Genomic DNA, 57,671 nt, shown 5'->3' on the forward strand with positions numbered 1-57,671 from the left:
CGCGCGAATGGATTGCTCCAGGCTCAGAATGCGCGGGAGCAGGCGCTCGATATAGAAGTCAGCGGTGGCCACCTTCGCCCCATAAAAGACCGGATCTTCGCTGCTTTTTTCTTTGCGACTTGCGCCATGCGCGCCCAAAGCCAGGCGTAGGCGACGTAGCCGAACAGGTGCAGGTATTCCACTGACGCGGCGCCGATTTCATTGCGATTGGTCGCGGCCTGGTCTTGCAGCCAGTCGCTGAGGTTTTCCAGACGCTGCACGGCATCGAACAGTTGAGCGCAGTAGGGCGCGTCGGGCTGATGGGCGAAGTGGCGGATCTCGCCGGTGAACTGGCGCAGCGCTACGCCGCTGTCGGCCAGCACTTTGCGCCCGAGCAGATCCAGTGCCTGAATGCCGTTGGTGCCTTCGTAGATTTGTGCGATGCGCACGTCACGGACCAATTGTTCCTGGCCCCATTCGCGGATGTAGCCATGGCCACCGAACACTTGCTGGCCGTGTATGCAGCTTTCAAGGCCGGTGTCGGTGAAAAACGCCTTGGCCACCGGTGTCAGCAGCGCGACCAGGCTTTGCGCGTTGTCTCGCTCCCGGAAGTTATCGGAAAACTTTGCCAAATCCAGTTGCTGCGCGACATAACTGGCGAACGCGCGGCCACCTTCGGTCAGGGCTTTCATGCTCAGCAGCATCCGGCGTACATCGGGGTGAACGATGATCGGATCGGCGATCTGGTTCGGGGCCGTGGCACCGGTCGGGGAGCGGCTCTGCAGCCGTTCGCGGGCGTAGGCCACTGCGCTCTGATAGGACGCTTCTGCGCAGCCGATGCCCTGGATGCCGATCGACAAGCGTTCGTAGTTCATCATGGTGAACATCGCCGCCAGGCCTTTGTTGGCTTCGCCCACCAGCCAGCCGCTGGCGCCGTCGAAGTTCATCACGCAAGTGGCCGAGGCCTTGATGCCCATCTTGTGTTCGATCGAACCACAGCTCACGGCGTTGGCATGGCCCAGGGAGCCGTCGGCATTCACCAGCATTTTGGGGACCACAAACAGCGAGATACCTCGTGGACCCGCCGGTGCGTCCGGTAGTTTGGCCAGCACCAGATGAATGATGTTTTCGGTCAGGTCCTGATCGCCACCGGTGATGAATATCTTGCTGCCGCTGAGGCTGTAACTGCCGTCCGCCCGGGGCTCGGCTCGGGTGCGAATGATCCCCAGGTCCGTCCCGGCATGTGCTTCGGTCAGGCACATGGAGCCGGCCCAACGGCCTTCGTACATTGGCGGCAGGTAGAGGTTTTTCAATTCTTCGCTGGCGTGGGCATCCAGGGCCAGGCAGGCGCCGGAACTCAATGCCGAGTACAGCGCAAAGCTTGAATTGGCACCGTAGAGCATTTCTTCGAACTGCACGGCGAGCATCTTTGGCATGCCCATGCCACCGAAATCGGCGTTACCGGACAAACCGACCCAACCGCCTTCGATGTAGGTGGCGTAAGCCTGTTTGAAGCCCACGGGTGTGGTGACTTGACCGTAGACCCAATGCGCGCCTTCCTCGTCGCCGCTGCGATTGAGCGGTGCAATCAGATGCGAGGTGACTTTCGCCGCTTCCTCAAGAATGGCGTCGGCCGTATCGGCATCGATATTGTCGGCCAGGGCTGGCAGGCGTGCCCACAGGGCGGGGGCGTCGAACACTTCATGCAGCACGAAGCGCATGTCACGCAATGGGGCGTTGAATTCGGGCATAACGTGAACCTCTTGGGGCGGTTGTGCGAGGGGCGGTGTCGAATTTGGCGTGCACGAACCCGATACGGCAGGTACGAGGCCTGCCGCCTGGGTGATACAGCATCGGTTGAGTTAGAGCGCCTGGGCCCGGTCGCGCAGCACGTACTTCTGGATTTTGCCGGTGGAGGTCTTCGGCAGCAGGGTGAAGATCACCGTGCGTGGCACTTTGAAGCCGGCCAGGTGTTCGCGACAGAAACTGATGATGTCCGCCTCGCGCACATCCTGGTGATCAGCCTTCAAGGTGATAAAGGCGCAAGGGGTTTCGCCCCATTTTTCGTCGGGACGGGCCACCACCGCGGCTTCCATCACACCGGGATGGCGGTAGAGCACGCCTTCGAGTTCGATGGTGGATATGTTCTCGCCGCCGGAAATGATGATGTCCTTGAGCCGATCCTTGATCTCGACGTAACCGTCGGGATGACACACCGCCAGGTCGCCGGTGTGGAACCAGCCGCCTTCAAACGCTTCGGCGGTGGCCGTCGGGTTCTTCAGGTAACCCTTCATCACGGTGTTGCCGCGCATGAAGATCTCGCCGATGGTCTTGCCGTCGCGCGGGGTCGGTTTCAGCGTCGTCGAGTCACCGACCATCACGCCTTCGAGTGTCGGATAACGTACGCCCTGGCGGGATTTGACCTGGGCTCGCTCATCCAGAGGCAATTCATCCCACTCGGCATGCCAGGCGCAAAGTGTCACCGGGCCATAGGTTTCGGTCAGGCCATAGACGTGGGTGACTTTGATGCCCATTTCTTCCACGGCACCGATCACTTTGGCCGGCGGAGCAGCGCCCGCGACCATGGCGTTGACCGGATGATCGATGGCGGCCTTCGCCGATTCCGGCATGTTGACCAGGGCATTGAGCACGATCGGCGCGCCGCACAGGTGAGTGACCTGGTGTTCGCGGATCAGCGTGAGGATTTTCTGTGGATCGACCCGACGCAGGAACACATGCACCCCGGCCAATGCGGTGATGGTCCACGGGTAGCACCAACCGTTGCAATGGAACATCGGCAGGGTCCAGAGGTACACCGGATGGTTGCCCATCGCCCAGGTCATCTGGTTGCCCAGCGCGTTCAAGTAGGCACCGCGATGGTGATAGACCACGCCTTTTGGATTGCCGGTGGTGCCGGAGGTGTAGTTCAGCGAGATGGCTTGCCATTCGTCATCCGGCCATTGCCAGGCGAACTGCGGATCGCCTTCTGCCAGCAGCGCTTCATAGTCCAGGTCGCTGACGGCTTGGCCTTCGCCGTATTCGAGGTCATTGACGTCGATCACCAGCGGCGGGTGATCGAGCATGCCGATGGCGGCGTGAATCACATGGTGGAATTCACGGTCAGTGATCAGCACCCTGGCTTCGCCGTGTTGCAGCATGAACGCAATGGCTTCGGCATCCAGGCGCACGTTCAGCGGGTTGAGCACGGCGCCAATCATGGGTACGCCAAAATGCACTTCCAGCATCTCGGGGATGTTGGGCAGCATCACGGCGACGGTGTCGTCCTTGCCGATCCCGCGGCCCGCCAGTGCCGACGCCAGGCGCCGGCAGCGCGCATAGGTCTGCGCCCAGGTGCGGCGGATCGAACCATGGATGACGGCGGGGTAGTCGGGGTAAACGTGAGCGGTACGCTCGATGAAGCTGAGCGGAGACAGGGCAATATGATTGACAGCCGTAGGGGCAAGCCCTTGTTCGAAGATCGACATGTTCGGGTACTCGGTGGCTGATTGTTAGCTCTATAGATGACCTTTCAGCGTAGCCGCCGGGATCAACTTTTATGTCCGGCTTGCTTTATATAACAATCAGCCACGGATATGGAAGTACAACCTAGGTTGTATAGTATATATACTATATTGCATTCTTCTGGCGCTAAATGAGTGAGGCCATACTTCTATGGCCGGTATATCCTTGGTTTCCCCAACGTAGCGGATCTGCGATGACTCCCGTTCAACTGCCCGGCTCACCCTTATTGAGCTACGACCCACAGCCGAGTGTGCTGCTCGATAGCCAGGGTCAGCCGCTTGAATTGAATGCGGCGCTGCTGGCACTGCTGGCGCAGCATCCTCACAGCTACGTACCGGGGTTTTTACCGAAGAATCATCGCGACCTGGTGCGCGCCTGCCTGGATCAACAACGTGCCATCGAAGGGGTCGAGGCCGAGTTCCAGGCACAGATTCTGATCTGGACGTTTATTCCCGATCCGCAGCACAACCGCGTGCTCGCCCGTTGTTGCGTGGCCACGACCCGAGTGCTGGCCGAACGCGAGGCAGCCACGGCGCGGCGGCTGTATCGGTTGATCATCGAGAACACCACCGACCTGATTTCCCGGCATACACCGGACGGGCGCTTTCTCGATGCGTCGCCGGCCTCCTGGACCTTGCTCGGTTATTGGCCTGAAGCGCTGCGCGGGCAAATGGCTCAGGGACTTTTCCATGGCCAAGACCTGGCCAACCTCGTGCAAACCGCGCGCGATGCCCTGGAGCAGGACGGTTATCACACGATGACGTATCGCATCCGCCATCGCGACGGGCATTACCTGTGGTTCGAAACCGCCAGCCGGGCGATTCGTGAAACCTACACCGGGGCGGTGGTGGAAGTGGTCTGCGTGTCCCGGGACATTACTGCTCGCGTGCAGGCCGAAGAAAACCGGCGGCGTCTGGAGGACGAACTGGCGCACACCGCACGACTGGTGACGCTAGGGGAACTGGCGTCGGGTATCGCCCATGAAATCAACCAGCCACTGGCAGCTGTGGTCAATTATGCCAACGCCAGCCAACGCTACATGCAGGCGCTGGACACTAATCCGCAGGCCGCCGAACGGGTGGCCCAAGGCCTGGAACGCATCACCCTGCACGCCACTCACGCCTCGGAAGTCATCCGCCGTTTGCGCGGTTTTCTGCGCAAGGGGCAGCGGCGCATGCAGGCCTTGAATGTCGCCGATGTCGCCCGTGAAGCGCTGCGCTTTTGTGCCTGGGAAGCGGCCAATTGCCAAGTGACAATCGAGGATCGACTGCCGGATAATCTGCCGCCCGTTTATGCCGACCGGGTACTGCTGGAGCAAGTACTGCTCAATCTGTTGCGCAATGCCATCGATGCCAACCGCGAACAACATCCGGGCCGGCCGTCGCTGATCGTGATGGCTGCAGGGCAGGGCAGTGGTGCAACCGTTGAAATCAGCGTGCATGACCAGGGTCCGGGCGTCAGTGAACCGGAACTTGAGCAAATATTCACTCCGTTCTACACCAGCAAAACGGATGGCCTGGGCCTTGGATTGTCCATGAGCCGCAGCATCATCGAAGGTTTTGGTGGTGAGTTGCGGGCTCGCCGGCAACCGGCTGGGTTGCTGGTGTATTGCCGCTTGCCGCTGGCCGGCCCAATAAAACAACAACAGGAATAACGCAATGGCGGGTGTGACGGAACACGTGGTGTATGTGGTCGACGATGATCAAGGCATGCTCGATTCGACGGTATGGCTGCTGGAGTCGGTAGGCCTTAAGGCCTTGCCGTTTACCAGCGGTATCGAGTTTCTCGAAGCCTGCGATGCACGGCTCAATGCCTGCGTGTTGCTGGACGTGCGCATGCCTGGCATGGGTGGTTTGAACGTCCAGGAAGCCATGCGCGAGCGCGAACTCGACTTGCCGATCATCTTCGTCAGCGGCCACGCCGATGTGCCAATCGTGGTCCGCGCATTCAAGGCCGGAGCCCATGATTTCATCGAAAAACCCTACAACGAACAGTTGCTGCTCGACAGCGTGCAACAGGCGCTGAGCAACGGCGCGGCCAATCGCTCAGGCAATCTGGGGCACGAACAATTGCAGGAACGCATGCTGACGCTGACCCCACGGGAGCGCGATGTATTGCTGCCGCTGGTGCAGGGTTACACCACCCGCGAAATCGCCGAGCAACTGGGCGTGAGTGCAAAAACCGTCGACCTGTATCGATCGCGGGTGATGAAACGCATGCAGGCCGATACCTTGCCGGATCTGGTGGGCATGGCGATTGCGGCGGGGCTGGTTGATCCGTTGAAGCTGCGGTAACCGCGATGTCTTGAAGCGTCTCCTATACTTGATCCGCGTTGACCGGTTCAGCGCAGAGAGTTTCCCCTACGAACTCACAGTAAGGAGAACGTACATGACAATCCGCATTGGCGACGAAGCGCCGGACTTTACCGTCGAAAGCACCGAAGGCACGCTGCATTTTCACGAGTGGATCGGCGACAAGTGGGCGATTCTGTTCTCGCACCCCAAGGACTTCACCCCGGTGTGCACCACTGAACTCGGCTACATGGCAAGGCTCAAGCCAGAGTTCGATAAACGCAACACCAAGGTCGTCGGGCTCAGCGTCGACCCCGTCAGCAACCACCAAGCCTGGGCCAAGGACATCGAAGAAACCCAGGGGCATGCGGTCAACTATCCGATGATCGGCGACGAAAACCTGGTGGTAGCCAAGCTCTACGACATGATTCATCCGAACGCCAGCGGCGGTACCCGGACTGCCGTAGACAACGCCACGGTGCGTTCCGTGTTCATCATCGGGCCGGACAAAAAGGTCAAGGCGATGCTGATCTACCCAATGAGCGCCGGTCGCAATTTCGATGAGGTGCTGCGTCTGCTGGATGCTCTGCAATTGAACGCCAGGCACACCGTTGCCACCCCTGTGAACTGGCGTCCGGGAGAGGACGTGATCATTCCGACTTCAGTCTCTGATGAAGACGCCAGGAAGAAATATCCGGATGGTTTCAGAACGGTGAAGCCTTATTTGCGCACGGTGGCGCAGCCGAAGTAGAGGCGCCAGGGCTGGGTGACCAGCCCACTTAAATCAGCCGGCCGGCCCAGCCGTACAACTCATTGCCCCTGAGCCTGGTTTCTGAAAAAGGGCCTCGTTACCGTTTTGCCAGAAGCTGTAGTTCCCCTGGTAATCCTTGCCGGTGTAACGGGCCCCCGACTCACTCTGTACCTGGCTCAGGGTGATCGAAGTGTTCGCCCATTTCAGGTACACCACACCCGGTTGGGTCGTAAAGAACGTGGCGGCAATCAGCGTGCTGAACCCGGTGCAACGAAAAGCCAGAGGGCCTTCGGTGAGTCTGTCCGGGTCCTTGGTCCTGGCAATGGCCGAGCCCTGGCGCAGCTGGTGGGCGCGCTCGGCATAACTGCGGATCGCGCACGCTTTGGGCTCAGGCCCGGAGCCACACTGATTGCGGGACTCTATCCAGAACTGCTGGTCGATCGTGACTTTGTCTGGAGGCGGTACTGAGCGTTCATCCGTAAGCGACAGGTGATAAAGACGCATCAGCTCGATATCCATCTGCGTCAGTTGCGGATCGCGACAGATCAGCTTTTCAATGGATGCACGTGCGTTGGCACAGTCGAAACTGGTCTTGAGGGGGGGTGGAGGCGATGCAGCATTTGCACAGGTGCTCATCGCCGTGCAAACGCTGGTAGCGAGTAGACCGGTGAAAAGGGCCGTGACCGTTTTCATATTGGCTTCACCCAGATCATTGACTGAATTGTGAGCACCTGCAATAAAACGAAAATCGGTAAGTGATTGATTATTATGGATTTACTGTTATTTGTTGATGGTTGGCCGGGAAATGCCTCGAATACTTTGACATTTTTCCGGCCATTAAGAGTACTGCACAAGCCGTAGTGTTTGCTGATTGAACCGCAGCCTGGCTGCCTTAAGATGCTCGACTCAGATCCATGTCGAGCGTTCTATTTAGCATTTTCATAGGCCCGGCGCCTTAGCGCAGATGGCGAATCCGATGTACGCACAAACGCCAATCGAGTGCACGATGAGACGCGGCAACGCTTCAGGGTTTGGCGACATCCACGACGGGTGGGGTATCGGCGGTCATGAATCGACGGCTGACGGTCCCGTACAAGGTCCATCCGAGCATGGTGACAATGCCGCCCAGCATCATGGCGTCGGCACCGGAGCTATACAGTGCGTAGTAGCTGTAAGCCGCTGCGATGTAGGCGATGCCATTGGCAAACAGGGCTTTGCGCGGCGTGATACCGGCGGCCTTCTGGATCGTCATCAGCGCTGCCATCGACATCAGGTAGGGAACCAGGTTGGTCACTACCGCCAGGTTGACGATCATGTCGAACTGTTTGCTCAAGTCCGGGCTGATGGTCATCAGCGTCAACGCGGTCTGGCAGACCACCAGCACCAGCATGCCGGCGATGGGGGTACCGGACTTGGTCGTCCTGGCGAAGATTTTCAGGAAATAGCCGACATCGGCCGAGCTTTTGAACACCTGGGCAATGGTGAACTGCCAGCCGAGCAGCGAACCGATACAGGCCATGATCATCAGCCCCATGACAATATTGCCTACCAGGGGCGTGAACATGGTGGCGAACGCCAGCCCGAACGGTGCGGTGGAGGCCGCAAGGTCCATGTTCGGCACAATCCCGGCGATCACGTTAGTCGATACGATATAGATGACCGCTGCACCGATGGTCCCGCCCAATACCGCGATTGGCACGTTACGCTCGGGGTTTTCCACGGCGTCAGTGTTCGCACACGCCGATTCGAGGCCGAGAAAGGCCCACAGGGTTATCGAGATCGATGCGCCAACCGCCTGGAAAATCGGCATGTCGTGTGGGTTCCAGGCGGCGACGTACAGCGATGAGTCGAACCAGAACCAACCCAGCACCGAAACCCCCAGTACCGGAATGATGACACCCATGATGGTGACATTGCCGATCTGACCGGTAATGTGCGGGCCGCCGAAGTTGGCGATGGTGGTCAACCACAGCAGCACTACGGTAGCCACCGCGACGCCGATGGGCGTCAACGTCACATGGAACAACTCCGTCGAATACCCTACTGCGGTAATCGCGATGGCAACGTTGGCGATCAGCAGCGACACGCCATAGGTGTAGTTGGACATGAAGTTGCCGGAGCGACCAAAGGCGTATTCGGCGTAACCCCCATGCCGCCGGGCTTGCGGCTGAAACGACCGCATTTGGCGAAGGCATAGGCCAAGGCCAGCGAACCGAGTGCCGTCACGATCCACGAGAAAATCGATATCGTGCCCACTTGCGCCAGCTTCGATGGCAGTAGGACGATGCCCGACCCCAGCATGTTGATGGCCGTCAGCACCGTGAGTTGCACCACGCTCATCTTCTTCACGGTAGTTCCCATATTTGAACTCCAAAAACGCCCCTTCGCGAGGCGCTGCATTGCGGATAGACGAATACCGGGATGATTTTCCAGTGTCCTTTCAGGAACGTTTTACTGCTTGATGACGTATCCATAAGCCCGAATGCGACCATCCTCTTCGGTCTTGAGGTAGACACCCTGCAATTCGGGATTGAAGCCAGGCAAGCGATTGATTGCATCCTGCAGAGCCAGGAAATAGCTCAGCACCGCACCCGACCACACTTCACCGGGGACCACACACAGCACCCCCGGCGGATAAGGTAGAGCACCCTCGGCGGCGATTCGCCCCTGGGCGTCCTCGAGCGCGATCAGTTCCACTTTGCCGCGCACGAACTCAAGATTCGCCTCGCGGGGGTCCATTACCACGGTGGGCATGTGAGCTTTGCGGAACATGTCCTTTTGCAATTGTTTGACGTTATGTCCAGCGTAGAGCTGGTGCATTTCCAGGCATAACTGGCGGATGCTGTAGTCCTTGTAGCGGGCTTCGTGGGCGCGATAGACACTCGGCAATACCTCGGCCAGTGGCGCGTCGTCGTGGATAAAACGCTCGAAGCGCGCGATCTGCGCGACCAGGTGCTGCATCTTGGCCTGGCTTTCGGCTGGCGTGAGCAAGAACAGAATGGAGTTCAGGTCGCTTTTTTCCGGGACCATGCCGTACTGGCGCAGGAACGTGGCGAGGACCCCGGCATGGATGCCGAACTCCGTGTATTCGCCCGTCGTCGCATCAATGCCCGGGGTGGTGAACAGCAATTTGCACGGATCGATGAAGTATTGATTCTCGGTATAGCCGTCGAAGGCGTGCCAGCGCTCCTCGGGATGAAACATGAAAAACCGCCGGTTAGTGGCGATTTCATCGGTTGGATAATCCTGCCAGTAACGGCCATCAATGGTCGGCGGCACGAACGGCCGGATCAAGGTGCAGTTATCCATCACCAATTTTCGGGCCTCAATGCCGGCGCGAACGCATTCGTCCCACAGCCGGTGACCACTGCGACCGCTGTGCATCCGCGCATTGACATCGAGTGAGGCAAACAACGGGTAAAACGGGCTGGTGGAGGCCTGGGCCATGAACGCGTTGTTCAGCCGATGATGATTGCAGTAGCGCTCCTGGCCTTTGATGTGGCGATCCTTTTTGTGGATCTGCGACGCCTGGGAGAAGCCCGCCTGCTGCTTGTGAATCGACTGTGTGACGAAGATGCCGGGATCGTCCGGCCCCAGTTCGAGCAGCATCGGCGAGCAGTCCTTCATCATTGGAATGAACTGCTCATAGCCGACCCACGCCGAGTCGAAGAGGATGTAGTCGCACAGATGGCCGATGCTATCGACCACCTGCCGGGCGTTGTAGATGGTGCCGTCGTAGGTGCCCAACTGAATGACGGCCAGCCGGAATGGCCGGGGATCGTCTGCCTTGCCTGGCGCAACCCGGCGCAACTCGTCGCGCAGGTAGGTTTCGTCAAAACAGTGCGCATCGATACCGCCGATGAAACCGTAGGGGTTTCGTGCAGTTTCCAGGTACAGCGGTGTAGCGCCGGCTTGAAACAAGGCGCCCTGATGGATTGATTTGTGATTGTTGCGATCGAACAGCACGACATCACCCGGGTCAGCAAGGCGTTGGTCACGACCTTGTTCGACGCCGAGGTGCCATTGAGGACGAAATAGGTCTTGTCCGCGTTGTAGACTTTCGCGGCGCGCTTTTGCGCTTCCAGCGGCGCCCCTTCGTGGATCAACAGATCGCCCATTTCCACGTCGGCATTACAGCGGTCGGCACGAAACAGCGTCTCGCCAAAGAAGTCGAAAAATTGTCGACCCGCCGGGTGCTTGCGAAAGAACTGCCCGCCCTGATGCCCCGGACAGGCAAACGTCGAGTTGCCGCGCTCGACATAGTGTTTGAGCGCACCGAAGAAAGGCGGCAGCAATGCTTCCTCGTATTGACTGGCCGCTGTTTCCAGTTTATCGCCGTAGTATTCGGCCTTATCGGTGCCCAAGTCGAACACTCCGCTGATTTGCAGCAGGACATGTTCAATGCTTGGCAGGTTTTCTCGAGACAGTTCGTCCTTGGCGCTAACGGCAAAGAAGATCGGGATATCGAATCCGGATCGGCTGATGACATCGAGCACACCGTTTTGAACATCCGCTCCGGTAATCACCGCGGCGGCAACATCCGTCAAATCGGTTTGGGTAAACTCCACGACTTCGCGCGCAGTCAAAAAGCTACTGCGTGAAGCCGCGCTTGCGGCCACTTTCAGTTTATTCACCAATCTTCCCTCCATTGAAAGTCCCGAGCGCCCTATGACGCTGCCTGTGTGCCGGATGTAATGCAGCGGACCCGATAACGCCCTTCATCCACTTCGACGCCATGGGTGTCATGGGTGAAGCCTGGGAAGCGTCGGTCATAATCTTCCAGCGCCTTGAGGTAGCCGAGTAACGGACCATCGGCTGCGCCGGCATTCTCGCCCGGCATCAACAACGGAATACCCGGTGGATAAGGGACAACGCCAGTGGCTACGGTACGACCGGCCAACTGGTCGAGGGGGACGCTCTCGACATTTCCGCGTACCAGTTGTTCATAGGCCATGACCGGGCTCAGATCAGGCACCGGCAAGGTTGAAAAGGCCCGAGACATGGTTTCAGTGGTCCGCAACTCGGTCATCGCCACAAACATGGATTCACAGAGGTCGCGCAACCCCATGCCCCGGTAACGTTGCGGGTGAGCGGCCAATAACCCCGGCAGCACTTGATCCAGGGGCGCGTTGACGTCGTAATGGCGTTTGAAATCGAGCAATGCATTGACCAGTGTGCCCCACTTGCCCTTGGTTACGCCGATGGAGAACAGCACCAGAATGGTGAAGTCGGTGGTTTTTTCGACCACGATGCCTTGGCGGTCCAGGTAGGCCGTGACCACTTGGGCAGGTATACCCAGCTCGCTCATGGCGCCGCCAGGCAGAATGCCCGGCGTAGTTATCGAGACCTTGATCGGGTCGAGCAGGCAATAGCCATCCTCGATATCGCCAAAGCCATGCCAGGCGGCATTCGGCTTGAGGACCCAGCAGGCCGGGTCGCTCGCCAGCAACGCCTCGTCGGCGAGATGAAAGGGTATGGCCTGGCCTGTCTCGGGAAGGGTCACCGTGTCCGGTTGCCAGACATTAAAAAACCACTGGTCGCGGTCTTGAAACTCGCCGTTGAGCCGCGCGAGCATGCGCCGAAAGGCAATCGCCTCGCGAATGGCATCGCCGGTCAGGGCCTTGCCGCCGGGCCGTCCATCATCGCAGCGCTGACATCGTTGGAGGCAATGATGGCGTAATTCGGCGAAGTCGAAGCATGCATCATGAACGACTCGTTGAATCGTGCATGATCGATGGGGCGCCGGCCGTCGCGGATATGGATCATCGAGGCCTGGGACAACGCCGCAAGCAATTTGTGAGTGGACTGGGTGGCAAACACCGTCGGCCGGTTTGGCCCGTGATCGGCCGGCTCGCCATGCATGGCAAAACGTTCACGATAAATCGGGTTGAAGCGTGCATAGCCGAACCAGGCTTCGTCGAAATGCAGTCGGTCGACGCTTGCGCCCAGTAGCTCCTCGACTCGCGACACGTTGTAGCAGAGGCCGTCATAGGTAGAGTTGGTGACGATCGCGTGCATCGGCGTCGGGTCTATTCCTTCACTGACCAGCGGGTTGTTGACGATGCTCTCGCGGATCGCCTCGACGGTCAGGTGCTGCGGGGGTATTGGCCCGATCAGGCCGTAATGGTTACGCAACGGCAGCAGATAAGTCGGGATCGCCCCAGACATCGTCATGGCGTGCTCGACCGACTTATGGCAGTTGCGGTCACACAGGGTGACCTGGCCGCGAGTCACGCTGGCCATCAGGATTACCCGGTTGGAGGTCGAAGAACCGTTGGTGACATGGTAGGTGCGATGGGCGCCGAAGACCCTGGCCGCATACACTTCGCTGGCGCCGATGGGGCCGGAGTGGTCGAGCAACGAACCGAGTTCACCGACGGAAATAGACAAGTCGGAGCGGAACAGGTTTTCACCAAAAAAATCGAAGAACGCGCGTCCCACGGTCGACTTCAAAAAGGCCGTGCCACCGGTGTGTCCCGGGGTGTGCCAGGAGTATTCATAGACTTGGGAAAAGCGCACCAAAGCGCCGAACATTGGCGGCAATACCTCGTCTCGATAGCGCTGGATGGCAGCGATGATTCGTCCACCGATAAAGACGCTGGTGTCTTCCAGCAACCAGATGAAATCATCCGATTTCTGCATGGCATCCAGCGCAATCGTGGCTGCACTGCTGCGGTCGGCCAGGAGAAAAATCGGCACCGCTTCACTGCGTTCGCGCACGGCATCCAGCACGCTCATTGCTATCTCGTGGCTGTCGTCCAGATTCAGGTCCCAATCGAGCAGCACACACTGCACCATCGGGTCGGAGTGGATGATGGCAATTGCATCCAGTGCCGATTGCGCCAATATGACTTCTACCTGACGCCCTTCCAATACCTCGGCCAGCTCTCTTACCGCGCGGCCCGCAGCGGTTTTGGCCGACAGTTCTTCATGGATCAGCAGGGCTTTCATGCCAAGACGTCGTTGCGGCTTGTAAGTCATCGTAACGTCCATATTCAATAGATGAGGATTGGATTGACCTGAAAATCGAGTCCCGTGGTCAATGGCGCGCAGGCACCGGTAAAGGTTGAGAGTGAGCTAGTTGAGAGCGGATGAGAACCGGTTGTTGCGATCCCGTCGATTAATGTTGGCGCGGCATCAGAGATCTGAAAAAGTTCGATTGTGTAATGTCCTGCCGCCGGACTACAAAGCGAGCGCTAGCCATCATCGCTTTTGGCGTCATCCAGACTTGCTCAAGGCCGGTCCTGATTCAGTCGTTCCAGGCGGCCCCGAGTAAGTCTGGGTGGCTGACATCAGCCGATTCTGATCCTCTGTTCCGGCATTCGCCGGGAGGTTGAATGTGTCGCCTTCTTCGCGAGCAAGCCCTTTCCTGCACGGGACCGGCACCAGGCAGGTGCTTTTCAGAGCTGCACCCGACGGAGCCTGCCGCTCAACGGGACGATGGTGTTCTCTGGCGTGGGCAGCGGCCGGCCCGCTAATCCCATGCCTTCGCTCACCAGTACCGCATCCTGCAACAGGCACAGGTTGGAAGGGGTATCCAGGCCGCGGGCGAGCACGGCCACTTGGGCTGTTTGCAGGTTGCAGCTCAACAGTCGACCCGTGAATCGGGTAAAGCCTCCATGCAGTGGTTCGCCGCTCCAGTCAGGCGGCAAGGGTTGCTGCAGGCGATTGCAGAGCTCCAGGACCAGCACGTTCCCCTTCGGACACATCGCCAGTCCGGTGGGCAGTTGCAGGCCGCGGATCAGGATGTCGATTTGTCCGCTGGCCGGCCAGACCCGAATCACTTGGCCTGCCTTGTCGGCAAAGTCGATGCCCTTGCGGGTCGGGTCGCCTTGCAGTTCTCCGGAGAACAGGCTGATCAGCACGGCGTCTGTCGCCGGTTCGTACACCAGCGTCACGGGCACGGCTTCCTGGCCCAGTTCCAGTTCGGGTAATTGGACCAGTACGCGCTCGTTCTGACCGGTGCTGAACTCCACCAACTGATTGGTATCGGGTTTAACGGCCAGCCAACTGCGCCGGGTCGGGTGGTAACACAGCGCATTCAGATTGCCACGGCTGTGAAACACCGGCTCGGGCGGGGTGTATTGCAGGTCCAGCAGTTTAGAGCCCTCGACATAATCGGTCTGGCTGACCAGACAGCGCCCATCACCGCAGGCGATGTCCGACAGCCCCATGATTTCATCGCGCAGCATGCGGGCCTGCATGTTCATGGCGCGAAAACCTTGCGCCAGTATTTCGCGCGGGAGGTAGGCTCCGGGGCTGTGTGGATCCGGTCGCAGTCGACTGATACGGCCGCTAAAGGGCTGGTCCGGCAGGCCTGAGCCGGCTTCGGTCAGCAGCAGGCTGCCATCGGCTTGCACACAGACGCCGCGGGGGTTCAGCAGGCCTTCGGCGATGATTGTACTCGGGCACAGGGTTTCGCTGGGGCGCGCAGGGATATGAACGGGAACAGGCATAGGTCTCTCTCCATGGACAAGGGGGGGCGCGACTACTGCGGCGGTTGCCACGGTTCACCCGTGAGATAGGCCCGCAGCAGTGCCCGCTGGCAGGGAGACATCGAACGCACCACGGGCATGAACAGCGTGGTGCCTTTGTAGGCATCCGAGGTTCGGGCAAGGATCGGGTTCTTGGCGGCCATGATTGCGTCGGGCTGATTCAGCGGGATATAGCGCGACATGGCGGGGAAGGCCAGGTAGTGAAAACGCAAGACGTTCGGATACATCAGCGGCCAGGTGATGGTAGTGCCCGCAGGGATGCCGAAGTCAGTCTGTGCGTATTTTCGGAAGTTGGTGAAATAGCTGCCGCTCGCGAGTCCGTTGAACGTGTAGGTCAGGGCGACAAAACCCGCCTGGGCGGCACTGCCAGGTTTAAGGGTGACCGGGAAACTGACGGCGAGTTGGCCGGTGTCTACGGTCAATGACGCAGGGAAGTCGAGGAAGTCCCAGTATTGCGGTTCATCGTAGGCAGAAGGAGGTCCGGCCTGCAGGTCGATTTCGGTGGCACTGGAAACCGCGCCGCCCAGATATCTGACCTGCAGGGTGATTGACAGGCCGTTGGGATAATCCTCCAGATAAACGTTGCGCTGATCGGCATACACCCGATAGACCGATTCGGTTGCGTTAAGCGCGGTGTCGGCGACTGAATAGGGCGCGTTGATGGCCAGTGGTTTTTTCCGCACCGCTTGCTGCTGGCTGGAGTCCAGGGGCAGGTCGACGATGCCGCCATACACGTAGTAGTTGAACAAAGGGCTGCTGGTCGGGTCGAGGGTGGTCAGGGTGGTGGTGCCCGCAGTAATGGTGACAGGACCGTAATTCGCGTTGGGCCCAATAGGGCTGGTGATGTCGTCCCTGTCGGCCCTGAAGGTTTTTTCGGGATGATGTTCACCATGTCGATGCTCAGGATGCCGCTTTCGCCCAGGTCGGCATAGGCGGTGCTATTCGAGCACTGGTTGACCAGTTGCCGGCCCGGAAGGCAGTTAAGCGGCTCATCCGCGAAGGCCGGCGCCAATGTGCCGATTACCCGGCCGATGCTTGGGTTGGGGGTGTATTTACCGGCGGCATAATCGGCGTCCAGTTGCTCGGTGGTCATCGCAGGGCACATCTCGAACATCACAAAGCGCAGGACGATGCCTGTTGCGCCCGGCGCCTGGATGATCGATTTCAGGCCGCTGCTGTTCTGGTTCCAGCTGACGATGCTGCTTAGCGCAAAGGTCAGCTGAAAGGTGCCACTAAAACGGAACGAAGGCGGGCCATCCATTTTTGGCGGCTCCAGCACGCGCTTTTTGACATCCAGGCTGCTACAGACGGCGTTAGCCCGGATCAGTAGCTGGATGTTGTCGTTGCCACCGATTTGCAGGCCGCCGACGAATATCTGGGTGGTCGTTGAGGCGGTAGGGTCCAGGTCCACCATCATCGGGCCGGAAACGGGACCCTGTCCGGTCACGGGGTCCACGGAACCGAGCAGGTAGACCGGCTGACCCACTTGGTCGCCGGTGGTGTTGATGCTGCCCGGATAACCCTGGGAACTGATCAAGGCATTCTGCATATCCACCACATGCTGCCCGTAGTGATTCCAGCCGCCGGCGGTGTAGTAGTCGCCGTTTGGGGCGTTGATCATGCCGTTCAACTGATCATCGGTATAAGACTGGGCGCCCGGTGCCAGCGTCGAGGTGGTCAGATCGAAGATCGGCCATTCATCATTTCCCTCGACAGGAATGGTGGGTGAGTTGTTCGGCAAGCTGACGTCCGTGCGGATGCCGCCCCAGAAATTCAGTCGTGGGCCGTTCAGGATGCTCATGGTTTATTCCTCGTCCTTGATGATTTTGCTGATAGGCGCATTGGCGAATTTGAACAGGTAGGAGTAGTCGGACTTATAGGGGCTCTTGACCGGTGTCGCCATGGAGTGGCAGTTCATGCAACTGCTGTTGGGCTGGATGTAGCTCTCCATGGTCACGTTGGCCGAGAGCGAAGGCGTCGGCTGGCCCAGCGGGTTGCCGGGGTTGTCCGGCATCAACGGGCGCTGGGTGGTGATGAGCTGGTAGTACTTCAACGCGCTTTTTGCAGCCCCGGATCGGAGCGGTAATTGGCGTTGACCCCATTAGTAACCTCGGCAATCGGGGTGACGCGGTTCAGCGGGTTCGGGGTCTGGAACGTGGTACCGGGTTTTGGCACGCAGACCAAATGCGCGCCTTGGGTCTGCCAGTCGCAGGGTGACTGGTTGAGGGTGCCGGCCGGGGCGGCGGCGTTGAAGTAGGAATAGGCCGTGCCGGATGCAGGTTGGTCGACCCACAGGCCGTTCACCAGCACCTTGGGCGGAACGTTATCGATCTGCTCGAACGTCGACCAGATCCACTGCGGATAACCGTTCACTTTGGTGATGATGTGCAGGCCCACCAGGCCCAGGTACGCCTCGGTGACACCGCCGCGCTGGCCTTGGTCGTCGAACTTGGCCACGCGGGCGAGCATGGTCAGGTAGTGGCTGGCGTTGTCACTGGTCGTGAGAATACGCCAGCTCGATTTGACCTCGATGACGCCATAGGGAAACTGGATGTTGTTCGCTTTGGAAACGACATCGGCGTTATAGAAATTGTTGCCGACGATGTAGTTGTAAGAGGTCTCGTTGGCCGAGATGTCGTAGTAGGTCGGGTTACGGGCCTGGTCGATCAGCCAGCCGCCGACGGCCTGATCGACGGCATTCACCTGGGAGCTGTTCTTCAGCGCGGCGATGTTGATGATCCCAAGGCTTTTTGCGGTCTGCGGGCTATTCCAAGGGCCAGGATTGGTGGCTCCCGGCAGAAAGATTTCCTCTACGGTCTTGTAGGTCTGCCAGACGGTGTAGCCGGCATCCCCAGGCTGTTTGCTGCAGTCGGGATTACCGCGTTGCCCATCCTGTGCAGGCCAGCTCAAGGCGATGAACATCTGCCAGCTGTATTGATCGAACAGATCCTGACTGGCGGTGGCGGCCGGCGCGGTGCTGGGGGGCTGGCAATTCAGGTTGGTGGCCTGCGTCGACAGCATGGCCTGTTCCCGGGCCAGTGCCGGCAGACTGGCCAGGCCCAATAACATCACGGAGAGACGGAGTGTGGTTTTCATGGCGATCCTTCGTCATTGGTCAGGGTTTGCGTTGCATGAGCTTGTTCCATTGCGCCTTGTGGCCGTTGCTCTGTGACGCCGGTGGCTCAAACAATTGGCAGGGCGGCGGATTCGACGGGCACATGGCGGCTACCTGTGCCCAGGTCTGGGCCGGGTCCGGTTTGGCGATGCGAAAGTCGGTGTAGTTCTGGCTGACGATGGGCGCATTGGCGACGCTGGTGTCCCCGGAAAAAAAGAACGACTGGGGATGCCGGTACGGCGGGTGGCCCGACGGTTGTTTGTAAAAGGCATAGCCGAACAGGATCGGACCTTGCGGTGACTCGAGGTCCAGGGCGTAGGCCTGCACGCTGGCGTCGAGGTTTTTGCTGCGTTCGGCGCTGTAGGGCAGGTGCTCAATGAAGTCTTGCCGAGGCGGATGATTCATCGGTGAAAACATGCAGCAGGCCGGCATGTCTTTAGGTCGGTCTTGCGGGTACGTCAGGAAGTACGCCTTGTTGCCAAGGGACACGAACGAGCAGGTGTAGTTGTTGTTCTTGATCGGGAAGATCGGCAGGCAGTACTTCTCGTAGTGTTCCATCATGGCGCCGAAGCCGTCGCCATCCGGCGGGATGTAGGTCGTGTCGTAGTAGCTGGTACCGCGAGAGACGGTGTAATCCGCCGGGGTCAGGGTGGCCGGTGGGTTGCTGTACGGCGGCTGATTTTTTCGTAGTTGTGCATCACCCGGTACAGGGTCCAGTTACTGATCCAGAACGCCGGAAAGAAGGGATCGGAAGGGTCGCCCGGTGCGCGTTTGGCGATGCAATTGCCATTCTGCTCATTGCAGTCCTGAGTGTTGTGCACGCCCATGGTGAAGTAGACGGCGCCGCTGTCCTCTTGGGCGAAAAGGGCTGGACTGAGCAGCAGGGTCAGCAGCAACAGCCGGTTCAAGATGCTGGCTTTCATATGACACTCCTGTGAAGTGCCGGGTGACAGGCTCGTCACCCGGTGGTCCTGCTTGAAACGTTGGTGTTTTAGCCTTGCTTGTAGTCGCTCATGCTGAGCGGGAAGGGTGGGTATTTCTGTTTCACCAGGGCCTGCGCCCAGAGCTCCAATACCGCGCGACGGCTTTGCGGCATATCCCGGGTAATGGGCATCGCCAGGGTGCTTTCTTCCTGATACTCCTTGCTGATCAGCACAATGAGTTGGTCGACGGCGCCCTCTATCCGTTCCAGCGAATTGAGCGGCATGTATTTGCTCATGATCGGGTACATGTAATAGAAGGGCTGCAGGATGCGCGGATAGATGAAGGTCTCCCAAATCACCACGCTGGCATCCGGACGCTGATAAATGCGGTTCCACTCATCGACAAAATCCTTCTGCATTTGCGGCTCCAGCGGCAGGATGCGCATCGGTGCGAGGAAGTCGGTATAAGCCTGCGAGAGCGGGAAACTGAAGGGGATGGCGGGTGGCTGCTCACCGTCATGCACGAAGAAGCGCAAGGTGGGGAAGCCCGGAGCCTTTGCCTTGACGGTCAGTCGGGCGATGCCATTGGCGTCGGTTTGAATCTGCGTCAGGCAGTAGTGCACGGCGCTGTTCTGCGGATCCTGCAGAATACCTTCCATACGGATTGGATTGTCGAACGACAGGCAGGGGCTCAGGGCGACTGAGCCGGGCGTCGGCAGGTATTGCAGATAGCTCACCGGCACCTCGTTATTGGATGACTCGGCGGCCCGCGTCGCCATGAGCCGACGGCCAGTGCCTTCCGTCACTAGGCTGGTTATCGAGGGAGTGTCGTTAAATTGCGGCAGGTTGGATTTGTTCTCGCTGCGATTTTCCGGATAGTCGTAAAACAACGTAAAGTCGGCCGGGTTGCTGAACGCCAGGTAGTAATCGGTCGTGCACATCATGTAGACGTTGCCGTACTCCGCCACCGATAGCACGGTGCCGGCCGGTGCTGGCAGACCGTCATATTGCACCATGATCTGCAGCGTCTTGCTGTCGCCCACGTCGATGAAACTTGCGCTCTCGACCACTTCGGCAGTCCACATCTGCTGGGCCGCAGCCAGCTCCGGATTTGTTCCCACAAGGTGCAGCTCCAACGATCCGGTTTGCAGCTTTTTCTGCGCGTCGGCACTGAGTGGCAGGTCAAGGATGCCGGAGCGTTTATCGAAAGCCGCTTGCTGATACTCCTCAAAGCCAATACTGGCCAACGAAGTGAATTGCCCGTCCTGGCGTATCCCCAGTTGGTAGCTGCCGGCATCGAATTTTTCTGCCACCGGGATGGCGGCTGTCGGGTCGATCGGATAGCTCGGGAAGGTGTTACCGAGATCCAGCGATAAGGTATCGCCATGGGCCTGCGCCGAGATTACGCCCAGCGTCGCCTGTTTGGGGGCGGCCCGGGTTGTTGAAGAGGAACCTTGTTTTTGCTGGGGATCAGACGCCGACCGCCCGGCGCGGTGGGGAACTCGTCGTCAAACCACAGGCCCAGGGTGCCTGCGGTACAGCTGTAGGCGGGGTTGAAGAAAATGCTGGCGACGTTGTCCAGGCCTTTCTGATACATCTCCTGGACTTTGGCCAGGGCCGACGGCGTGGTGGAGCGGCTGTTGAAGGGCGGATAGTTGTTGAAAATTCCATTTTTGTCGTAACAGGTCATGTAGGTGGAAAACCGGAACATCAGGCCTTTGGCTTTTTGTTGTTCCATCTGTTCCTGAAGATTTTTCAGCAGGGCTGAATTGCCAATCGCCCAGGCCAGATTTTCTTTCGGGAAGCAGGTTTGCCACGTGGTGGTCACATAGATCAGGCCACCCAGGTTTGCCCAGTTGAAGTTCAGGAAGCGATCGAGCATCCGGTATTGACGCTTGAGCGTCAGGCCGCATTGGTCGTCGCCCAGCACCAGTTTGTCGAAGTACAACGCGGTAAAGGTGTTCTGCCAGGGGCTGACGTCGACAAAGCGGGCCGCGGTGGGGCTGGCGCTGCCAAAGGGATTGCCGAGCAAATTGTAGCTCTGGTTAATCAGCGGATCCTGATCAACGTAGCCACCGTCCGGGAGTTCGCCGCCGATGATGACGGACCGGGTCTGGTTGTAGCTGACGGTGCCACAGGCATTGTCACCAAACAGGTTCCATTCTCCGGGGATCATTATCGGTGGATTCTGTGTGACGTTGCCCGGCACCTGCGTGACGTAGTCGGGCGCCTCGTGTAACACCCGAGGGGCGATCGTCCAGGGCATCAGTGTGCTGGCGGCATTCTCTGGCGTGATGTTGTAGTAATCAAGAAACCGCCAGTTCATCTGCATTTTTACCGCATCGTAGAGCGGGTACATATCGTTGTTGTTGGCCGTCGGCGGGTTCCAGAACATATGGCCGTTGAGGTAGATGCGAGGGAAATTCAATACGCTCATGTCATGCTCCTTAGCGTTGCCACTGGGCGCGCTTCAGCGACCAGACAAAGTCCAGTTTGTTGTAACCGACAAAATCGGATGCCGGCAGCGGGGCAGTCGGGTAAACAAGGCCGCCCTGTTCTTTCAGCGCGAAATTGAAGTAGCCGTTCTTTTTTGAGTACGCGGCCGTACCGTGGCAGGCGAAACAGGAGGACTGGCTCTGAAAGGCTGATTCCAGCTGGGAATTGGCGAGCAATGTCGGTGTTGTCTTGGATTGGGTGCCGATCAGCTCGTACTGCGCCAGCGCAGGGTATCGAGCCTGGAAGTCGGTGTTGACCGGTTGGGCCGCCGGTGTCGGTCCGGTGCTGTTGGTCATCGGGGTGGGCGGGATCGCATTGGTCACCGTGTACTTGCTGTTGTTGCGGTTTTCGAAGGTGGTCCAGACCCAGTCGGGGTTTAGCTTGTTGATCACGTGCAGGCCGCTCAGCGCGGCATAGCCGACCTGGTATTGAGTGCCCTGCTGATAGTAGGCCTGGGCGATGTAGTAGCCATCGCTTGCCAATTGCTGCTGGTAGCTCGGGTCGTTACCGATCCACAGCCAGGCGGCTTTCAACTCCCAGGCGCTGGAGGGGAATGTCAGGTCGCTGGTCAGGGCGGCTTGGCCATTCATGTTGTAGACCTGTTTCTGCACGATGTAATCGAACGTGTCCTGGCCCATCAACAGTTGGAAACGCACCGGCTGGCCTTTTTCTGCGTCCGGCACGGCGCCGCCCATCTCCAGGATCAGCCCGTCCACCTGTTGCGTGGCGTTCAGGTTGTGGAACACGCGATTGAGGTCCATGCCCAGTTTTTTTGCCTGAGCAAGCACGTCGGAGGGCGGCGGCACGCTCTGGCCGTATGGCAGGGGGGCTACCGTTGCTCAGGTAGACCTGATCCGAGGGCTTCATGGTTTCCCATACCCGATCGGGACTTTTCGCTGCGGCAGGCTGGTTCAGGCAGACGAACCAGTTCCAGGTCATGGTCTCGGGGCCCTGGGCAAACTCGGCCCGGGACTTGTCGAGGTTTGCTCCAAACTGCATGAAATTGTTGCAGTCGAAGGTGTTGGTGTTCTCTGCCTGGGCCAAACCGGCCAGGGCACTCAGAACGGTTATGGAAATGGCTCGCCGCATGGAAGCTCCTTGGCATTGGCCGGGTCGGTGTTTGGGTGCCCCAGGAAGTGCTCCAGGAGCAGTTGTTTCACCGCCGTGGCCGCAAGGTGCTGCGGCAACGGCAGATCACAATTGGTGATGAGCAGCGGGCCGGTCTGCGCGTTGCCGGGCAGACGACCATGGCTGCCGCGGACCAGTCCGGTGTCCAGCGGGATCAGGTCCATGTAGTAGCGAAAGCCGAGCTTTTTCTGCAGCAGCCGGCGCGCCACTTTCAATTTGGGGAAACGAATGGCCGGGTCGATGAACAGCTCCAGCGGGTCGTAGCCTGGCTTGCGATGGATGTCCACGGTGCGGGCAAAATCGGGGGCCTTGCGATCATCAAACCAGTAGTAGTAATCGAACCAGTAACCCGCCGCGGCCACGGTCACCAGCTCGCCGCTGCGAGGATGATCGAGCTGCCAGGCCCGTTGCTCGGCTTTATCCAGCACCTGCTCGATGCCGGGCTGACGCTGCAACAACGCTTTGACGCGGGGGATGTCTTGAGCCTGCTTCACGTAGATATGCGCGATCTGATGATCGGCAACGGCAAAGGCTGCGCTGGCGCCGGGGTCGAGCAATTCCCAGCTCAGCGATTGGCGCACCTCTAACAAGCCTTCCGAGCGCAACACGCGGTTGATGGAAACAGATTGCTGGACGGCTTCGATCCCATATTCGGACAGCAGCATCACCGCTGCGCCTTGCTCCTGGGCGAAGGTCAGCAGGCGACCGACTTCACTGTCGATAGCCCGTACCTCGTCAGCAATCGACGGATGATCGGGGCCCAGACGCTGCAGGCTGTAGTCGAGATGGGGCAGGTAGATCAACTGCAGGTCGGGGCGATCGAGCTGGAATTCGGCGATGGCGCAATCGACGATCCAGCGGCTCGACTTAATGCCGGCCGCCGGGCCCCAGAAGCTCGGAAAAGGGAACTCGCCAATCTGCTGTTCGATACGCTCGTGCAACGATGCCGGTGACGAATACAGACCGAACATTTTGCGGCCATCGGCCGGGTAGTGAGGGCGCGGGGTGATGGCGGCGTCCACGTCCGCGTACATGTTGTACCACCAGAACAACTGGCTGCAGCGAAACCGGGTAGCTCACGCTTGAGTTCCTGCCAGACCTTTTCACCCTGGATCAGTGCGTTGGGTTGCAGCCAGAAGCGTACTTCGGCCTGATCGCGAAAATACCAGCCATTACCGACGATGCCGTGCTCCGACGGCGGTAGGCCGGTAAGGATCGAGGCCTGCACCGTCGACGTGACGGCCGGAAACACCGGTTGCAGGCTGGCCATTTTTGCCGTTTTCAACAGGGTATTGATCTGAGGCGTCGCAGCGCCCAGCAGCGCCGGTGTCAGCCCGACCACGTTGATCAGAAGCAACGGTTGACGTAGGTGATCAGAGGGCATCGGCGTACGCCTACTGCGCTTGAGGTTGCAGCAATTGCCGCTGCCGCAGTTGGTCTTCGACCCAGTGCAGTTCCGCGCTGATCCCCTGAAGTTGAGCGTACTCGGTAGTGGGCCGCAGCTGGGCGGGCAGGACGCCCCAACTGTAGGTTTCCACTTCCAGTACCGGACGAAAATCCCCATGGCCTGCCAGAAAGTCGAAGGTCTGCGACAGGGCGAGCTGACTGCCGCTGAGCTCGGGCAACAGCAGGTGTTCGCTGAACAGTGGAATGTGGAAATGAATCCTCAGCTCGGGGTATTGCCCCGGGCTCTTTGCGCAATCGTCGAGGGCGGCGGGAAGGTCCGCCCAGGCCAATAACCGGTCCCGAGCATCGCGAGCTTTCACCTGATGCAGGTAAGTGGTTTCGGCAAATTCGCCCAAGGTCTTGAGGATGTGTTCGCGCCGGTTGTCGTCTTGAGGGGGCAGGCGACAAATCAAGGCGTTGGACAGCTGAATCTTGCCGATGGGCACCCGTGCCTGCCGCAGCCTGTCCAGCGACTGATAGCAGTCTTCGAACATCACGGCCTGGTGGCAGACATCAAAACACAGCGCCAAATGTTCATGGTGCGGGTCGATGGTTTGCCAGCGGCGGAAGAAGGCGATGGCCTGGTCGGTGCTTTCCAGTACGCAGTCCGGTTCCATCTCCAGACAGAACACGATTTTCTTGCCGGTGTTCAGATGCAGCCTGGCCAGTGAGGCCGTGAGTTGGCGCAATTGATACTCGGCACGTTGCTGTAGCGTCGGGTTCCAGCTGGCGGCATAGCCCAGCGGCACGCTGGAAATCACCCCCTGATGGCAGTCTGGCGGCAAGGCCTGCGCGAGGATTTGCGCCAGATTAAGACTGTATGCCAGCCGTTTCGGCTCCGCCCAACTGGGCAGGTAGACCTCGGCTTTCACTGCACCATCATGAAATTGGCCGTAGGGAAACCCGTTAAGCGAGGTCAGGCGTAATCCACTGCGTTGCAGCAGGCTCAGGAACTCCAAACGCGCCGATTTCTGCTGTAATTGCGCCGCTGCGAGGGCACTGATCCATAGTCCACTGTCCTGCTCGTTCAGCCCGCGCAGCGTTCGCACGCCCTGAAAGTGCTGTTCGATGGAGGACCGTAGCCCGGCCAGGTCTCGGGTCGGGTGCACGTTGCTGCAATAACCGACCTGCGCGGCAGCCCACCCCATGCCTGCATTCATTTGATCACCGGTTCCTGCCCCCGCAGGGCGGAGTTGTCCTGCCACTGCCGGCGCTGGTCGATGGGCAGCGGGGTACTGATCAGGGCTTTATCCATTTGGCCGCTTTGGGCAAAAAGTCCACCGGGTTGTGGAACAGCACCTGTTCGACCTGGGCCTCACTGAAGCCGGCGGCCAACATTGCCTGGCCCGTTTTCGGCACCTTGAGCGGGTCGCTGATGCCCCAGTCGGCTGCACTGTTGACCACCATTTTCTCGGTGCCGTACTGCTGGAGCAGGGCCACCATGCGCTGTTCCGACATTTTGGTATTGGGGTAGATGGAGTGGCCACGCCAGCAGTCGCTGTCCAGCACCAGAGGCAGCGTCAGTTCATTGAGGTGGTCGATGATCACCAGATGCTCGGCAATCCCCACTTCGCGAATCACTGCCAGGGTACGTTTGGTGCCGCCGATCTTGTCTCGGTGCGGGGTGTGCACCAGCACTGGCAGATTGAATTGCCTGGCCAGCTCCAACTGAGCGGCGAGAAAGCGATCCTCTTCGGGAGTAATGTCGTCGTAGCCTATTTCACCGACCGCCACGACGCCGTCTTTCACCAGATAGCGCGGCAGAATCTCCAGCACCTCATTGGCCACCGACAAGTCATTGGCCTCCTTGGGGTTGAGGCCGATGGTGCAGAAGTGATGGATGCCGAACATGCTGGCGCGAAAGCGCTCCCAGCCCAACAGCGTGTCGAAGTAATCAATGAAACTGCCGACACTGGTCCTGGCCTGGCCCTGCCAGAAGGCCGGCTCGATAACCCCGGTGATGCCGGCGGCGGCCATGTTCTGGTAGTCATCGGTGGTGCGGCTGACCATATGAATATGCGGGTCGAAGTACTTGAGCATGGTGAATCCTCGTCAAAGCAAGGGAGCCGTTGAGCATCAGTTCGGTGAGGTGCCGGCCAAGTGGTCACGCCATTCCGGCGGCAAGCGTTGCTGCTGATTCAGGCCGGCCAGGCGCTGGTGTTGCGCCGGGCTGAGCAGGTTGAAGGCAATCGCCAGGGGCAACCCGGCGGACACTGTTCGTTCGGCCGCGAGCTGTTCGTCCAGCAGGTCGAGGGCCAACTGATTAAGGGTGACGCTGAGTCGTTGCGTCAGGCCGATCAGGCGTCGTACGTCGAGCCCCATGCCCAGCGCCTTCAGTACCAGTTGGTGGAAAGCCCGTTCCGGGTAGTGACGTGACGGGTAGGGGGTGTCGAGGGCGAGGGCGGCAAACACCTGGCTGTTACTGGTACGCCCGGCCTGCAACGCCAGCTGTACGCACAGTCCACGGCTATCGAGCCAGTCGAGGGCTTTCAAGGTGGCGATTTTTCCTGATCGTCGCCCCACAGAAACAACTGGCGCAGAACAGGCAGTTGCCCGTCGGTGGGGTGTTGCTCCAGGACCTGAGCCAGCAACAACGCCCGGGCCAGTTGGATGTGGCTCCAGCCGGCACTGTCGGGCAGTGCATGCTCCTGGAGATGGCGCTTGCACTGGCTGCTCAAGAGCGCTGCAGTATTGGCGTCCGGGTGTTGGGCAAGCCGCTCCTGTGCCTGGCGCCACCACTGCAACTCGTCATCATCGAGCTGTTGGGTCAAGGCCTGGCGTTGTTCGGCGAGGCCGTCGTGACGCATTTCGAGGGCCGCCGATGGCGGCGCAGTGACGTCCATTTTCATGTCGGTTTGATCCAGCGCTGAAAGTGTGGGAGCAGGAAAAACACCAGGACACATACCAGGCTGCCCAACGGCTGATTGGCCACGGCCATCACCAGGGCATCGAACAGTGGCAGGGCTGCCAGGCCGGCACCGATAAAGGCCCGGACCTGCCGATGTTGCGGGTTGGCCAGGTTTCGCCAGTAGTGCCAGCCCAGCCAGCCCAGCCAGAGCAGCAGCACCGGCCAGAACCAGAGGTTGTCGCAATAGATCGCCAGGGCCAGCGGGCTCAGCATCAGGATCAGTGGGAGGCGACTGAGCAACTGGTTGTTGTGTTCATGGCGGGCCAGGTAGGTCAGGCCACTGATGTAGACGCCCAGCAAAATCGCGCAGAGCCAGATCGGCTCCGGTGGCACCGCGAGGCTGGCAGCCGCCGTGAGGTAGAGCGTCGAGCGGCAGGCGCCCATCAACCAGACGCTGTGGGCGTATTTTTTGTGCAGCAGGTTGTAGCCGAAGATGCAGCCCACCAGCAGGGTGACACTTCCCAGCAGCCAATGCGGCTGATCGATCAGCCGGCTCAAGCCCAGCACCGACGCCGCGGCCAGCATCAACAACAGCACAGTGGCGAGGCGCACCTGTTGTCGGCTGACCAGGCCCAGGGTGATAGGCCGAGGGTTATGGTGTTGCTGGTCCCAGTCGGCATCGAGCAGATCGTTCAACAACATGCCGGCCAGATACAGCAGTGACAGCGTGGCTAGCAGCAGGATCCACACCAGCGACGTTGGCGGCGCCAGGGCCCCGGCGCTGCTGGCCAGCAGCGCGGCGGCCAGGGTGTTGGTCCATACGGTGGGCAGATTGGACACCCGGCCCAGGGTCATCCAGGTCTTCAGATTCAGCGGTGTCTGGTTCATCGGGCATAGCTCTCGCTCAGGGTGAGCGCCGGACCGCTACGGGTGGACAGTCGCAACAGCGCTTGCTCCATCCGCGCGTCATCGATTTCATGCAGGTCTACCGACTCGCCGATTTGGCTGAGCATCGGGATGGAGAGTTGCCCGCCCAAGTGCTGGCGGAATTCCTCCAGCCCGATCAACACTTGTGAGCGCCCCTGTGCATCTTTCAAGGTCAGTTCCGCCGGGCACAAGTTAAAACCGAGCTTGAGTAAAAGGTTCAGAACCCGTTCAGTGTCGGCATCGCTCAATAGCCCCAACGCATTGGCATAAAATCCATCCAGGGCCATGCCCACCGCTACGGCTTCACCATGGCGCAGCCGGTGGTGACTGAGGTTTTCCAGTTTGTGCGCGGCCCAGTGCCCGTAATCCAGCGGACGTCCGTTACCGCGTTCAAAGGGGTCGCCGGCACCGGTGATGTGCTCCAGGTGCAATTCCGCGCAGCGGCGAATGGCATAGCGGCTGGCCGGATGATCGAAGTGGGCGAGGGCGTCAGCCTGTTGCTCCATCCATTGGAAAAATGCCCGGTCCTTGATCAGTGCCACCTTTACCGCCTCGGCCAGCCCGGCGATCTGGTCGCGGCGGGTCAGGCTGGTCAGCAACTGGAAGTCATTGATCACTGCGGTGGCGGGGTAGAAGGCCCCCAGCAGGTTTTTCTGGCCGAAGGCATTGATGCCGTTTTTCACGCCGATGCCAGCGTCGTTCTGGGCCAACACCGTGCTCGGGATGCGGATCAGGCGAATGCCTCGGTGGAAAGTCGCGCAGGCGTAGCCCACCGAATCCAGCACCGCGCCACCCCCAGGGCCAGGACATAGCAATGCCGGTCCAGCCCATGTTGCAGCATGTCGGTATACAGCTGCTGCAACACCTGTGAATCCTTGCTCAGTTCACCGGCCGGAACCGCAATCGGCGCTGCCTGCAAATGCAAATCCACAGCATGAGCGGCAAAGTAGGTATCGATCTGTTCCAACAGGTGTGGCGCGCTTTGCAACAGCTGTTCATCGGCGAACACCAGCACAGTCACCGGGCCTCTTTGCTGGGCGGTGAGTTGGCGATGCAGGCAGGGATTTAGCGGATCGAACAAGTGATCGGTGAACACCACCGGGTAGTCGTAGCTGACCTCGAAGCGCCCGTGCAGTGATTGCTCCGAACCGTGCCGGCGCAAGGTCTTGAACAGGCTGTAGCCGGCGATAAACATCCCGGGCAGCACCATGCTGGCGAGGATGGTCACCAGCAACGCGTTCTGCTCGACGAGGTAGGTGCCGATGGCGCTATAGGCCAGCGCCAGTCCGGCATTGGCCAGGGTGGTGACCAATACAAACGCGCGCAGCGGATAGCGCTGCATACCGGCGGCGACTACTGAAGTTTCCGCCAGTACCGGCACGCCGCGCAGGCAGATCAATGACAGTGTGCTCAGCCGATATGCCAGTTGCCGGGCTGACGCTTATGCAGGCCGAGGCGGCCGGACAACAGACGGAAATAGCCGGCCCCCAGCGCATAACCCAGCCCGGCGCCCAGGCACAGGCCAATGAAAATCACCAGGTAACCGCCGAGACTGCCAAGCACGGCCACGGCCAGCAGCGCTACCAGACTCGAAGGCACTGGCAGCACCACATCGAGCGCCAGCAGGGCGATCAGCAGCAACGCCAGGTTAATTTTTTGGGTGGGTGTCGAAGGCAGGTACAGATTGAGATGGGTGAGGAAGTCCTGGATCTGTTGTTCAAACAACAGGAAGCTGGCGATCACCAGGACAGAGAAGCAAAACAATGACAGCCAAAAATGTTCGGCTGGCCCTCTAAGCGAGAACGCACGATACCCACGGCTGCGCTTCATCAAGCATCCCTCTTGAATGTTATGACTGAGTTCCGTTTCAGTAATTAAAAGCCGCGTCTGATTTGTTTTTGGAAAACAGACTCTCCCGCCTGAATGGCTGGTTTTATGTGCGATTGATAACGCTTGCGAAGATATTCATGAACTTAGACGGTTGTGGTTTTTTTGCAAGTTTGCCTGATGGCAGCGTTTTGGATGAGCTGCCGGGGCCGCGCGGCAGAACCGCTGGAGTGAGTGCATTGATCAGATTTTTATTTAATAATTACAGGCTCTTGGATGATTTTAGCGAGGCACTGAAGATACCGTGGAGTGAGCGCTATTCAATGAATATACGACAGTCATAAGTAGCAAGCTAATGATGAGCTGGCCATATGACATTAACATTTGTTATGTGAGTTATTGCTGCTGGTTATAAAAAATTTAGTAGTTGACCAAATCAGTCGGCAAACTCATCTCGGCGTTTAATAAGTGTGTGGCGAGAATTCAAGGACGAGGTATTTACCTACATTTTTTCTATGCCCTGTCTTGCCGGCTTGTTATTCCTCCGCCCAAAAGCGGATAACGAAAATGCCACTCTCTTCATATCCGAGATAATTTATTGTCGAGCGCTCTGGCCACGCGCCATTAATACTGTTATGCATTGCTTATGCCTTCCACGACTTACCGCAGCAGTTGTCATGACACGGACGTGGCGGGAACTTCACTTGATGGCAATGGGGGCAAAAAGGTTGTGGAAAGTACACAGATGACGCGCCAACTGATTATCTGTATCGATGGAACAAACAACCGCTTCAGTGACAAACCCACCAATGTCCTGCGGGTGTTTCGCTCATTACCCAAGAACAGCGATGCGCTGCTGGCCTATTACGATCAGGGCGTGGGTACGTTCGGGCTGAGTGAAACCCTGTTCGAATGGCAGAAGCTACCGTCGCGAATCGCCGGGCTGGCGTTTGGCTGGGGGATCAAGCGTAACGTGCTCAATGCCTACCGTTTTCTGATGGAGAACTATCAGGAAGGCGACCGGATTTTCATCTACGGCTTCTCTCGAGGTTCCTATGCTGCCCGGATTCTGGCAGCCATGATCCATACGCTTGGGCTGCTTCCTGCCCGTCAGGTTCAACAACTGGATTTTGCCTGGTCATTGCTGACCACACGAACACGTGCTGAAAAAGGTGCGCCTGAACCTTCCCTCAAGCGGGCATGGAGCTATATCTGGTGGCGTCTGACCGCGCGCAAACGACCGGATTTTTCCTTGATGGCGCAGTTCAAGGAAACGTTTTCCCAGGATGTCGATGTCCACTTTCTGGGGTTGTTCGACACCGTGAGTTCGGTGGGCTGGTTGTATGACCCATTGGCCGTTCCCTACACCGCAAACAACCCCGGCGTGCACACCATCCGTCATGCGGTATCCATTGATGAGCGACGCTGTTTTTACCGCCAGAACTTGTGGGATGCCGCCAAGGCCGCAGACCTGAGGCAGGTGTGGTTCGCCGGCGTGCATTGCGATGTCGGTGGTGGTTACCGGCCGGAAGAATCGCAGCTTGCCCTGATTACCTTGCGTTGGATGATCGGGGAGAGCCTGGAGGCCGGGTTGAATATCGACGTCGCATCGTGTCGTGGTGAGCTGTATCCGCCGTCCTGCCCGGTGCCGGATCCGCTGGCACAAGCCCACCAATCACTGTCCTGTCTGTGGATGATCGCCGAGTGGCTGCCGCGCCTGAGGTGGGACGCCAAGACTCACACCCGAATTCTCAGGTTTGGTTCGATGCCGCCGTTTGGCAAACCCAGAGCGCGGGTGATTCAGCCTGAGCCAGGACAAAAAGCCTCGGTGCATGAATCCGTGGTGATTCGGCAGAAGGGGCCGTTGACCAGCGGCCAGCCGTGGGGGAATCGGTTGAAATACGAACCTGAAAACCTGGTGTGCATTGATCCAGCACTGATTGATCAGGTTTTCGACTCTCCCGAACTGGCTCGGCACGGGTTATAGGGTCAGCACCCTGCTGCACCGGCTTAAGGTAGAAGCCCACTCGGCACCATCGACAACTTGAACATTTCGAGTCATCGGTTGTTTGCCTTGGTGGCAAGGTGCCACAATGGTCTTTTGGCAGCAGCATCATGATCAGGCGGATCAAATGGATGGCCTTGAGCTTCGGAGTGATCTGGACTCTCTTATAGCGCAACAGGTACGCACTGATCGCTTGCAGCAGCTATTCCGCCAATCCGTTCCTGCGGTTTTCGGCAGTTATATGGCCGCCATCATTCTATGTGCGATGTGTTGGGGTCGCTTTGATCACGGCGTCATTGTTTGGTGGATAGCCATACTTACGGGATCGACGATATTGCGGATCTCGATGTTTATCGCCTATTTTCGCAGCCACGAAAACGAGCGCACACCGCAATGCTGGGAGTCGAAATACTGGAGCACGTTAGTGTTGTCCGCTGGTATTTGGGGCGTAGGGGCATTAGCCGTAATGCCTCCAAACGACCTGTTGTCCCAGGCCCTGGTCATGCTCTTTGCCGTCGGCATGTCGGTCAGCGCGGTGTCCTGCTACTCCGCTTATCGTTACATGACGTTAGTTTCCATTGGCCTGGTTTTATTGCCGAGCACCACATGGTTGTTGTTTCAATCGTCGGTGATCCAGGTCGGTATGGCACTTGCTGTTTTAGTGTTCGCGTCGTTTGTTGCCAGCGCTACACGCAGTCTATCCAGCGCGCTGGAGACAGCATTTCGTCTAAAACGCGAAATGGAGCTGGCACATGGTATTGCAATCCATGCCGCATGCACCGATGAACTCACCGGCCTGAAGAATCGGCGCGCTTTTTTGAGCGTGCCCTACAGCTGTACAGTCACTGCAAGAGCAACCAACTATCGTTGTGTGTCCTGATGCTGGATATGGATCACTTTAAATATATCAACGACACCTACGGTCATCAGGTCGGGGATCAGGTTCTGCGTCAGATGGGGGCGGTCATCAGTACGTCCTTTCGTGAAACTGATGTCCACGGCAGGCTGGGCGGGGAGGAGTTCGCTATTTTACTCCCGGATACTCCACTTGAGATTGCGCTTGGCATTGCCGAGCAACTGATCCAGGCCATCGCTGGATTGAAGGCTGAGCCTGTTCACGTCATAACGGCGAGCATCGGTGTCGCCTTGACCGGGGTTTGCGACGACGATCTACACAAACTGATGAACAGTGCAGATAAAGCGCTCTATCAGGCCAAGGCGTTGGGGCGTAATCAGATCGCCATTGCTGAATAGGCTTTTCGGTTCAGGCTGCAATGCCTGACCCAGGCCCTGGTTCACCAAGCGATCAGGGGTAACTGCCCCCGGACTTAAAGCCAGCGCTGACTTTAGCAAGGGGCCTCCTGGGATTAATGTGTGCTGAACGATAATGCAGCCAGGGCACCGATCAATGCCGGCGGCATCACCACCATACCCAACAACAAAAAGCTGATGGCGCTGACATGCTCACCTTCACGGCGCACGGCAATAAGCCAGAGCAAGGTGGCGAGTGAGCCGGTAATCGACAGGTTTGGCCCAAGGTCGACGCCTATCAACAGGGCGCTGGTGGTTTGCAGAGGCAGGTGAACGATATGACCCACGGAACCTGCAATCAGGCCGGCTGGCAGGTTGTTGATCAAGTTGCCCGCAATGGCAACGATAATGCCTGCCCCCAAGTCGCCTTGAGGCTGGAGTGTTCGGCAAAAGACGCCAACGAGTGCGCCAACGTGTCGATCACGCCGGTTTGCGCCAGCCCCTCGACCAACACGAACAAGCCAGCCACCAGCGGCAACACCCCCAGGACACACCTTTGAGCACAGGCATGGGATTAAGGCGTTGACGTAAATGGATGAGACTCGCCGTAGCGACACCGGCACAGAAGGTCGGCAAACCCAGCTGCAGGTCAAAGGCCGACGCCAGCAGCAACAGCACCGCCGTCAGCAAAATGCCCAGAGCCGTCAGGCGAGCGCCGCTTGATAGCGGTTGAAGCGTAATGACCGTTTCCAGCGGCTTGCGAAGGTGGGTGCGTTGGGTGAAGCGCAGCACCAGATAAGTCAGGCCAATTGCCGCGACGGAGGGCAGGCTGAATCGCCAGAGCCAATCCAGCAGGGGCGGCATGTGGCTACCGAAGACCACTAGATTGGCCGGGTTGGAAATGGGCAGGACAAAGCTCGCCGCGTTGGCAATGAAGGCACACACGAACAGGTAGGGCAGGGGTTCTGCCTTGGCGGCTTTGGCTGCCGCGTAAACGGCGGGGGTCAGCACGACAGCGGTGGCATCGTTGGAGAGGAATATGGTGACCAGGGTGCCGACGATGAACACCAGGTCAAACAGCCGCTGCCCCGAACCTTTGGCATGTTGCGCCGCATACATGGCCAGCCAGTCGAAGAGGCCTTCCTGACGCGCCAGCTCGGCGAGCACCATCATGCCGATCAGGAACAGATACACATCCCCGCCCTTGGCGACAGCGGCCAACGCCGAGCTGAATGGAATAAACCCCAGCCCGGTCAACAGCACGGCGGCACTGAGGGCCCACACGTACTCTGGAACACGCCAGGGGCGCAGTATCACCCCACAGATTGCCAAGGCAGCCACGAACCAGATGACAGTGGATGGATCGAGTGATGGCATCGTTTTTACTCAAAATGGGAGGAGGCTGTGTTGCAAGCATGATCAGGGTGAAAACGCCGGCGGGATTTCATCTTCGACAGGGCTGAAGTTATCGCCGGGAAGCGGCAAGGTTTCGGGCATCGCCACCAGAAGCAGAACCAATGCCACCGCCGCAACACCCGCCAGTGTCAGGAACGCGGCACTGTAGCCGGCCTCCTGAACCACGACCCCTGCGAGACCATTACTTAATGCCGCCCCCAGACCGAAGACGGTCGAGAGCGCGCCGAGGCTTACATTGAAGTGCCCGGTGCCATGGGTGAGGTCTTTCACCACCACTGGAAACAGAGCCCCGAAGATGCCCGCACCCACGCCGTCGAGCATCTGCACGGCAACTAGCCAATAGGGGTCGTTGGACAGGGTATAGAGCACGCCGCGCAACGGCAGAATCAGGAACCCGGCGATCAACAATGGCTTCCGCCCCCACAGATCGGCTTTGGCACCCACCAGCAACGCGGCAGGCACCATGACCACTTGTGCCGCGACAATACAGGCGGATGTCAGCGGCGTCGCCATCTGCAAATTGATTTGCGCCAGTTTTTGGCTAACCAACGTTAGCATCGCGGCGTTCGCCAGGTGGAAGAGTGCACAGCAGATTGCAAACAGCAGCAGCGGCTGATTGGTGAGCAGCACGGACAGTCCCGAAGGTCTTGCATGCGCTACATCGCCTGGGTCGAAGCCTCGTGCCAGATCGTGGTCAATCGCCTTTGCCGAAACGAAACTGATCGCAACCACGCTGCCCAGTGCCATGGCCGCCATCAGGTAGAACACGGCAACCGGGCCAAACAGATAGGCAAACCCTCCAGCCAATAACGCTGCACAGGCGTTACCGGCATGGTTGAACGTCTCGTTGCGCCCGGTGCGGCGGGTGAAGGCCCGAGGCCCGGTAATGCCCAGCGAGATCGCACTAATGGCGGGAGCGAACACCGACGCGGCGACGGCACTGGTGGCTTGAGTCAGGGCCACAAGACTGAATGAAGTCACAAAAGGCAGTAGCAGGCAGCTGCCTGTCACCAACAGAGCGGCAATCGCGATGATCGCCCGCTTGCTGTGTGTCTTGTCGATCAGAGCCCCGGCGGGTGTCTGAGCCACGAGCGCGGCGATCCTGGCCAGCGTCATCACCAAACCAATGCTGGCGGGCTCCCAGTGGTGAACCGCCAACAGGTAGATAGCCAGATAGGGCCCGAGTCCGTCGCGCACATCGGCGAGGAAGAAATTGAGCCCATCCAGAGAAAAATTGTTGCGGCGATCTGAGTGAGTGACCACAGGCGGTATCTTCAGTCATCGAGGCCACGCGAATTGAATCAACCTCCGCAAGGCTAGTGACTTGTCGCGCCTGGTTTAAGTTTCATGAGGGGGGCACATCACTATGCAGTGGAGGCAGTAGCTGCCAGCAAGCAATAATCTTTGTCGACCCGCTGGAGGCCCGATTCAAGACCTCCCATTTTTTGCCGGTCAACTCCCGCAAACCTTTAGTCGAGCTGTCATGAATTTACGGCACTGAGGAGGTAATACTTGGGCTGTACCATCACGTAACCCGCCTTGCCCAAGTCCCGGAATGCAGGATCAGGCCGTGCAGTTTTCACTGCGCACGAGCCCGGATATGGGCTGCGTTTCAGTGTGAACAGACCTCTTCACATCTGCGGAGGCCAGTTATGCGACTCGCCCTGACACTCCTTGCACCAGGCATACAGCGCGTCATACATGATCAAACCCTGTGCCAGCATTTCGTGGTCATCGGCATAACGCTGCGATAGCCCCAGTGAAATCGCGTACAGCCCAGCCGATTGCGGCGTCAGATCCAGGCGGGAGGTATCTGCCCCTCGCACGATGTTGGCCAGCTGCTGCAAGGCGGGATCACTGAGCTGGTACTTTTTCAGGAACGCATCAAAGCTGCACAACTCTCCCTCGTGGGTCAGCTCAACACCGGGAATGTCGTAGGGGGCCGCTTCTTTCTCCGCTGCAATCCGCAGCACATCACCGCTGGGCACGTATAAAAACTCAGGCTCTGGATCGATAAAGCGGGTGATCAGCCAAGGACAGGCAATCCGGTCGATCTTGGGTCGTTCACGGGTAATCCACCTCATGAGAAACCTCCTGCCTGGTTTAGTAGGCTGGGTGATCTGGCAGGCCCGGTGCCTGCCAGAGAACGGTTGATCAGTGCACGCTTTCTAGCGCAGCAGATGCACTGCCAAACCCACGAGCGCACAGGCGATCAGTACCTGAATCACGCCACGCTTGAAGCGAAACAAGGCAATCGTGGCGGCAATGGCGATCAGCGCAGAGGGCCAATCGAGGGTGCCGCTGAACCCTGTGGGCCACAGCACGTGATAGCCGAAGAACACCGCCAGATTGAGAATTACCCCAACTACAGCGGCAGTAATCCCGGTGAGCGGTGCAGTGAACTTGAGTTCGTTATGAGTCGCCTCCACCAGCGGGCCACCCGCGAGAATGAACAGGAACGATGGCAGGAAGGTGAACCAGGTCACCAGAGTGGCTGCGACGGCTCCGGCGAGAAATACATGGTCGGTGCCGAACACTTGCAGGACGTAGGCACCGATGAAGCCAACAAAGGCCACCACCATGATCAGCGGCCCAGGCGTGGTTTCACCCAGGGCCAGGCCATCAATCATCTGTGTCGGGGTCAGCCAGCCATAGTGACCGACCGCGCCCTGGTAGACATAGGGGAGCACGGCATAGGCACCGCCAAAGGTCAGCAACGCCGCCTTGGTAAAGAACCAGCCCATCTGCGTCAGGGTACCTTCCCAACCAAAGAGAGTGGTCAAGACCCCCATTGGCAACGCCCACAATGCAGCGCCGATGAGTGCCAGCAACGTCAGTTTTTTCCAGCTAAACCGGGCATGCTCAGGGGGCGGGGTATCATCATCGATCAATGCTGGGCCGAAGGACTTCTTGGCGGCGCTATGGCCCCCGGTTCTGAATTTCTCGGGCGCCAGACGGCCGCCTGCATAACCGATTAACGCGGCTCCCAGCACGATCAACGGGAACGGCACATTGAACGCGAAGATCGCGGTAAACGACGCCGCCGCCATAGCCCACAGCCAGTTGTTCTTCAGCGCGCGCGAGCCGATTCGATGGGCCGCCTGCACGACGATGGCCGTCACGGCGGGCTTGATGCCGTAGAAAAGTCCGGCCACCACCGGCACTTCGCCGAAGGCAATGTACATCCAGGACAGCGCGATCAGGATGAACAGCGAGGGCAGCACAAACAACACGCCCGCGATCACGCCGCCCCAGGTTCGGTGCATCAGCCAGCCGATGTAGGTCGCCAACTGCTGAGCCTCCGGTCCTGGAAGCAACATGCAGTAGTTGAGGGCATGCAGGAATCTGCGCTCGGATATCCAGCGCCGCCGTTCTACCAACTCCTGATGCATGATCGAAATCTGTCCCGCTGGCCCGCCGAAGCTGATAAAGCCGAGCTTCAGCCAAAACCAGAACGCCTCACGTAGGCTGATCGCCTCGGGCCTCGATAGATCCTCTTCAACCGCTGATGCCAAAACCTTACTCATTGGGTTGTTCCTCTTTCACAAACTCGGCGAGCAGACCGTCGAAGATGGCACTGGCAGCGGCCAGCAAGTGGTCGTCATGGGTAATGGTTTCGCGTAACCCTGCCAGCACCCGTTCGATGCCGGCAGCTTCCACTGGCTGAATGCCCCCGATATCGAGGAAGTGCACCAGCGCAGCAATGCGGTCCATACCGGGTTCTTGGAGATCAAAACTGGCTTGTAGGGTTTCGAAGGTGACGCGGTTACCAACATGGCTGAAGGTTGCCTCGTCAAAATCAAAACCGAGGGCGTCGGCTGGGCAATCCTGCGGGCTGTTCAGCCAGAGGATCCGAGCCTGTGGATCAATGAAGCGACGAATCAGCCAGGCACAAGCGAGACGGTCGACCCAGGGGCGCTTGCGTGTTGCCCAGACACGACCCTGATAATCGCCAAGGCTGAGCGCAGCTATTGGCAGGTCCCGGCTGTGTGGCTCGTCCGCTGAAAGGGCTCTGCTAACCGCAGTCTCAAACTCCTGCAAAGCCAAGTCGACCTGCTGTTTCGACTTACCTGGAAAGTAATCGATGTTGGCCAACTGATCGTAGGCTTTGCGCAGCTTGCGAATCTGTTTGGTCGTCGCCAGCGCATTTTCAGCGTTCAGTTGCCCACGGCATTCCTCTATCTCTACACGAAGCTTGCTGTAGTCATCGCTACGGTCGAACAGCTCGGTAAAGCGCTCACCGTCAGGATCGACGACGGGCAAGATGTAAGCGGTGCCATTGATGGCCAGGATGTCGCGTTCGACAGCCGTTAGCGCTTCGCGGCAGATGCGGGTATCAGGCAGCAGGTAGGCACCGTCGCGTAAGACTGCTGCACCGGCGGCTTTCAAGGCACGCCAAGCTCGCATGCGCTCGGTGGCATTGGCAGTGGGTAAGCCGAGAATCAGAGTTAGCCAATTTTTCATGTAGAGTAAGCTATTTAATATGTAGTAACAATTACATTACTCTTGATTATGGCGCTTGGGAAGCAGCCCTTCAGAGCTTGGATTATGTTGAGAACAACTGGAGACGGGTACAAGCAGCGTCAATTGGTGCTGTGCGATGCGGACAGTGCCAGAGAGGCATTTCCCATACCTTGGACGTTAGAGGTGAAGGGTTGCTTTGGGCTGTGGCAGCCATTCGAGACGTGTTCCTTCAGTGGAGGCCAGGTCACTCCCATAGGTGTTGGGGTAAAACCAGCCGAAACACTACGGGGCGACGGTCACTCGGGCTGGTAGCCAAGACTGCTTGGATCAGTGAATGAGAGAGAGGTAGCGTATTTTGGGGGCCGAGGGCAGTGAGCAGCAGGACGGAACCTCTCAAGCAATTCTGCTATCGCGGCGTTCATGCATTAACCCCCGCTGGCCTATTTACCTGCGAGCTGTTTGCTTGCTTGTATAGTTCCATGGTCAGGAATAGATTCGACCTTCAAGGATGCCATCTAGCCATCAGCCAAAGGGAAATTGCCGTGATTTACTCAAGATCGCTCGGTTACAACCTCATCCTTTGATCTCAACGACGTCTATTGCTGTTGGCTAATAGTAATCTGCTAAGACGTTGCGAAGTTGAGTATCAATCCAGTGAGGATTACCGAATGCGCGTGATGATTCTGGATGATGACCCCTGGATATCAGATCTTTTAAAACAGCTTGTGTTGAGCACCCGCCCGGTTGCTCAAGTCGATTGCTTTACCAATGTAGCTAGCGCTTTAGACGCTTGGCAGCCGAGTACCTATCAGTTGGTTATGGCCGATTGGAATCTACCGGACGCTCCTGGCGTCAACCGGTTGCAGAGAATTCGCGAAAAAGATCAAGATACGCCGCTGATCATGGTCACCGGGCGCGCTGATCGAGACAGTGTGCTGGCGGTGAGGTCGCTGAGGATCAGCGCATTTTTCACCAAGCCATTCCAGGTTTCGCGCGTCGTACAATGCCTGGAAGCGCTCCTTCCGCTTGATGTGCGCCCCCGAGCCACCACTATCAACACTGAAGACCTGATCAGCTATCTCAGTGGTTTGTCTGTGGGTGAGTTGGACTTGCCTTTACTTGCCTCGATAAAGGAAAAGCTTCAGCTCTGCTATGGCGGGGCCTTATTGGATCTGCGAGAACTCGCCAATGACTGGCAGCATGATCCGGCGCTGTACGCCCATATGATCGCCGCGGCCAATAGTGCCGCTTATCTCGGGCACAGCCAGCCATGCACGAATTTGAATGCGGCCCTCACTCGGCTAGGCTGGCTTACCAGCGTGAATTTGGCAATTAGCCAGTCCTTGCGACAGACCACTACTCAACCCAACGCTATGCTCATGACATTCGCCCAGGCTCATCTGGATGATGCCGAGCGTTTAGCTGAAAGAGTTGTTCTCCTGGCTCAACAATGTGGTCTGGATCCCGCTCCGCTGGTTCTACGTGAGCTGATAGGTGCTATTTATGCCTTGCCGCCCATGCAAGTCCGCCGCGAACAAGTGGTTATGCGCTTTGCCGCAGCCATGAACAACGGCGAACCCGAAGCAGACATTGAAAGGCTTCAACGATTAGCCGGCCCGACCTGAGCGTATTCGGGACTTGCAGATTGGACATCTCGCGGCCCCCCAACAGGGTTCGAACTTTAATCTTGAAGGCTTCAAGGCCTTCTGCGATGGGACAATGCGGGTGAGAAAGCATAAGTTTTTTGCATTCAACTGGGGAGTAGCTATCACTCTGGCCGTGGGGTTAGGGGCAAGCATTCTGGGTGGCTGGATCCTTGAACGTACCAACGAAGAGCAGGCTCAAGAAGCGATTTCAGCGGCGACCGAAGACGCCGCAGATTTGGTTTTGGCTCGTCTCAATCTTTACCAATATGGATTGCGAGGCGCTCGTGGAGCGTTGCTGACAGCGGGTGAGCATGGCATCAGCCGTGAAGTTTTTGACCACTATAACCAAACGCGCGACCTCGCTGCCGAGTTCCCCGGCGCAAGTGCCTTGGGCTTTATCAGGCGTGTACCGGAACAGGATGAAGGTGAGTTTCTCAAGCACGCTCGAGCCGACGGCGAAGCTGATTTTTCCATTCATCAATTCTCACCCCATTCAGGCGAGCGTTACGTTGTCCAATATGTCGAACCGGTTGAGGGTAACCAGCTCGCCATTGGGTTGGACATCGCTTCGCAAACATCGCGGCGAGAGGCTGCCCAATCCTCGATACAAAGCGGTGCGGCACGGATCACTGGGCCCATCACGCTGATACAGGCCATAGGAAAACCGCAGCAGTCTTTCCTGGTGTTGATGCCCATCTTCCGTGGCGCAGTGACCCCGGTGACCGCTGCTGAACGCGAGGCCGCAGCTTTTGGCTGGAGCTATGTCGTGTTGCAGACAGAGGAGGTGCTCAGAGGCCTGCGTATAGAAAATGAGACGGTGCATCTACGATTGAGGGATATCACCGTCCCTGGGCAAGAGAAACTGTTTTATGAAAGTATCGACGACTCGACCAGCCATGAAACGCTAATGACCCACCACGTGGAGCGAGAGGTATACGGGAGGCGATGGCAAGTTGAACTCAGCGCGCACTCGTCGTTCATCCAGCGCCTGCATCAGGTTTCACCGACGGTGGTTCTGTTGATGGGTGGTTTGCTCACTCTACTTCTGGCGACTCTGGCGGGTGTCGTGAGTGTCAGCCGTCAACGTCGGCGGCAGATATTTACCGAGCAGGCAAGGCTGGCCGCCATCGTCGAAAGCTCGGGTGATGGCATTATTGGAAAAACCCTCGATGGCGTCGTCACCAACTGGAACAAAGGGGCCGAGCACCTTTTTGGTTATACCCCTGAGGAGGCCGTGGGCCAGACACTGGCCAATTTGATTGTTCCGCCGGAGCTTGTCGCTGAGGAAGCTCATATCCTTGCTCGCATCAGGGCGGGTGAGCGTATCAGTAGCTTTGATACCCAACGCCATCACAAAGACCAGCGATTGATCGATGTCTCCGCCAGCATCTCACCCATTTATGGCGAGGGTGGTCGCGTCGTTGGAGCCTCCAAGACGTTAAGGGATATCTCGGCGAAAAAAGCAGCAGAGGCTAGAATTCTCGAACTCAATTCCAACCTTGAGGAGCAGGTTGCGCAGCGAACTTCCGAGTTACGGCACCTCAATCTGTTGTTGGGCACTGTGCTGCGCTCGGCTACAGAGGTCTCGATCATTGCGACGGATCTCGATGGCGTTATTCGTGTGTTCAACAAAGGCGCCGAGCATTTGTTGGGTTATGACGCCGATGAGTTGATGGGTAAAAATACCCCTGCGCTGATCCATGTACCAGAGGAAGTCGCTGCACGTGGCGTTGAGCTGAGCGAGGAGTACGCTCAGGCAATCGACGGTTTCCGTGTGCTTACCCATAAACCTGAGCTTGAAGGCGCAGAAACCCGAGAGTGGACTTACATACGCAAGGATGGCTCGCGGTTTCCTGTCACGCTAGTGGTCACCTCCATGCGCGATGACGACGGGAAGTTGAACGGTTACCTGAGCATCGCGGTAGATATCACCGAACGTAAAGCGGCAGAAAAAGAGCTGGCGGCAAGCCTGGAGACAACACAGAAACAACGCAGCGAACTGATGGCGGTGCATGACCAGTTGCTGATGGCGGCGGAAGTGGCCGAACTGGGCATCTGGTCTTGGACGTTGGCAGACAATGCCTTGAAGTGGAATGACCGTATGTTCGAGTTCTACGGGCAGCCACTGACGTTGCGCAATACCGGCCTGAGCTATATGCACTGGTACTCACGTGTTCACCCTGAGGATGCTGTAGCAGTGGCTGCAAAGCTGAATGCCGCCGTCGAGGGGACTGATGTGTATGACACCATTTTTCGTGTCGTTCGCCCGGACGGCCAGATCCGCTTCATACATGCAGGCGCGCAGGTCGAACGCAGTCCAAACGGTGCAGCTTTGCGTGTAACGGGTATCAATCGGGACATCACTGTCCAACGCGAGCTAGAGTCACATCTGCTTTACGCCAAGGAACAGGCCGATGCAGGGAGTGCGGCCAAGTCTGCCTTCCTGGCCAACATGAGTCATGAAATACGCACACCGATGAACGCCGTGTTGGGTATGTTGCAGCTGGTGCAGAACACCGACCTGAATGGTCGCCAACTCGATTATGTGAGCAAAGCGCAGACCGCTGCGAAATCACTACTGGGTTTGCTCAATGACATCCTCGATTACTCCAAGATTGAGGCGGGCAAGCTACAACTTGATGTGCACCCGTTCGAGCTTGAACCGCTCATGCGTGACCTCGCCGTAGTGCTGGCAGGTAACCAGGGCGAGAAGGAGGTTGAGGTCATGTTCGACCTGGACGCCAATTTACCCAACGACCTGATCGGCGATAGCCTGCGACTGCAACAGGTACTGATCAACCTGGCGGGTAATGCTCTCAAGTTCACCCTGGAAGGCCAGATCGTGGTCAGCGTTGAACAACTGAAGCGCACGGAAAATGCTGTGAGCTTGCGCATCGCCGTTTCTGATACTGGCATCGGTATCAGCCCCGAACAGCTTCAGCGCATTTTTGAAGGCTTCACTCAGGCCGAGGCTTCAACTTCCCGGCGCTTTGGTGGCACAGGCTTGGGTCTGGTGATCTGCAAGCGGTTGGTCGCCTTGATGGGGGGTGAACTTCAGGTGGAGAGCCAGCAAGGTGTAGGGAGTCGTTTCTGGTTTGATATCACTCTGGATGTAGCGCCGACGTCATTGCTGAGATCCGCCTGTACTGGCGTCGATGTGTCCTTACGGATTCTGGTCGTCGACGACAATGCCATGGCGGGTGAATTGCTGTTGCGAACCGTTCATGCATTGGGATGGAAGGCTGACCGCGTGAGTGGCGGCACGCATGCGGTGGAATGGGTGAGGAAAGCCCAGGCGCTAGGTGAAGCCTACGACGTAGTGCTGATGGACTGGCGGATGTCTGATATGGATGGGCTGAGCGCTGCGCAATTGATCCATCAGCAGGGCAACGGTGTGCCACCTCCGATGGTCATTATGATCACTGCTTACGGCCGCGAAGTATTGGCCGACGCCCACCAGGCGGGAGACGCCCCCTTCGTGGGGTTTCTCACCAAACCTGTCACTCCCAAGCAGCTAGCCGACGCTGTTCAGCGAGCATTCAACGGCAAAGGCCTTCTGCATTCCCGCCTTCCCCGGTCAACGATTGACAGGCCACAGCGTCTGGCGGGGCTGCGGCTATTGGTGGTGGAAGACAACATGCTCAATCGCCAGGTCGCCGATGAGTTACTGACAAGAGAAGGTGCTCAGGTAACGCTGGCCGAAGGCGGGCTGGAAGGTGTGAGCAAGGTGATGAATGAGCGTGTGCCCTTCGACGTTGTATTAATGGATATCCAGATGCCGGATATTGATGGCTTGGAGGCGACTCGTCGCATTCGATCGAATCCGCGCTTTGCAGCGTTGCCGATTGTGGCGATGACCGCAAATGCCTCCAATACCGACCGTGAAGCCTGTCTTGCTGCGGGGATGAATGATCATGTCGGCAAACCTATAGACCTGGAGCAACTTGTCGTAACGCTGCTCTTTCAAGCGGGCCGTGAAGATAACCAGGTATCTTTAACCCTGGGACACGTCACTACAGGAGAAGGCGTTATAGAGTCTCGTACATCAACTATTGACCGCTTTGGTGGTGACCTCGATTTGATCCGCAAGGTGCTACGTACCTTTGGCCCGGAGATGGAAAAACAGCTTGTCCAGTTGCGCGATCAGATCCAGCGACAAGATGCATCAGGGGCCGCTTTTGTGCTCCACACCATTAAAGGTAGCAGCGGCACTATGGGTGCCAAGGCCGTGTCGCTGCTGGCCGGCAACCTGGAGCACAGACTAAAACACGGAGATGCAGAGTCTGTAGTGAGCCTCTTGGCCGACCCAACATGGTTTGACGAGTTGAGCAGGTTACTGCAACAAAGTCTTGAGCAAATGAATGTCGATTTTGGCCAGAGCCCGTGTGTAAAAAGTAGTGCTGACGAAGATTCCATGGCGCCGGCGCAATGGAGAGAGTCCCTAGAGGAGATTTTGCTGTTGTTGGAAGCGGGTAACCTTCAAGCCATAGCGCTGGCAGACGCGTTGGCGTCAAAAACGCCGCAATCCCTGCGCCCACAGTTCGACGAGCTTATTGACAGGGTGCAGTCGCTAGACTTTTCCGCTGCGATGCCGATTGGTCGTGACTTGTTGAGATCCGCCTGATGGAACAATCAATGGAAACCTGGCTACCTCATTCTTTTAACCGTCCAAAACTCCTTATCGTCGATGACCAACCGACTAATATCCGGGTACTTCATGAGCTATTTCGTGAGGACTGTGATGTGTTCATGGCCACCAGCGGTGAGCAGGCAATCAGCGTATGCCAGAGCCAACTACCTGATTTGATTCTGCTGGACGTGGTCATGGAGGGCATGGACGGGCATGAAGTATGCCGACGACTCAAGGTTGACCCCGTGACCCAGGGCATCCCCATCATCTTCATTACTGCACAACAGCAGGAGTCAGATGAGGAACTAGGCCTGGGGCTTGGCGCGGTGGACTTCATCAGCAAACCCATCAATCCCACCATTGTCAGAGCGCGTGTGCGAACACATCTAACCCTGAAACTACAGAGCGATCTGCTGCGTTCCATGGCGTTGATGGATGGTCTTACAGGAGTGGCCAATCGACGCAAATTTAATGAGGACATATTGGCGGATTGGCGTCTGTGCTTTCGAGAGCAAAAGCCGCTATCGCTCATTTTGGTGGATGTCGACTATTTCAAACGCTACAACGACCAGTACGGACACCAGGCTGGAGATGGCTGCTTGAAATCCATTGCTCAAGCGTTATCTGAAACGGTTAGACGACCCTACGACCTGGTCGCTCGGTATGGTGGCGAAGAGTTCGCCTGCGTTCTGCCCAATACAGTGCTTTCGGGGGCGGTCGAGATTGCAGAAAGAATGCAAGAGCGTGTTCGGGCATTGGGCATCGAACATTCTGCTTCTGATGTAGATCGTGTGGTGACTATTTCTTTGGGCGTTGCAACATTGACACCCACTGGTGATCTTGAATTCCAAGCTTTAATAGAAGCTGCGGACAAGCAACTCTACGAAGCGAAGAGCGCGGGCAGGGCGCGGGTATGTTCATCTCCAATGTCGTCCAGTTAAGAGTTTTCCCCGTTGCTGATTGCATTTTGGGTTGGAGCTTACTTCCGGCAGCAGTGCGCTAGAGGGAGCGCCTAATTAACTCGTAAATCAATGGATAATCGCCATTACCTTGCTTTATGTAAATTGGCGATCAGAGCTAATGCATCTGCCCTGTTTGCTGCTTGGCCTTGGGTCGCTTTGGGTCGAATGCTGCCTTTCGCGAAGGACTGCAATCGACCGAGGCGGAGTGAAAACGTTTTAGAGCAGGTTTGAGGGTCAGAATCGGAGCGAAAATCGCGCGCCTGCGCAAATTTCAGGTCTGCTGCATAACCAAACACTGGCGGATTTTACATAGCGGGTTTTTACACAGCCTGGGCCGATTGTTGCCTGTCGTGACTGACCGAAATCGACCCAGAGTTGCCGGTGGGTGAGTTTGCAGCTCCAGAGATAACCAAAGCAGTGCCTTCATCAGTCGCGACAAATGGCCTTAAGATAATCGAAGACAGGAAGGGACATCTCGACTAAAGGACGTGACATTTATGGAAATTCCCTTTTCTCAAATCAGCGAGCGTTTGAACAATCGCCGATTTACGGTAGCGGACAACACACACGGGCTATCCGGTGCAGGCACTGTATTTCATTACCATGTCGAGGCAGACGCTATTTCGGGCACTTACCAAGGCGGCCGGATCCGCATGGGTAATCAAGTCGGGCGCGTGACCGGCCCCGATACCATTGAGCTTCTTTATCAGTGCTTAACTACCGATGGTGAGATTCTTGCCGGCTGGTCTCGTGGCACGGTAGGCGTTGATCATTCAGGACGTACCACTCTGACTTTCGTATGGGGGTGGTTGTCGGGCGCAACGGGAGGTGGGGAGTCGAGCTACGTCGAACTCGCACTATAGCGGCTATCTATCGACAATCGATCCATGCGGTGTATTACCGCAACTCGCAGTTGGCGTTGCGCATTCAGTGTTTTCTGGATTTCACCCTAAAGAAGCTGGCGGTATGTGCGGCGCGAGTCTGACATCACCCTTTACCCATTCTTTACCTGTCCTTGCGCCACGTTCGCCAGCGGGTCGGTTAGGCTGCTAGCCATCTTGATCTGGACGACTTTGTGAATCGAATGAACCTTCAACCTCGGTACTGGCTGGCTGTGGGCGCCTTAGTGGGTGGACTGGGATTGATCTCTGGTTGTGCGGGCGATCCGCCAGACCCGCGTATCGAATTCACCGAGCGGGTCAATAAAGAGCTGACCACCGCCTATCAACCGTCCCACAACGAAACGGCCGGCTGGGGCGCCATCTGGCAACTCGATCAGCAATCGGTGGATGTTGCGTGGTTGGCGCCGGCTACTCATGAGCGCTTGCCGTTGATTATTTACTTGCCGGGACTGGGTGAGCCGGCCTCGGGCGGAGTGGAGTGGCGCAAGGCTTGGGCGCAAGCCGGTTATGCGGTGCTGTCTGTTCAGGGCCATGCCTATGACCAGTCGATACTTGCGTCGCCGCAGGCGTTGTATGGTGACTTCCGCGGGATGGCGAGCAGTCATTACACCGCTGCCGCCCTACGCGACAGGCTGTCCACTTTGCAGAAAGTCCTGACCGAGGTTCGGGCACGAGCCGCGAAAGGAGACGCGCAACTGGCGGCCATCGACTGGAATCAGGTTGTGGTGGCCGGCTTTGATATTGGGGCGCAGACCGCTGAGGCACTGGCCGGGGCGCTGGAACCTGGCACTACGTCGGGCGTCGCGATTCAGCCCAAAGCGGTATTGCTGCTCAGCCCTTATGTGGAAGCCGGTGCCCGGCGAGAAGTGTTCGCCCAGATATCGGCGCCCGTGCTGTCGATGACCGGTCAAGAGGATGAAGATCCGTTCAACTGGGTCAGTTCTTATCGCCAGCGACAAGTGTTGGGCGAGTCGGTGACGGCGGCGGGCAGCGTTCAGCTGGAGCTGAACAAAGCGACGCACAAGACCTTGTCCGGTACCGAGTTGTTCAACCGGCCGGTGAAAAAGGCCGACAAGGGCAGCGATCCGTCCGGCGATGCAGCCAAAGGGAGAGGGCACAAGCGCGGCGCCAAATCCGGCGGCGGTTTCCATAGCCCGGTGGCAGGCGAGCCGGCCCCGGATCCCAAGCAAGTTGCGGCGATTCAGGCAATTGGTGTGGCGTTTCTGGATAGCCACATCAAACACAATCCCGCGGCCACCGAATGGTTGCACAAAGGCGCGCCAGTTTGGCTGGATGGGGCGGGGCGGTTGAAATAGTGTCGGGCGGGGTAAACTGCTGTCGTCGGTAACCCATCAACGGGCGTCCTGGACGCTCAGTTGGTCAATCAGTGCGAACGCTCGTGATCCTCCGACATCAAGAGCGCGGTAGCCTTTTTGGATGGATTTCTCTCGCGCAAGTCGAGCGATACGAGCTTCCAGTTCCTGGATTTTCTGTTGTTCCGGGATCAACGCTTTGCTCTGCGGGGTAACGCCTTGGCGCTCTTGCTGAACTTGCTCGATCCACCGGCGCAGGGCTGAATCACCGACGCCGAGCGAGCGGCTGGCTTCGATGAAACTGTATCGCCCTGGCGCTTCAAAGGCTCTTAGCACCAACCAGATGATTCAGTAAAGTGCTTAGCCGCCAAGGCTATACAAGACCGACAAACGAAAGAATAACGAGGGCGATCACAACTGCCCCGACGATGTAGATAATATTGTTCATGAAAACCACCTCTCTATCTGAACAGGATTTCGACACCAAGGTGTCTAATACAGACGACACCTTCACTCGCAATTCCGTTCCGAAAACCATGAAAATTGCTGTTTTTGGTGAGGCGTCAGGGAACTAATCACATAGAGATTGCCCATGTCTAAGCTTGCCCTGCGGTGATGATCAAGCGCCGAACACCCCGATCGTTGATGGACAAGATTCGCGAGGTGGCAGGGGAGACGGCGATGAGAATTACAGAGTCGACCTGACGCCATTTGGAACCCGCCATTCGTCAGCGCGACCAGCTTTGGCAGGGTAAAGCCCTCAAAACCGAGTACATCCAAGTCGAGTCGTTCGATAGCTCGTCGCGCTCCAGTAACGGTTACCATTGCTTTTATGTCGAGTCCATCCGGCAGCTTCCAACTGCTTCGCGATCATTCGATTCATGATTCCATGACCGAGCAGAAGAACTGCCCCTTCGCCGGTAAGGGACTGAAGTCGTTGAGCTGCAGTGTTAGCTCGTATTTTGGCCTGGCGGGCAGACTCGACCTTCCCTGAGAAACCGCACAACCACAAAATTCGAAAAATAAATACCCACGTAAACGGTGGAAGGCGCGGTAGTGTCCATCGCCCATAGGGCAGTTGCGCCTCGCAGAAAACCTCATCTACAAGGGTGGGCTGAAGGCCCAGCGCCCGAACCGATGTCAGCGCCCGGGGCGCACTGCTCGACACGATCACTTTGGCGGTAACGGCAAGCTCCACACTAGCCTTCGGGACGGGCTGATTGATGATTTCGGATAGGTCGTATTGCTCTATCCAGCGTTTCATATCGAGCGCTGAAACCTTGTCGACCACATCCAGATTCGGCTGGCCATGGCGCATCAAGATGATTTCCCTGTCCACTGTAATTATGTCCTTGTTTGCTCTCTCGCGAGTACATAGGATGCACTCCTTCGGGCGTTTGATGCGCAATGATTGTGCCTGGATAACACAGCACAAGCGTGAACTGCCAGCGAAGTAGCTCCGATTGAGCAGCCTTTCAAGAAAGCTCGAGTAGTCGCGATGTCGCCGTTTATTAGATCCTTCATATACGAGCAACGCAGACTGAAAAAACATTGAGGCGGATTTGTAGTTCTCAAATGCTTGGCAGCTACCATCTAGTGACTCTTAAGCGGCTGTAACCCTGGATTTTGAGACCCGTTAGCCAGAAACCAGGTTAGAGTTTGCATCAATGTGTGTTCATAAGGGCCCTCCACTCGATTCGCGTAGCTCCTGCGTGGACGTCCCGAGCATTTGATTCCGTACAAATGATCCAAGCCCTGAGACAGAAAGGCAGCAGAACTCGAAGACGAGGGGATGGCATCACCGGATTGGCAAGAATCATGACGAAATGCACCCGGCTGCTACTCCACTATGATCGTTCGCGACTCTGATCCCAGGGCGCCAGGATCAAGTCACGTGCCGTATAGAAACCCTGCACCAGCCGGTTCTTGGCCCGATACTCGCAAAGGATCAGCAATGTATCGGGTAGCTGGGAGGTCGTGGAGGGATGTTTGACCACCATCGTTTTACCTCCCAAGCGTAAGCGAACAAACGCCCCAGGTTCGAATGTGCCCATCTTCAGTGACCTCACAAAGCTGCGTTTGTGTGTTCTACCCAGCCCCCGCCCAATGCCTTGTACAGGCTGACCTCGGCGGTCAGCTGCGCCAACCGGTCGATGATCAGGGCCTGTTGGGCGCTGAAGAGGGAGCGCTGCGCATCGAGAAACGTCAGGCTGTCGTCGACGCCAATGCGATAGCGCCGTTCGGCCAAACGGTAGTAATCCTGACTGGCCTGCACCAGATCGTGCTGCGCCAGCAATTGATCCTTGTAGGTCTTGCGCGCCGCGAGGCCGTCGGAGACTTCCTGGAACGCGGTCTGAATCGACTTCTCATACTGCGAGACGCGGATGTCTTTCTGGATCTTCGAGTAATCCAGGCTCGCCCGCAGGCTGCCGGCGTTGAAGATCGGCAGATTGATTTGCGGCTGGAACAACCAGCTCCCCGAACCACCCTTGAACAACCCGGACAATTCACTGCTTGAACTGCCGGCGTTGGCGGTCAGGCTGATGCTCGGGAAGAACGCCGCACGGGCCGCGCCAATGTTGGCGTTGGCCGATTGCAACAGGTATTCGGCTCCGAGAATGTCCGGGCGTCGTTGCAGCAAATCTGAAGGCAGGCCCGCCGGGACTTCGGCGAGCAGCTCGGACGCCAATGGGCGGCCGGGCAGGTTGTCCGCCACCGAGGCGCCCACCAGCAAGGTCAGGCCATTGAGGTCCTGGGCGACCTGGCGCTGGAATTTCGCCAGGCTGGCCTTGGCGCTTTGCACCGAGGTGCGCGACTGGCTCAGTTTCAGGGCCGAGGCAATGCCAATCTCATTGCTGCGCTCGGTCAGGCGCAGGCTGTGCTCATAGGATTTGAGTGTGTCCTGGGTCAACACCAGCAGCTCCTGATCAGCGCGCCAGGTCAGGTAGGCGTTGGCCACGCCGGCCACCAGACTCAACTGCACACTGCGGCGAGCTTCTTCGCTCGACAGGTAGGTGAGCGAGGCTTGTTCACTGAGGCTGCGCAGGCGTCCGAAAAAGTCCAGTTCGTAGGCGCTGATGCCCAGGGTCGCCGAGTACGAACCGCCGATCGCGGACTCGCCGGCAGGCGACAGACTGGCCGGCACACGCTGGCGCGAACCACTGCCACTGCCACCGACCTCCGGGTACAGATCGGCGCGCTGAATCCGGTATTGCGCCTGATAAGCCTCGACGTTCAAGCCCGCTACACGCAAGTCGCGATTGTTGAGCAGCGAACGTTCGATCAGCTGTTGCAGCACCGGATCATGGAACTGATCACGCCAGCCCTGATCGGCAGCGAGTGGTCCCAAGCCGGCGGGTGCATAGGCGGAAGTCTGCGGGTATTGCGTGGCTGTCGGGGCTTCGGGGCGTTGGTATTGCGGGATCAGCGAGCAGCCGCCAAAGGCGAATGCTACGGCCACCAAAGGGCTCAGGGATCTATACATCGGCCTGCCTCATTGTCTGGAAGTTACTGCGAGTTATCCGCTAGACACCACAGCTCATGCGCCCGAGGCACAGGGAGGGCAAGTCCTCATGAACCGATCATCCACTTGGCGAGCCCGTGCCGTCCGCTGACACCGAGCTTGGCGGCGGCGCGTTTGAGATAGGTTTCGATGGAGCTGTTTTTGACGCAGAGTTTTTCCGCCATCTCCGGTACGGTGCCCCCAGCCAGGAGCCCCAGGCAGACTTCTTTTTCCCGCACTGAAAGACTCACGTCACAAGGGCTCAGCCGTTCATTGAATTCGCGCTGTAATTGCGTCTGGTCAACGGAAATCAGCGCGCTGGCACTGCCAGAGGCCTTGATGCTGGACTGGCGATTGAGATGTGCATGCCGTTCCGCCAGTGGCAGCAGAGTCTCTGAGAAGTATTTCAAAAAGGACAGTTCTTGAAGGGAGAAGTCACGGTTAATGTTTGGGCGGTGCAACGAGATCACGCAACGACGATTGGCTTTGCGTGAAATCAGGCTGCATTGATGGGACGTGCCGAGCCAGCTGTTGCCTCTTTCGTCTTTCATCCTGGCGTTCAGGTGGATCAGCAGCGGGGCTTCTATTTCCAGCACTCTCTGGACCAGCGGATGGTCGTTGAGCCGTTTGGCGCTGGTGGGGCAGACGGATTGCATTTGCGCGCTTTCTGGCAGGCCGGCGCACCCCAACAGTTGGATATCGACGACACTGGATTGGGAGTCATCAACGGTCCATTCACTGAAGACGATCCGACTGACAGGCAGCGAGTATTCGATCAGTTGATGCATGTTGGTCAGGAATTTCTCGTTTCCGACACTTGAGATCAGCTTTCCCAGCTCTGAGTAGAGGTGTGTCTTGTCCACCCCTCTAACGCTCGCACGTTGATTCATTATGCTTATCCTGCATATTAGAAATGGCTTGTAGTTCAGCGGGCTTCGACCGGTGAAATCCGTTCGATTCCCCTGACTGCAAAAGCGACTTCTGGACTTGATACCTGGGAGTCAGGTATCACCTGTGAATCCATTCACAAAAAACGATTCAGCCTGTGGTGAGTATTAAGCGTTTCAGTGTAGGAAAAGTCTGTAGTGGAAAACAGGGACATCCTACGCCACAGAGTTGGCGCTGTTTAGTTGACGATGACCTCGAAAAAACATGGTTTGTAGGGAGGGGTGGCCTGTTTATGGACATGGGCCGCTCAGGGAGTCGAGCCACATCCACGAAAATTATTGAGTTAAAAGAATCACTTGATACCAATATGGGGTGGATTGTGAGTGTGGCCGCTGTTTTCCATATGTCACTTTTTCACAGATGTTTTTTTGCGAAATTCGCGGAATAAAAATTCCATGAATGTAGGAAGGTTCTCGCTTTGCGAGCGATTTTCTATTTTTTTGCCGAGAAACACGGCATGGTTTAGCCGTGTCATTGACCTTTTTTTCGTTGAAAAACGGTTTTTCTGATTAAACAGCCAGGGCGGCACAGCGAGATTGCTCGCCGTACCGTCCAGCCCTGTTTATGCCGTTGTGATGCTTTCCAATGCCTGGGATATCGCGTCCCCCAGCGCGCTGACATGCGGGGCCTTGACCAGCGTGTTATGCGTCCCGGGCAGCGCCGTTACGCTCAACTGATCGTTGAGCAACGCGCCCCAGCCCAATGTCGGATCACTGCGTTTCTGCTCGCTCGCCGTGAACAGCGACACCTTGAGTGATGTGGGCGGGCTGACGTAGGCGCCGATGGCCAGGCGGGTTGCATAGGCCACTGCGAGGTGGCTGCGCAACAACCCGGCATCGATGTCGTGGGGCAGTTCCTCCGGGAGCAGGCGGTGGCTCATGCACAGTGCCAACATCGTCTCGATGGCGGCGTCCTGCGCCAGCGCGGTCAGTTGCTGGAACACCTCGGGATCGATCTGCTCGGGCAGCCAGGCCATCAGGAATTGCCCTTCACTCAAGGACGCTTCGGCGACCGGCTCGGGGCGTGCCGAGGCATCGATGATGCCCAGGAACTCCACCCGCTCACCGCCGGCCTGCAGTTGAAGAGCCATTTCATAGGCGATCAGGCCACCGGCCGACCAACCGGCAATCCGGTACGGGCCTTGCGGCTGGACCTGACGGATCGCCGTCAAGTAACGCGCGGCCATGGCCGGCACCTCGGACAGCGGCGATTCGGCGGCTACCAGGCCGCTGGCAGCCAGGCCATAGATGGGCATTTGTGGGTCCAGCGCAGTTGCCAGGTCCCGCGCATATTGCACCTCGCCGCCCAACGGGTGGACCAGGTACAGCGGACGCTGGGAACCCGTGCGGCGGATCGGCACCAGATTGCTGCGAGCGCCCGGCCGGGCCTGGCCGTCGAGGGCTCTGGCGAAACCGGCAATGGTCGGTTCGACAAACAGGTCGCGCACGGCAATCGGCTTGCCGAGGACCTTGCGTAGCCGTGAAGTCATCTGCACCGCCATCAACGAAATGCCGCCGATGCTGAAGAAATCGTCATGCCGGCTGATGCGTTCGAGCTTGAACAGATCCTGCCAAATCGTTGCTATCGCTATTTCAGTGTCTCCTTGCGGGGCTTCATAAGGCAGCGCCGGGGCCTGACTGTCTTCGACTACGTGCGGCAATGCCACGGCATTGGCCGAACGAATCAGCGCTGGCGTGTCGTCCAACAGGTTGCCAATAGATTGCTGTGCGTCGGCCACCAATTGTTCAAGGACCTTGGCAAACAGCCCGGCGATGTTCTGCACGGTGGAGGTGTCGAACAGGTCATTGGCATACTGCATGCTGCCGCTGATGCGGTTGGTGTTGTCGATCAGTGACAGCGACAGGTCGAACTGCGTGGTGTTGTGCGCACTTTCTATCGATTCCACTTCCAGACCCGGCAGTTGCAACGGGGCCGGTGGCGTGTTGTCCAGGCTCAACATCACCTGGAACAATGGGCTGTGGCTCATGCTGCGGGTCGGTTGCAAGGCGCTCACTACTTGCTCGAACGGTAAGTCCTGATGGCTGTAGGCGGCCAGCGTCTGGTTTTTGATTCGGGTCAGCAGCTCAGTGACCGTCGTTTCGCGCTCGGTGGTCACTCGCAAGGCCAGGGTGTTGGCGAAGAAGCCAATCAACGGCTCCAGTTCCGGACGCTGACGGTTGGCCACCGGGGTGCCCACCACCACATCGGGCTGACCACTCAGGTGACTCATCAACACCGACCAACCCGCCAGTAGCACCATGAACAACGTGGTGCCCTGAGCTTGGCTGAAGGCACGCAAGTCGGCGCTGAGGGCGGGCGAAAAGGCGCAGTCGACGATACCGCCGGCGTAACTTTGAACGGCCGGACGCGGACGATCCAGCGGCAAGTTCAACAGGCTCGGCGCGCCGTCCAGGTGCTGGCGCCAGAAGTCGATTTGCCCCTGCAAGGCCGGGCCTTCCAGGGATTGTCGCTGCCAGGCCGCGTAGTCCACGTATTGCAGCGCCAGGGCCGGCAACGGGTCCTTGAGCCCTTGGCTGAACGCGGAATAGAGCACGCTCACTTCATGGGCCAGCACACTGTTGGACCAGCCATCGGAAACGATGTGATGCAGGGTCATGAACAGCACATGTTCCTCGTCCGCCAACTGCACCAGATGCCCGCGCATCAGCGGTCCCTGGTTCAGGTCGAACAGTTGCGCGGCGTTGGCCTGGCCGAGTCGGCTCAGGTGCGCCCCGCGTTCATCGGCTGGTACCTCGCGCAGATCTTGCTCCTGCAGTTTGAAGCGGTAATCGGCCGGGGCGATTTTTGCAGCGGTTCGCCGTCGACCAATTCGAAGCGGGTGCGCAGGGTTTCGTGGCGTGCCACCAGGCGATCAAGTGTCGCGTGCAGCGCAGCGGTGTTCAGCGCTCCCTTCAGGCGCAACGCCAACGGCAAGTGATAAGCCGCGCCAGCCGCGTGATCCAAGTGATCGAGGAACCACAGCCGTTGCTGGGAAAACGACAACGGCAGCCGGCCCGAGCGGTTCGCCAGGGGAATCGACTGCGCCTCGGTCGGTGACGTGGCCTTGACCAGCGAGGCCAGGCCACGCACGGTCGGTGCATCAAACAACTCTCGCAAGGTAATCCGCGCCCCGAGTTTGCGGCGCAACCGCGACAGCAATTGCACGGCGAGCAGCGAATGGCCGCCGAGTTCAAGGAAGCCGTCGTGGCGTCCGACCTGATCCAGGTGCAACAAGCCTTTCCATATCTCGGCGATGGCGACTTCGGTGTCGCCCTGTGGTGCTTCGTAGGTTTTGCTGGCCAGGGATTCGAGGCCCGGTGCGGGCAGGGCACGGCGATCGAGCTTGCCGTTGGCGGTCAGCGGCAGGGCGTCGAGGTGCACAAAAGCGCTGGGCACCATGTACTCCGGCAGACCGCTCAGTAGTGTACTGCGCAGTTGTTCGGCCGGCACGAGGTCGCCGCAGACATAGGCCACCAGACGCTTGCTGTCGGTCTCGCCCTGGCTGTCTTCACGGGCGATCACCACCGCTTCACGAATCCCGGGCAGGCCAACAGGGCGTTTTCGATTTCCCCCAGCTCGATACGGAAGCCCCGGATCTTCACCTGGAAGTCATTGCGGCCCAGGTATTCCAGTGTGCCGTCGGCCAACCAACGGCCAAGGTCACCGGTTTTGTACAGGCGGGCCTGCGGGTCATTGGAGAAAGGGTCGGCAATAAAGCGCTCGGCGGTCAGCACTTCACGATTGAAATAACCGCGTGCCACGCCGGCACCGCCGATATGAATTTCCCCGGCCACGCCCAGCGGCGCCGGCTCGCCACGTGCATCGAGCACGTGCACCTGAACGTTGGCAATCGGCCGGCCGATGCTCGGGCGTTCGCCGAGGTCGCGGATCAAGTCGATGGTCGCGTCCACCGTGCATTCGGTGGGGCCGTACATGTTGTAGAAACGGATGTGTTGGCAGTTGCGCAACTTCTCCCAGGTCGCGGCATTGATCGCTTCGCCGCCGAGCAACACGCTCACCGGTTGATAGCTGCTGCGTTCCAGCAGACCGGCGCTGAGCAAGGTGTCGAGCTGCGACGGGGTCGAGTCGAACGCGTGGACTTGATGCTGCTCAAGGAAGTCCAGCAACTCGCTGCCGCTGGCACGGATCAACGTCGGGATGATCACCAGGCGATGGCCGGAGAACAGCTGCGAAATGCCCTTGATCGACATGTCGAAGAAGAACCCGGCGTTAAGCGCCACGGTGGCCGGGGTCGGGCAATGTTGGTGGGTGGTGCGGGTCAGTACCTGCCAGAAGTTGAACACCGAACGGTGCTCGACCATCACGCCTTTGGACTGGCCGGTGGAGCCCGAGGTGTAGATCACATAGGCCAGGTGTTCGGCGCTCAGGCCCGGAATCACTGGATTGGCGTCGAAAGCGATGTCGTCCGCCGCTTGCTTGGAAGCCTCGGTGTCGAGCAGCAACACCGGCAACTCGCCGGCCGGCAAAGTCAGTGCCGACTGGGTCAACAACGCCCGTGGCTGACTGTCTTCCAGCATGAAGGCAATGCGTTCGGCCGGGTGCGCCGGGTCAATTGGCACATAAGCGGCGCCGGCCTTCAACACGCCCAACAGCCCGACAATCATCTCCAGACTGCGCTCGGCACAAATCGCCACGCGTTGATCCGGCTGCACACCCAGCGCCAGCAACTGCTGGGCCAAGTGGTTGGCCCGACGGTTGAGCTGGCGGTAGGTCAGTTGCTGCGATTCACAAACCAGCGCCACGGCCTCGGGATTGGCCTGGACCTGGCTTTCAAACAGCCCATGAATCGGTTGCGCCGAGCCGAAATCGCTGGCGGTGTGATTGAACTCACTGAGCAGCAGTTGACGTTCAGCCTGGGGCACG

Annotated in this window: 22 protein-coding genes and 18 pseudogenes (2 of these 40 cut by a window edge); 11 read left to right on the forward strand and 29 right to left on the reverse strand. The window is 58.3% G+C overall.

Translation table 11 applies throughout. From position 1 onward, the window contains the following. Both JFV26_RS32815 and JFV26_RS32820 read right to left on the reverse strand, forming a co-directional pair. Positions 1-1,730 (reverse strand): annotated as a pseudogene (locus tag JFV26_RS32815) (acyl-CoA dehydrogenase C-terminal domain-containing protein); it reaches 42 nt to the left of the window's first position. Between the two features lie 111 nt (positions 1,731-1,841). Continuing rightward, positions 1,842-3,464: an acyl-CoA synthetase gene (locus JFV26_RS32820; RefSeq protein WP_201197655.1), complete on the reverse strand. Its 1,623-nt coding sequence runs from the start codon at positions 3,462-3,464 to the stop codon at positions 1,842-1,844. A 230-nt stretch (positions 3,465-3,694) separates the two neighbouring features. Here JFV26_RS32820 and JFV26_RS32825 point away from each other — a divergent pair, with 230 nt between their 5' ends. The 3 genes from JFV26_RS32825 (at position 3,695) to JFV26_RS32835 (ending at position 6,543) form a co-directional block, all read left to right on the forward strand. Beyond that, on the forward strand, positions 3,695-5,155 hold the full coding sequence (locus JFV26_RS32825) for a sensor histidine kinase (RefSeq protein WP_242487972.1): 1,461 nt from the start codon (positions 3,695-3,697) through the stop codon (positions 5,153-5,155). Between the two features lie 4 nt (positions 5,156-5,159). Beyond that, the gene (locus tag JFV26_RS32830; protein ID WP_201197657.1) at positions 5,160-5,795 is read left to right on the forward strand and encodes a response regulator transcription factor; all 636 of its coding nucleotides are present in this window, start codon (positions 5,160-5,162) and stop codon (positions 5,793-5,795) included. Positions 5,796-5,889: 94 nt separating this feature from the next. Continuing rightward, positions 5,890-6,543, forward strand: a complete 654-nt coding sequence (locus JFV26_RS32835; RefSeq protein ID WP_201197658.1) for a peroxiredoxin — start codon at positions 5,890-5,892, stop codon at positions 6,541-6,543. Positions 6,544-6,576: 33 nt separating this feature from the next. On the opposite strand, the gene JFV26_RS32840 is transcribed toward JFV26_RS32835, so the two are convergent. From JFV26_RS32840 to JFV26_RS32915, 17 genes and pseudogenes are all read right to left on the reverse strand, one after another. Beyond that, positions 6,577-7,236 (reverse strand): MliC family protein, encoded by a 660-nt coding sequence (locus JFV26_RS32840; RefSeq protein WP_201197659.1) that lies wholly within the window; start codon positions 7,234-7,236, stop codon positions 6,577-6,579. Positions 7,237-7,567: 331 nt separating this feature from the next. After that, positions 7,568-8,904 (reverse strand): annotated as a pseudogene (gene potE, locus JFV26_RS32845) (putrescine-ornithine antiporter). Between the two features lie 90 nt (positions 8,905-8,994). Then, positions 8,995-11,177: pseudogene (gene speF / locus JFV26_RS32850) on the reverse strand (ornithine decarboxylase SpeF). A gap of 32 nt (positions 11,178-11,209) precedes the next feature. Then, positions 11,210-11,611 (reverse strand): Orn/Lys/Arg family decarboxylase, encoded by a 402-nt coding sequence (locus JFV26_RS35140; protein WP_242487994.1) that lies wholly within the window; start codon positions 11,609-11,611, stop codon positions 11,210-11,212. A 177-nt stretch (positions 11,612-11,788) separates the two neighbouring features. Then, positions 11,789-13,536, reverse strand: a pseudogene (locus tag JFV26_RS32855) (Orn/Lys/Arg decarboxylase N-terminal domain-containing protein); the annotation flags it as partial. Positions 13,537-13,943: 407 nt separating this feature from the next. After that, positions 13,944-14,999, reverse strand: a complete 1,056-nt coding sequence (locus tag JFV26_RS32860; RefSeq protein WP_201197660.1) for a hypothetical protein — start codon at positions 14,997-14,999, stop codon at positions 13,944-13,946. 32 nt (positions 15,000-15,031) lie between these two features. Continuing rightward, positions 15,032-16,839, reverse strand: a pseudogene (locus JFV26_RS32865) (hypothetical protein). Between the two features lie 3 nt (positions 16,840-16,842). Further along, positions 16,843-18,134: pseudogene (locus tag JFV26_RS32870) on the reverse strand (hypothetical protein). Positions 18,135-18,153: 19 nt separating this feature from the next. Then, positions 18,154-19,076: pseudogene (locus JFV26_RS32875) on the reverse strand (hypothetical protein). A gap of 68 nt (positions 19,077-19,144) precedes the next feature. Beyond that, positions 19,145-21,513, reverse strand: a pseudogene (locus JFV26_RS32880) (hypothetical protein). Between the two features lie 10 nt (positions 21,514-21,523). After that, positions 21,524-22,661, reverse strand: a pseudogene (locus JFV26_RS32885) (hypothetical protein). Next, a pseudogene (locus JFV26_RS32890) lies at positions 22,640-23,997 on the reverse strand (alkaline phosphatase family protein). Before JFV26_RS32890 ends, JFV26_RS32885 begins: the two co-directional pseudogenes overlap by 22 nt. A gap of 97 nt (positions 23,998-24,094) precedes the next feature. Continuing rightward, complete coding sequence (eboE, locus tag JFV26_RS32895) at positions 24,095-25,306, reverse strand: metabolite traffic protein EboE (protein WP_201197661.1); 1,212 nt, start codon at positions 25,304-25,306, stop codon at positions 24,095-24,097. Then, positions 25,303-26,186: pseudogene (locus tag JFV26_RS32900) on the reverse strand (TatD family hydrolase). The gene eboE and the pseudogene JFV26_RS32900 overlap by 4 nt, the downstream one beginning before the upstream one ends. Before the next feature lie 36 nt (positions 26,187-26,222). Beyond that, a pseudogene (locus JFV26_RS32905) lies at positions 26,223-26,995 on the reverse strand (EboA domain-containing protein). Next, positions 26,992-27,882 (reverse strand): UbiA family prenyltransferase, encoded by an 891-nt coding sequence (locus JFV26_RS32910; RefSeq protein WP_201197662.1) that lies wholly within the window; start codon positions 27,880-27,882, stop codon positions 26,992-26,994. Before JFV26_RS32910 ends, JFV26_RS32905 begins: the two are co-directional and overlap by 4 nt. Continuing rightward, positions 27,879-29,751: pseudogene (locus JFV26_RS32915) on the reverse strand (3-dehydroquinate synthase). Before JFV26_RS32915 ends, JFV26_RS32910 begins: the two are co-directional and overlap by 4 nt. 742 nt (positions 29,752-30,493) lie before the next feature. On the opposite strand from JFV26_RS32915, the gene JFV26_RS32920 reads away from it, so the two are divergent. Together JFV26_RS32920 and JFV26_RS32925 are read left to right on the forward strand one after the other, a co-directional pair. Further along, positions 30,494-31,735 carry a T6SS phospholipase effector Tle1-like catalytic domain-containing protein gene (locus JFV26_RS32920; RefSeq protein ID WP_242487973.1) on the forward strand — a complete coding sequence of 414 codons (1,242 nt, stop codon included), beginning with the start codon at positions 30,494-30,496 and terminating at the stop codon, positions 31,733-31,735. Between the two features lie 145 nt (positions 31,736-31,880). Beyond that, positions 31,881-33,007: pseudogene (locus JFV26_RS32925) on the forward strand (diguanylate cyclase). A gap of 113 nt (positions 33,008-33,120) precedes the next feature. On the opposite strand, the pseudogene JFV26_RS32930 reads toward JFV26_RS32925, so the two are convergent. The 5 genes and pseudogenes from JFV26_RS32930 to JFV26_RS32950 form a co-directional block, all read right to left on the reverse strand. Beyond that, positions 33,121-34,381, reverse strand: a pseudogene (locus tag JFV26_RS32930) (arsenic transporter). A 42-nt stretch (positions 34,382-34,423) separates the two neighbouring features. Next, positions 34,424-35,683, reverse strand: coding sequence for an MFS transporter (locus tag JFV26_RS32935; RefSeq protein WP_201197664.1), 1,260 nt, complete (start codon positions 35,681-35,683; stop codon positions 34,424-34,426). A 368-nt stretch (positions 35,684-36,051) separates the two neighbouring features. Continuing rightward, positions 36,052-36,504: a chromate resistance protein ChrB domain-containing protein gene (locus JFV26_RS32940; protein ID WP_201197665.1), complete on the reverse strand. Its 453-nt coding sequence runs from the start codon at positions 36,502-36,504 to the stop codon at positions 36,052-36,054. 84 nt (positions 36,505-36,588) lie between these two features. Further along, entirely contained in the window at positions 36,589-37,947 is a 1,359-nt protein-coding gene (gene chrA, locus JFV26_RS32945; protein ID WP_201197666.1) for a chromate efflux transporter, read from the reverse strand. Further along, positions 37,940-38,884 (reverse strand): chromate resistance protein ChrB domain-containing protein, encoded by a 945-nt coding sequence (locus JFV26_RS32950; RefSeq protein WP_201197667.1) that lies wholly within the window; start codon positions 38,882-38,884, stop codon positions 37,940-37,942. Before JFV26_RS32950 ends, chrA begins: the two co-directional genes overlap by 8 nt. A 668-nt stretch (positions 38,885-39,552) precedes the next feature. On the opposite strand from JFV26_RS32950, the gene JFV26_RS32955 reads away from it, so the two are divergent. From JFV26_RS32955 to JFV26_RS32980, 6 genes and pseudogenes are all read left to right on the forward strand, one after another. Continuing rightward, positions 39,553-40,509: a response regulator gene (locus JFV26_RS32955; protein ID WP_201197668.1), complete on the forward strand. Its 957-nt coding sequence runs from the start codon at positions 39,553-39,555 to the stop codon at positions 40,507-40,509. A 94-nt stretch (positions 40,510-40,603) separates the two neighbouring features. Continuing rightward, complete coding sequence (locus JFV26_RS32960; protein ID WP_201197713.1) at positions 40,604-45,154, forward strand: PAS domain-containing hybrid sensor histidine kinase/response regulator; 4,551 nt, start codon at positions 40,604-40,606, stop codon at positions 45,152-45,154. Beyond that, positions 45,154-46,101, forward strand: a complete 948-nt coding sequence (locus JFV26_RS32965) for a diguanylate cyclase (RefSeq protein ID WP_201197669.1) — start codon at positions 45,154-45,156, stop codon at positions 46,099-46,101. The genes JFV26_RS32960 and JFV26_RS32965 overlap by 1 nt, the downstream gene beginning before the upstream one ends. 518 nt (positions 46,102-46,619) lie before the next feature. Beyond that, on the forward strand, positions 46,620-46,985 hold the full coding sequence (locus JFV26_RS32970) for a hypothetical protein (protein ID WP_201197670.1): 366 nt from the start codon (positions 46,620-46,622) through the stop codon (positions 46,983-46,985). Between the two features lie 8 nt (positions 46,986-46,993). Then, a pseudogene (locus JFV26_RS32975) lies at positions 46,994-47,107 on the forward strand (LysR family transcriptional regulator); the annotation flags it as partial. A 99-nt stretch (positions 47,108-47,206) separates the two neighbouring features. After that, the gene (locus tag JFV26_RS32980; RefSeq protein ID WP_201197671.1) at positions 47,207-48,340 is read left to right on the forward strand and encodes an alpha/beta hydrolase family protein; all 1,134 of its coding nucleotides are present in this window, start codon (positions 47,207-47,209) and stop codon (positions 48,338-48,340) included. Between the two features lie 48 nt (positions 48,341-48,388). Here JFV26_RS32980 and JFV26_RS32985 read toward each other — a convergent pair. From JFV26_RS32985 to JFV26_RS35145, 5 genes and pseudogenes are all read right to left on the reverse strand, one after another. Then, positions 48,389-48,643: pseudogene (locus tag JFV26_RS32985) on the reverse strand (transposase); the annotation flags it as partial. A 454-nt stretch (positions 48,644-49,097) separates the two neighbouring features. After that, positions 49,098-49,676: a histidine phosphatase family protein gene (locus tag JFV26_RS32990; protein ID WP_201197672.1), complete on the reverse strand. Its 579-nt coding sequence runs from the start codon at positions 49,674-49,676 to the stop codon at positions 49,098-49,100. A 726-nt stretch (positions 49,677-50,402) separates the two neighbouring features. After that, the gene (locus JFV26_RS32995; RefSeq protein WP_201197673.1) at positions 50,403-51,821 is read right to left on the reverse strand and encodes an efflux transporter outer membrane subunit; all 1,419 of its coding nucleotides are present in this window, start codon (positions 51,819-51,821) and stop codon (positions 50,403-50,405) included. An 86-nt stretch (positions 51,822-51,907) separates the two neighbouring features. Then, positions 51,908-52,729: a helix-turn-helix transcriptional regulator gene (locus JFV26_RS33000; protein WP_201197674.1), complete on the reverse strand. Its 822-nt coding sequence runs from the start codon at positions 52,727-52,729 to the stop codon at positions 51,908-51,910. A gap of 620 nt (positions 52,730-53,349) precedes the next feature. Further along, positions 53,350-57,671 (reverse strand): annotated as a pseudogene (locus JFV26_RS35145) (amino acid adenylation domain-containing protein) (it continues 9,280 nt past the right edge of the window).

Origin of the sequence: Pseudomonas sp. TH31 (assembly GCF_016650815.1) — a bacterium.
Lineage (GTDB): Bacteria > Pseudomonadota > Gammaproteobacteria > Pseudomonadales > Pseudomonadaceae > Aquipseudomonas.

Excerpts from the sequence above, each read along its gene's own strand:
- JFV26_RS32820 (WP_201197655.1), bottom strand. The coding sequence starts at position 3,464 with ATGTCGATCTTCGAACAAGGGCTTGCCCCTACGGCTGTCAATCATATT.
- JFV26_RS32860 (WP_201197660.1), bottom strand. The coding sequence starts at position 14,999 with ATGCCTGTTCCCGTTCATATCCCTGCGCGCCCCAGCGAAACCCTGTGC.
- eboE (WP_201197661.1), bottom strand. The coding sequence starts at position 25,306 with ATGAATGCAGGCATGGGGTGGGCTGCCGCGCAGGTCGGTTATTGCAGC.
- JFV26_RS32920 (WP_242487973.1), top strand. The coding sequence starts at position 30,494 with ATGACGCGCCAACTGATTATCTGTATCGATGGAACAAACAACCGCTTC.
- chrA (WP_201197666.1), bottom strand. The coding sequence starts at position 37,947 with ATGAGTAAGGTTTTGGCATCAGCGGTTGAAGAGGATCTATCGAGGCCC.
- JFV26_RS32980 (WP_201197671.1), top strand. The coding sequence starts at position 47,207 with ATGAACCTTCAACCTCGGTACTGGCTGGCTGTGGGCGCCTTAGTGGGT.
- JFV26_RS32965 (WP_201197669.1), top strand. The coding sequence starts at position 45,154 with ATGGAACAATCAATGGAAACCTGGCTACCTCATTCTTTTAACCGTCCA.
- JFV26_RS32940 (WP_201197665.1), bottom strand. The coding sequence starts at position 36,504 with ATGAGGTGGATTACCCGTGAACGACCCAAGATCGACCGGATTGCCTGT.
- JFV26_RS32995 (WP_201197673.1), bottom strand. The coding sequence starts at position 51,821 with ATGTATAGATCCCTGAGCCCTTTGGTGGCCGTAGCATTCGCCTTTGGC.
- JFV26_RS32955 (WP_201197668.1), top strand. The coding sequence starts at position 39,553 with ATGCGCGTGATGATTCTGGATGATGACCCCTGGATATCAGATCTTTTA.
- JFV26_RS32840 (WP_201197659.1), bottom strand. The coding sequence starts at position 7,236 with ATGAAAACGGTCACGGCCCTTTTCACCGGTCTACTCGCTACCAGCGTT.
- JFV26_RS32835 (WP_201197658.1), top strand. The coding sequence starts at position 5,890 with ATGACAATCCGCATTGGCGACGAAGCGCCGGACTTTACCGTCGAAAGC.
- JFV26_RS32830 (WP_201197657.1), top strand. The coding sequence starts at position 5,160 with ATGGCGGGTGTGACGGAACACGTGGTGTATGTGGTCGACGATGATCAA.
- JFV26_RS33000 (WP_201197674.1), bottom strand. The coding sequence starts at position 52,729 with ATGAATCAACGTGCGAGCGTTAGAGGGGTGGACAAGACACACCTCTAC.
- JFV26_RS32960 (WP_201197713.1), top strand. The coding sequence starts at position 40,604 with ATGCGGGTGAGAAAGCATAAGTTTTTTGCATTCAACTGGGGAGTAGCT.
- JFV26_RS32825 (WP_242487972.1), top strand. The coding sequence starts at position 3,695 with ATGACTCCCGTTCAACTGCCCGGCTCACCCTTATTGAGCTACGACCCA.
- JFV26_RS32910 (WP_201197662.1), bottom strand. The coding sequence starts at position 27,882 with ATGAACCAGACACCGCTGAATCTGAAGACCTGGATGACCCTGGGCCGG.
- JFV26_RS35140 (WP_242487994.1), bottom strand. The coding sequence starts at position 11,611 with ATGGGGTTGCGCGACCTCTGTGAATCCATGTTTGTGGCGATGACCGAG.
- JFV26_RS32950 (WP_201197667.1), bottom strand. The coding sequence starts at position 38,884 with ATGAAAAATTGGCTAACTCTGATTCTCGGCTTACCCACTGCCAATGCC.
- JFV26_RS32970 (WP_201197670.1), top strand. The coding sequence starts at position 46,620 with ATGGAAATTCCCTTTTCTCAAATCAGCGAGCGTTTGAACAATCGCCGA.